This is a genomic window from Pseudomonas sp. NPDC087697 (assembly GCF_044743155.1).
Taxonomy (GTDB): domain Bacteria; phylum Pseudomonadota; class Gammaproteobacteria; order Pseudomonadales; family Pseudomonadaceae; genus Aquipseudomonas.
In genome coordinates, this window is record NZ_JBIUVW010000047.1 from 1 (window position 1) to 41,365 (window position 41,365).

31 protein-coding genes and 1 pseudogene are annotated in these 41,365 nt (G+C 59.2%); 6 read left to right on the top strand and 26 right to left on the bottom strand.

Annotation, left to right across the window (positions count from 1 at the left end; translation table 11 throughout):
- Positions 1-187: 187 nt before the first annotated feature.
- Positions 188-1,321 (top strand): AGE family epimerase/isomerase, encoded by a 1,134-nt coding sequence (locus ACIPIN_RS24570; protein ID WP_401123247.1) that lies wholly within the window; start codon positions 188-190, stop codon positions 1,319-1,321.
- 115 nt (positions 1,322-1,436) lie between these two features.
- Here the strand turns inward: ACIPIN_RS24570 and ACIPIN_RS24575 are convergent, their stop codons facing one another.
- The 13 genes from ACIPIN_RS24575 to ACIPIN_RS24635 all read right to left on the bottom strand — a co-directional run bounded on the left by ACIPIN_RS24575 (position 1,437) and on the right by ACIPIN_RS24635 (position 17,214).
- Positions 1,437-2,345, bottom strand: coding sequence for a cation diffusion facilitator family transporter (locus ACIPIN_RS24575; protein WP_401123249.1), 909 nt, complete (start codon positions 2,343-2,345; stop codon positions 1,437-1,439).
- A 180-nt stretch (positions 2,346-2,525) separates the two neighbouring features.
- Positions 2,526-3,296 (bottom strand): SDR family oxidoreductase, encoded by a 771-nt coding sequence (locus ACIPIN_RS24580; RefSeq protein ID WP_401123250.1) that lies wholly within the window; start codon positions 3,294-3,296, stop codon positions 2,526-2,528.
- A gap of 105 nt (positions 3,297-3,401) precedes the next feature.
- Complete coding sequence (locus ACIPIN_RS24585; protein WP_401123252.1) at positions 3,402-4,634, bottom strand: TerC family protein; 1,233 nt, start codon at positions 4,632-4,634, stop codon at positions 3,402-3,404.
- A gap of 38 nt (positions 4,635-4,672) precedes the next feature.
- A complete protein-coding gene (locus ACIPIN_RS24590; protein WP_401123255.1) occupies positions 4,673-5,917 on the bottom strand; it encodes an NRAMP family divalent metal transporter in 1,245 nt (414 codons plus the stop codon).
- A gap of 8 nt (positions 5,918-5,925) precedes the next feature.
- Positions 5,926-6,807 carry a protease modulator HflC gene (hflC, locus tag ACIPIN_RS24595; RefSeq protein ID WP_401123258.1) on the bottom strand — a complete coding sequence of 294 codons (882 nt, stop codon included), beginning with the start codon at positions 6,805-6,807 and terminating at the stop codon, positions 5,926-5,928.
- Positions 6,804-7,838: an FtsH protease activity modulator HflK gene (gene hflK, locus ACIPIN_RS24600; protein ID WP_401123259.1), complete on the bottom strand. Its 1,035-nt coding sequence runs from the start codon at positions 7,836-7,838 to the stop codon at positions 6,804-6,806. Before hflK ends, hflC begins: the two co-directional genes overlap by 4 nt.
- Before the next feature lie 951 nt (positions 7,839-8,789).
- Positions 8,790-9,506 (bottom strand): ABC transporter ATP-binding protein, encoded by a 717-nt coding sequence (locus ACIPIN_RS24605; protein WP_401123262.1) that lies wholly within the window; start codon positions 9,504-9,506, stop codon positions 8,790-8,792.
- Positions 9,503-10,378, bottom strand: a complete 876-nt coding sequence (locus ACIPIN_RS24610) for an ABC transporter ATP-binding protein (RefSeq protein WP_401123264.1) — start codon at positions 10,376-10,378, stop codon at positions 9,503-9,505. The genes ACIPIN_RS24605 and ACIPIN_RS24610 overlap by 4 nt, the downstream gene beginning before the upstream one ends.
- Positions 10,375-11,673 carry a high-affinity branched-chain amino acid ABC transporter permease LivM gene (livM, locus tag ACIPIN_RS24615; protein ID WP_401123266.1) on the bottom strand — a complete coding sequence of 433 codons (1,299 nt, stop codon included), beginning with the start codon at positions 11,671-11,673 and terminating at the stop codon, positions 10,375-10,377. Before livM ends, ACIPIN_RS24610 begins: the two co-directional genes overlap by 4 nt.
- A gap of 2 nt (positions 11,674-11,675) precedes the next feature.
- Positions 11,676-12,590 carry a branched-chain amino acid ABC transporter permease LivH gene (locus tag ACIPIN_RS24620; protein ID WP_401123316.1) on the bottom strand — a complete coding sequence of 305 codons (915 nt, stop codon included), beginning with the start codon at positions 12,588-12,590 and terminating at the stop codon, positions 11,676-11,678.
- Positions 12,591-12,781: 191 nt separating this feature from the next.
- Complete coding sequence (locus ACIPIN_RS24625; RefSeq protein WP_401123268.1) at positions 12,782-13,915, bottom strand: branched-chain amino acid ABC transporter substrate-binding protein; 1,134 nt, start codon at positions 13,913-13,915, stop codon at positions 12,782-12,784.
- A gap of 380 nt (positions 13,916-14,295) precedes the next feature.
- The gene (locus ACIPIN_RS24630) at positions 14,296-15,579 is read right to left on the bottom strand and encodes an NAD(P)/FAD-dependent oxidoreductase (protein ID WP_401123270.1); all 1,284 of its coding nucleotides are present in this window, start codon (positions 15,577-15,579) and stop codon (positions 14,296-14,298) included.
- A 144-nt stretch (positions 15,580-15,723) separates the two neighbouring features.
- Positions 15,724-17,214, bottom strand: a complete 1,491-nt coding sequence (locus ACIPIN_RS24635) for an aldehyde dehydrogenase family protein (protein ID WP_401123271.1) — start codon at positions 17,212-17,214, stop codon at positions 15,724-15,726.
- 164 nt (positions 17,215-17,378) lie between these two features.
- Between ACIPIN_RS24635 and ACIPIN_RS24640 the strand changes: the two genes are divergently transcribed.
- The 3 genes from ACIPIN_RS24640 to nadE all read left to right on the top strand — a co-directional run bounded on the left by ACIPIN_RS24640 (position 17,379) and on the right by nadE (position 20,592).
- Positions 17,379-18,284: a LysR family transcriptional regulator gene (locus tag ACIPIN_RS24640; protein ID WP_401123273.1), complete on the top strand. Its 906-nt coding sequence runs from the start codon at positions 17,379-17,381 to the stop codon at positions 18,282-18,284.
- Positions 18,285-18,533: 249 nt separating this feature from the next.
- Entirely contained in the window at positions 18,534-19,760 is a 1,227-nt protein-coding gene (gene pncB, locus ACIPIN_RS24645; RefSeq protein WP_401123319.1) for a nicotinate phosphoribosyltransferase, read from the top strand.
- A gap of 4 nt (positions 19,761-19,764) precedes the next feature.
- The gene (gene nadE, locus ACIPIN_RS24650) at positions 19,765-20,592 is read left to right on the top strand and encodes an ammonia-dependent NAD(+) synthetase (protein ID WP_401123274.1); all 828 of its coding nucleotides are present in this window, start codon (positions 19,765-19,767) and stop codon (positions 20,590-20,592) included.
- A 173-nt stretch (positions 20,593-20,765) separates the two neighbouring features.
- On the opposite strand, the gene ACIPIN_RS24655 is transcribed toward nadE, so the two are convergent.
- The 4 genes from ACIPIN_RS24655 to azu all read right to left on the bottom strand — a co-directional run bounded on the left by ACIPIN_RS24655 (position 20,766) and on the right by azu (position 26,932).
- Entirely contained in the window at positions 20,766-23,219 is a 2,454-nt protein-coding gene (locus ACIPIN_RS24655) for a hypothetical protein (RefSeq protein ID WP_401123277.1), read from the bottom strand.
- Between the two features lie 244 nt (positions 23,220-23,463).
- On the bottom strand, positions 23,464-23,907 hold the full coding sequence (locus ACIPIN_RS24660; RefSeq protein ID WP_401123279.1) for a hypothetical protein: 444 nt from the start codon (positions 23,905-23,907) through the stop codon (positions 23,464-23,466).
- A gap of 112 nt (positions 23,908-24,019) precedes the next feature.
- Positions 24,020-26,260 (bottom strand): hypothetical protein, encoded by a 2,241-nt coding sequence (locus ACIPIN_RS24665; RefSeq protein ID WP_401123282.1) that lies wholly within the window; start codon positions 26,258-26,260, stop codon positions 24,020-24,022.
- A gap of 225 nt (positions 26,261-26,485) precedes the next feature.
- Complete coding sequence (azu, locus tag ACIPIN_RS24670) at positions 26,486-26,932, bottom strand: azurin (RefSeq protein ID WP_401123284.1); 447 nt, start codon at positions 26,930-26,932, stop codon at positions 26,486-26,488.
- A 342-nt stretch (positions 26,933-27,274) separates the two neighbouring features.
- Here azu and ACIPIN_RS24675 point away from each other — a divergent pair, with 342 nt between their 5' ends.
- Positions 27,275-27,862, top strand: coding sequence for a TIGR00730 family Rossman fold protein (locus tag ACIPIN_RS24675; RefSeq protein WP_401123285.1), 588 nt, complete (start codon positions 27,275-27,277; stop codon positions 27,860-27,862).
- A 68-nt stretch (positions 27,863-27,930) separates the two neighbouring features.
- The gene (locus ACIPIN_RS24680) at positions 27,931-28,122 is read left to right on the top strand and encodes a hypothetical protein (protein WP_401123288.1); all 192 of its coding nucleotides are present in this window, start codon (positions 27,931-27,933) and stop codon (positions 28,120-28,122) included.
- 205 nt (positions 28,123-28,327) lie between these two features.
- Here ACIPIN_RS24680 and ACIPIN_RS24685 read toward each other — a convergent pair whose 3' ends face one another.
- The 9 genes and pseudogenes from ACIPIN_RS24685 to ACIPIN_RS24725 form a co-directional block, all read right to left on the bottom strand.
- Positions 28,328-29,218 (bottom strand): transglutaminase N-terminal domain-containing protein, encoded by an 891-nt coding sequence (locus ACIPIN_RS24685; RefSeq protein WP_401123290.1) that lies wholly within the window; start codon positions 29,216-29,218, stop codon positions 28,328-28,330.
- Positions 29,218-31,704, bottom strand: coding sequence for a circularly permuted type 2 ATP-grasp protein (locus tag ACIPIN_RS24690; protein WP_401123292.1), 2,487 nt, complete (start codon positions 31,702-31,704; stop codon positions 29,218-29,220). The genes ACIPIN_RS24685 and ACIPIN_RS24690 overlap by 1 nt, the downstream gene beginning before the upstream one ends.
- A 176-nt stretch (positions 31,705-31,880) precedes the next feature.
- Positions 31,881-35,171: a DUF2126 domain-containing protein gene (locus ACIPIN_RS24695; protein ID WP_401123294.1), complete on the bottom strand. Its 3,291-nt coding sequence runs from the start codon at positions 35,169-35,171 to the stop codon at positions 31,881-31,883.
- A 306-nt stretch (positions 35,172-35,477) separates the two neighbouring features.
- Positions 35,478-37,781: a YgiQ family radical SAM protein gene (locus ACIPIN_RS24700; RefSeq protein WP_401123296.1), complete on the bottom strand. Its 2,304-nt coding sequence runs from the start codon at positions 37,779-37,781 to the stop codon at positions 35,478-35,480.
- 224 nt (positions 37,782-38,005) lie between these two features.
- Positions 38,006-39,400: a replicative DNA helicase gene (gene dnaB / locus ACIPIN_RS24705; protein ID WP_401123299.1), complete on the bottom strand. Its 1,395-nt coding sequence runs from the start codon at positions 39,398-39,400 to the stop codon at positions 38,006-38,008.
- 137 nt (positions 39,401-39,537) lie between these two features.
- On the bottom strand, positions 39,538-39,984 hold the full coding sequence (gene rplI, locus ACIPIN_RS24710; RefSeq protein WP_008157007.1) for a 50S ribosomal protein L9: 447 nt from the start codon (positions 39,982-39,984) through the stop codon (positions 39,538-39,540).
- Positions 39,985-40,003: 19 nt separating this feature from the next.
- A complete protein-coding gene (locus tag ACIPIN_RS24715; RefSeq protein ID WP_401123301.1) occupies positions 40,004-40,897 on the bottom strand; it encodes a hypothetical protein in 894 nt (297 codons plus the stop codon).
- 36 nt (positions 40,898-40,933) lie between these two features.
- Positions 40,934-41,164 (bottom strand): 30S ribosomal protein S18, encoded by a 231-nt coding sequence (gene rpsR, locus ACIPIN_RS24720; RefSeq protein WP_002551829.1) that lies wholly within the window; start codon positions 41,162-41,164, stop codon positions 40,934-40,936.
- Between the two features lie 28 nt (positions 41,165-41,192).
- A pseudogene (locus ACIPIN_RS24725) lies at positions 41,193-41,365 on the bottom strand (30S ribosomal protein S6); the annotation flags it as partial.

The following is a 41,365-nucleotide window of genomic DNA, read 5'->3' on the forward strand; positions in this document are numbered from 1 at the left end:
CGCCTCGAACCACCTGCCGCCTGCGCTGTTTGAGCAGCAAGCGGCCTAATGCTCCTACAGAGCGGTTCAAAAAAACTGAACCACAACAAGCTTGCTCGCGATAGCGGTTTGACAGACACCGCGTCTCTCAGGCCAACCTCTCTGCTACCATGTCGCGCAAACACTCCTGCCGTGACGACGCCAGCCAATGCCCGATGCTCCCCGCTCCGCCTCCCAGCCTGAATTGACCGCTCTGTTCGCCACTGTGCAGCAGCATTTCCAGGACGTGATCGTGCCGCTCTGGCAAGGGCCCGGCTGGAACGCAGACATGGCGCTGCCGTATGAAGCGCTGGACGCCGAGCATCGGCCACTGCCGCCACAACGCTACCGGGCCATGGCCTGCGCGCGGCAGCTGTACCTGTTCGCCAGCCTGATCGGTGACGTGCCGGCCGCCGAAGAGCGGGCCGCTGCGCTGTTTCGCTCCTTGCAACAGCATTTCCACGATGCCGAACACGGCGGCTGGTTCTACAGCATCGACGCCCATGGCGCGCCGCTGGATCAGCGTAAAGACCTCTACACTCATGCGTTCATTCTGTTTGCCTGCGCCCATTACTGGGCCAAGGTTCGTGAGCCGTTGGTTGCGTCGGTGCTCAATGCGGCGCTGGAAGTGGTCGCGCAGCGTTTCGCCACAGACGACGGTCTGTACGAAGCCTGCCTAGACCGCGACTGGTCATCGCTCAAGTCCGGGCCGTTGCAGAACCCGTTGATGCATCTGGCCGAAGCGTTCCTCGCCACACTTTCCGTACGCGACGATGCCCCGGTCGCAGCCGCGCTCAATGCTCTGTGCGAGGCCATGCAAAAACGCTTCATCGACCCGCAGCACGGGGTGATGATGGAAAAGCCGCTGGGGGCTGTGGATAACTGGTTTGAGCCGGGGCATCAGTTCGAATGGTTTTTTTTGCTGGAATCGTCGGCGGCTCTGCACGGATCAAAACTGCACGCCTCGTTGACCCGCGCGTTCTCGTTCACCGAGCAATTGGGCGTTAATCAGCAGACGGGGGCGGTGCGAGCGATGCTCGACCTTGAGCTGGACGGCAGACCTCGCGATGAAACCCAGCGCATCTGGGCCCAGGCAGAATACCTGCGTGCGCTGACCTTGCGCCCGGACAGCGAAGCCTTGCTTGAGCGTCAATTGAAAGCCTTGCAACAGCGCTTCCTGCATGCTGGTGGCTGGTACGAGTGCCTGGACAGGGATGGTGCGGTTAGCCGTCGGGACATGCCGTCGACCACGCCTTACCATTTGGCGACCTGCTATCGCGGCCTCACCGAGTATTTCGGCTGACAGCAAAAAGATCGCAGCCTGCGGCAGCTCCTACGGATTATCGCCGAGGTTGCGATCGCCCACGGGTATCGCCGTAGGAGCTGCCGCAGGCTGCGATCTTTTAAGGGTCCAGACATCAGCCAGCAATCCACTTGCGGTCACCGGTAAAACTGATGGTCAGCCAACGCGCCGCATCCGGCTTGCCGAGCTTCGCCGAAATCTGGTCACGCAGTTCATCCAGTGTGGCCACGCCATCGAGTCGGTAATCCGCCGGCAACACCACGTGAATCTCGATAAACCGCGCCCGCCCATGCTTCTGCACATACGAGATGTAGTCGGCAAAACCATGCTCGGCCTTCGCCTCGTCCATCACTTGGCGAACCTTGTCATCCAGCTGATCCGGGACAATCCCCAGCACATCGCGTAACGCTGGCTTGAGGATTTTCAAGGCCGGCGCGAGCATGCTCAGGGCCAGCATGATCAGGATCGACGGGTCGACGTAAGCGGCCCACGCGCCATAGCCGTACGACTTGAGCAGCAACGCGGTGAGGAAGCTCACCAGCAAGCCGATCGAGAGCATCGCATCCACCAGCCAACTGATGTTGTCGAACTGGATCAGCGAGGACTTCAACGTACGATTACGATAACGAACGTAGAAGAAATAACCGAAACAGACGACGCTAAGCACCGCCGCAAAAGGGATCACCAGGTTCAGTTCGATCTCGCGGCCACCGTTGATGATGCCGAACATACCGCTGAGAAAGGCGTAGATCGCAATCAGCAACAGAAAGCTGCCTTCGATCAGCAACACCATTGGTTCCAGATGCCAGAAGCCGAACTGGAAGCGCTGGTTACTTTCCTTGGCGATCAGCTTGGCGGTGATCAACATCAGGACCTTGATGAAGGTCGCGATCAGCGAAAAAAATCCGTCGAACAAAATCGATTGGGAGCCAGAAAAAAAACCCGTGACGATCGCGGCGATCGCCACGGCGAACATCAGGATGGTCGATTGTTTGAGCAGTACCTGCTCACCTCGGTTACTCACATTTCCTCCTTCTGAAACCCTTGAAACCGCGGTTTGCGGTGGGGGTTTCGAGGAGGAGTGTACCTTATGCCCTGTTTTGGCCGATTTGACGCCATCGCGAGCAAGCTTTGCTCCTACGGGTCGTGTGTCGACACAGAACCTGTAGGAGCAAGGCTTGCCCGCGATGAAGATGACTCGGTTTTAAGCCTTGCCACCGCTGCGGTCGATCGCAAACCCGCCCCAGGTCTGGCTCACCGGCATCAATTCCAGACGGTTGATGTTGATGTGTGCCGGGGCGTTGAGGACCCAGAAGATCGTCTCGGCGATGTCCTGCGGCTGGATCGGCTCGGCGCCTGCATAGGTGGCGTCGTAGCGGGCCTGGTCACCGGCAAAACGCACCAGCGAGAACTCGCTTTCACACAGGCCCGGCTCGATGTTGCTCACCCGCACGCCGGTGCCTTGCAGGTCGCAACGCAGGTTCAGCGAGAACTGTTTGACGAAGGCTTTGGTCGCGCCATACACGTGGCTGCCCGGGTACGGGTAGTTGCCGGCGATGGAACCGAGGTTGATGATCCCGGCGCCGCGACCGTGGGCAATCAAGCGCGGCAACAGCAGGCGAGTGCTGTACATCAGGCCTTTGATGTTGGTGTCGACCATGGTGTCCCAGTCGTCCAGATCGCACTTGGGCGCCGGGTCTACGCCCAAGGCCAGGCCAGCGTTGTTGATCAGCCCGCGCAGTTTGGCAAACGACGGCGGCAGATTGGCGATCGCCTCTTCCATGGCCTTGCGGTCACGCACGTCGAGCACCAGGCCATGGACTTCGGTCTGCTTCGACAATTCGGCGCACAGGGTATTCAGACGCTCTTCACGACGGCCCGTCAGCACCAGTTTCCAGCCAGCCTCGGCAAAGCGACGGGCACAGGCTTCACCAAAACCGGAAGTCGCGCCGGTAATAAACAGGGTGTTGGACATCGTGTTCTCCTCGCTTGGGCTGGCACCCAGCCATTGAAAATAGAAACTCAACCGGCAGCATGCCCGGCCCGGAGCACAGCGGCAACCGGGTCATCAACGCTCACCTCACGGACTGCGCGCGCACTGGATCTGCGAGAAGCTGCCGCCATTGAGGGTAACCACCGTGGGGCTGGTCTTTTCGATCTCGCTGGGCGGCGTCAGGTGCAGATCCTTGAGCGCGCTTTGCGGGTTCTGCCAGAGGATTTTCTTGTACCTCACGTAACCGGTGGCTTCACCGCCGCCCGTGACGATCCGGATCGTGCTGCCACCGGGCCGATAGTAAACAGTCGTGCTGGCCCCAGTGCAGACATACACATAGTCCTTTTGCGGCGTTGGCAGCAAACCACCCGACAAACCGCCCACCAGGCTATACAACACAGCACTGATCGCGAAAATGCCAACGAGCCCCGCCAACACCGTCACCCAGCCACTGTAACCGCCGAACAACCGAGCCAGGCGTTGCGGCGGCTCATCACTGGACGCTTCAATCGCAGGCGCAGGCGGTGCAGTCAGGACGACCTCAGGCTTCACGACAGGCAACGCAACCGGTGCGTGGATCGGCTCCTGAAACGTGACCGCCCGCGCAACTCGCTGCATGACCGCCGGTTTGGGCAACCGCGCACGCTGTCGAAGAATGATCCGCGCCTGAACTACTACATACACCGCACACAACAGAGGCAGCACCTGATTGAGCGCGGGCGACTGACTGTTGACCCAGCCCACTACCACCGGATCAGAGACTGCAATGTCCCCCGCAACATAGCCCAGCAACGCGGCGCCAATCGAGACCAGCAACGGCTGGCGCTGCAACAGTCGGGTGATCTGCAGACTGCCAAACATCAACAGCGGCACGCTCAACAGCAGTCCCAGCACCAGATAAAAAACGCTGCCCTGAGCCACCGCCGCCAACCCGATCACATTGTCCATGCTCATGATCAGGTCGGCGGTCAGCACCGTGACCACCGCGCCACCCAACGTCTGTGGCGAACCGCCCGGCAGGTTGCCCTCTTCGTCTGCCCCATCCTCAGTCAGCAGTCGTATGGCAATCACCAGCAACAGCACCGCGCCGATCAACTTGAGCCACGGCACCAGCAGCAACCAACCGGCGAGCGTGGTCAGCAACGCCCGCAGGATGATCGCGCCGCTGGTGCCGATCAACACGGCCCGACGCAGCTGTTCCGGCGGCAACCCGCGACAGGCCAGGGCGATCACCAATGCGTTATCGCCGGACAGGATCAGGTCCAGCAGGAATACCTGAAAGACCATACTCAGCGCGTGCAGCGCACCGTCAAATAACATCGAGCATTTTCCCGGCAGGAGACTGCGTCATCGGAACATCATCCCAGTGAGCCGCTCAACCCGGCATACAGTCCAAGCCCCGAGGTCAGCGTGAAGATGACAGCGACTGTCAGCGCATAGCGCCCGCGCAAGCGATGTGCCGGCGGCAGCACACTGCGCGCCAGCAAAAACAAAAAAAGCAATATGAGCGGGATCAACAGGGCATTGAGCACCCCGACTGCGATCGACAAGCGGATCAGGTTCACACCGGATCCCACCAGCAATGCCCCGACGATCAGCAGCAACGCAAAGGGACCGTAGAACCACGGTGCATCCAGCGGATGCTGCTCCAGTGAATGACGCACACCCAGAGCCTCGCCTACCGCCCAGACCGCACTCAGACACACCACGATGGTTGCCACCAGAGCGCCGCCGGCCAGCCCGATGGCAAACACCAGTTTTCCCCAGGTCGGGCCGATCAAGGCGCCAAAGGCTTCGCCGATCTGGGCGATGCTCTCCAGCCCCGCGCCGTGCCCGCCAAGCGTGGCGGCAGCAGCAATAACGATGGCGGCGGTCAGCACCTGGCAGAACACCGCGCCGACCAGCGTGTCGATGCGCGCCAGCGGCAAATGCTCGGCATCAAGGCCTTTATCGATCAGCGCCGATTGCTGATAGAACACCGTCCAGGGCATCACGCTGGTGCCAAGGTTAGCCGCCAGCAAGTACAGATAGTCAGGGTTGTTGAGTGGCATTCGAACAATGTCGTGCAGGACCTGCTGAACATCAGGTTTTGCCTTGAGCGCCATCACCAGAAACGCCAGGCCGAACAAACCCACCGCGAGGGTCACACGCTCGACCGAATGATACGAACCGGTCAGCACCATGACGAGAATGAACACCACCAGCGAGAGCAAAATCAGCCAGCCTGGAATACCAAACAGACTGCCGGCGCCTACCAGACCGCTCATCTGCGTCACCAGCGCGCCAAAACAACTGATCAGCAAGACGATGGCCGTGATCATTGCCAGCGCCCTGCCGAATCGCTGACGAACCAACTCCACATAGCCTTTGCCGGTGCACAAGCCCAATCGCACCGTCAGCTCCTGGGCCATGAACATCAACGGCACCAGCAGAAACTGCAGCAGCAACAAGCGATAGCCCCACTGCGCGCCACTTTGCGCAGCGGTGATCACGCTGCCGGCTTCGGTGTCAGCCATCATCACCACCAGCCCCGGGCCCATGGTCGCGAACACGCGCGTAAGACGCTGCCTGAACGCCCGGCGATCTGCGGGAAGGTCGCTCATGACCCCGGCTACCTGCCGCTGCTCGTTGCCGGCCCGGTCCGGAACTGCTTGAGAAACTCCGCGTCAGGCGTCAGTACCAGCATCGGCTGACTGTCCGACAGCGCTTGGCGGTAAGTCTGCAGCGAACGGTACAACTTGTAGAATTCCGGGTCTTTGCTGAACGCCGCCGAGAGGATCTGGTTGGCCGCCGCATCCGCTTCACCATGGGTGATTGCCGCCTGGCGCTGAACCTCGGACAACAGCACCGTGCGATCACGGTCGGCCTTGGCCTGGATCTGCTGGGCCCATTCAAACCCTTGCGCACGCAGCTCCTTGGCTTCGCGTTGGCGCTCGGACTTCATCCGGTCGTAAATCGCCTGACTGGCCTCCAGCGGCAGGTCGGCGCGGTGCAAACGCACTTCTGTCACGTCGATACCCAGTGCACGGGCCTTGTCGGCAACATCCTTTTCGATGATCGCGACTTCCTGCTGACGGTCCGTGGACAACAACGAACGCAGCGATATCTCGCCCAGCTTTCGGCGCAGCGAGGAGCTGACCATTTGTGTCAGTTGCGCATTGGCCTGGTCCAGCGTTCCGACCGTCTGATAGAAACGCAGCGGGTCGTCGATGCGAAAACGTGTGTAGGTCTCGACTTCGATACGCTTCTGATCACCGAGGATGACTTGTTCGGCTGGTGACGACAAAGTCTGCAAGCGACTGTCGTAGAACACGATGGAATCACTGAACGGCACCTTGAACTTGAGCCCCGGCTCCCCGGCCACGCCCATCGGTGCGCCAAAACGGATGATCAGTGCCTGTTGCGATTCATCGACCACATACGCCGACGCGGCCAACGCCCAGAGCGCGACCGCACCCAGTGCCACCACCAGCCATTTGAGTTTTACGGTCATGGTCGGGCGTCCTTCTGCACCGGTTTGCCCGGCTCGCTCAGCGGCATGTAAGGCACCACGCCGGACATGCCCTTGCCGGAAGAATCGATGATGACTTTGGAGGCCTTTTTCAGGACCTCATCCATGCTTTCCATGTACAGGCGCCAGGCGGTGACGTCTTTGGATTGCACGTAGCTGTTGTAGACCGAGAGAAACCGCTTGGCCTCGCCTTCGGCCAGGTTACCGACCTGAGTCTGGTAAGCCTCGGCTTCCTGGGTGATGCGTGATGCGTCGCCCCGGGCACGGGGAATCACGTCATTGGCATAGGCTTCGGCTTCGTTGCGTGCGCGCTCCTGGTCGGCGCGGGCACGCTGCACATCGTTGAACGCATCGATCACCTGCGGTGGCGGATCGACCCGTTGTAATTGCACTTGAGTGATGAGAATCCCGGCCTGTTCGTGGTCCAGCAATTGCTGCAGCAAGTCTCGGGTTTCATCGGCGATCTGCGCACGCTTATCTGACATCACCGACTGAATCGGCGTACGCCCGATCACCTCGCGCAGCGCGCTTTCGGCTGCGAGTTTCACCGAGCGCTCCGGGTCGCTGATTTTGAACAGGTAGAGTCGCGCGTCCTTGATCCGCCAGAACACCGTGCAATCGGCTTCGACGATGTTCTCGTCCCCGGTCAGCATCTGTTTGTCACGCGCGCCATTGCTCGCCGCGCTCTGCACACTGGTACTGGTGCCCAGTTGCAGCTGATTGACCTGGGTGATTTTGGGTAACAGAACGGTTTCGACAGGATAGGGCAAGTGATAGTGCAGCCCGGATTCGGCGGTCTGCTGCCAGCGCCCGAAGCGCAGCACGATACCCTGTTCATCCGGCTGAACCTTGTAGATACCGGAGCTGATCCAGGCCAGGAATATCAGCCCGCCGATCAATGCCAGCCCCCGCCCACCGAGATCCATCACCGCCAGGTGGTAGCCGATTCGTTGACGCAGCCGGCGCGTCGGGCTGACGGGCTCGGTAGGAGCAAAGGCGGGACTATCGGTCATGCAATGGCTCCATGTCGTCAAATGACGAGCGCCCATTCGGGGGCGCCAAGGCGCGCAGAGTACCTGAACCCAAAACCGCGAATATGAAAATTCTGTCATGTTCGCTGTACAGAAAACGATCAACTTCGCCAGCGCCATGCCCTCTGTGGCCTGTAGCCAACTGCACGCACCTTATCCACAGCCCCGTCCACAGTCTTTGGGGGCAAGTGCAAACCTTGAGACGCACTATCTACAAGGCTTTGCGGGCAGATTTGAAAGTTTTTTGCTTGACCTGGGCACTGACAAGTGTAGCCAGCATCCGCCTGTGCGACCGATCAGTCACCGAGGCGATGGCCCCACGCCAGTCATTACGGCCCTTTGCCGAGTCTTTCCAGAGTTTAACCACAGACTTATCCACAGGCTGAGCAACGACTTTTCAGCCGGCTGGCGGCAGCAATAAAAAGGTTGACAAGGCTTACTCAAGGCCGCCTAAAAATGCCTGATCAAAAAACAACCACAAGCCTGCAAGCCACGCCGTTAAAGGCGTGTAGACAGTTGCTCCCATGTTACCCACAGCCAGCTCCACAGCAAACGGGGACAAGTCAAAACTGTGGAAAAACAGCTATTTGCAGCGGCTTTATGTCGCGCTTTAACAGGTTGAGAATATTGTTTTCCACAATTTCCAGAAACACCTGTGGATACCTGAAAAACATCGACTTCCGTAGCAGCTGCCGAGCCTGCGAGGCTGCGTTCGAGGACGAAGTCCTCGCAAATCCTGCGTACGCGGATTGCCTGAAAAGAGCGCGCTACCAGCTTCAACGACTGCTTCGCAGCCGAACGCAGCCTCGCAGGCTCGGCAGCTGCTACGGGCCGCTATCGCGAGCAGGCTCGCTCCCACAGGAGGGGTGGTGTTTTGGAGATATAAAAAACCCCGGCGATTGCGCGCCGGGGTTTGTGCATAACAGCGATAACTCAGTGACCGCCGAGATACGCGTTACGCACCTCTTCGTTCACCAGCAGCTCCTTGCCGGTACCGCTCAGACGGATTTCACCGTTGACCATCACATAGGCCCGATCCGACAGCCTAAGCGCGTGGTTGGCGTTCTGCTCGACCAGGAAGATGGTCATTCCGGTGCCCGCCAGTTCGCGCAGGGTGGCGAAGATCTGTTTCACCACGATCGGTGCCAACCCCAGGCTCGGCTCGTCGAGCAGCAACAATTTAGGCCGGCTCATCAACGCCCGGGCAATGGCGAGCATTTGCTGCTCGCCACCGGACATGGTCATCGCCCGCTGATTGCGCCGTTCCTTGAGTCGCGGGAACAGCTCGAACATGCGCTGCATGTCCTCGGTGGCGAACTTATCGCCAATCGGGATCGTGCCCATCAGCAGGTTTTCCTCGACAGTCATGTCAGGGAACACCCGCCGCCCTTCCGGCGACTGCGCGATGCCGTTGGAGGCGATGTAATGGGACGACTTGTGGGTGATGTCCACACCGCGATAGACGATCTGCCCGTCGGCGGCCCGTGGCTGACCAAAGATCGACATCAGCAACGTGGATTTGCCGGCACCGTTGGAGCCGATCAGGCTGACGGTTTCTCCTTCGTTGATGTGCAGCGAAACCTTTTTCAGGGCCTGGATCGGTCCGTAGAACACGTCGATCTCTTTCAGTTCGAGGATCGGTTGAGTCATACCAGCTCCTCTTCATCAGCACCCAGGTAGGCGGCAATCACTTTCGGATCGTTGCGGATCGCTTGAGGGTCACCCTCGGCAATCACGTTGCCGTGGTCCAGTACCACGATGTGGTCGGAAATACTCATTACCATGCCCATGTCGTGTTCAATCAGCACCACGGTAATGTCGTGGTCGTCGCGCAGATGTCGAATCATCGCGCTGAGCGCCTCGGTTTCCTGCGGGTTGAGGCCCGCCGCCGGTTCGTCCAGACAAATGATCTTGGGCCGGGTGCACATGGCCCGGGCGATTTCCAGGCGGCGCTGCTGGCCATAGGAAAGCTCACCGGCCAGGCGATTGGCGCAGTCCACCAGATCGACCACCTCCAGCCAGTAGAAGGCATGGTCCAGGGCATCGCTTTCGGCCTTGCGGTAGCCTTTGGTGTTGAGAATGCCGGACACCAGGTTGCGGTTGACCCACATGTGCTGGGCCACCAGCAGGTTCTCGATCACCGACATTTCCCTGAACAGGCGAATGTTCTGGAAGGTCCGCGCCAGGCCGGCGCGGTTGATCAGGTGCGTGCCACCGAACATCTTGTAGTGGAGTCGGCTGACGAAGCTTTTCGGCGAAACGAAATCGGTCGCTTTGAACGGTTCCCCGAGCATTTTGATGACGTTGGTTTTCACACCACGGGTGTTAAGTTCAATGTGCCCGCCAGTGGCCTTGTAGAAGCCGGTCAGGCAGTTGAACACCGTGGTCTTGCCCGCACCGTTGGGGCCGATCAATGCGAAGATCGAGTTACGTTTGACTTTCAGGCTGACGTCGCTCAGGGCTTTGATGCCGCCGAAATGCATCATCAGGTTCTCGACCTTTAGAACGATTTCTTCGCTCATGGCGCGCCCCTCTCAGTCAAGGCACCTTTACGTGGGGTCACACCGGTACGGCTGATCCGAATCAGGCCGCGCGGTTTCCAGATCATCATCAGTACCATGAGGATACCGAACAGCAACACACGGTATTCCGCAAAGCTGCGCAGCAGTTCCGGGGCGACAGTCAGCACGAACGCGGCGATCACCACTCCGACAGTCGAACCCATGCCGCCGAGCACGACGATGGCGAGGATCAAGGCCGATTCGAAGAACGAGAACGAGGTCGGGTTGACGAAACCTTGATAGCTGGCGAAAAACACACCGGCCAGACCGGCAGTGGAAGCACCCAGGGTAAAGGCCGACAACTTGACCAGTACATGGTTGAGGCCCATGGCGCGGCAAGCTATTTCATCTTCGCGCAAGGCTTCCCAGGCGCGACCGACCGGCATGCGAGTCAGACGATGCTTGATGTACAGCACCAGCATCACGACGAGGAACAGCACGCCATAGATGAGCATGAACTTTACGTTCGGGTTGTATTCAGTCCCGAAGAACTGATGGAAGGGTATCCCGCCATCCTTCGCCACACGCCCGAACTCAATACCGAAAACCGACGGTGATGGCACCGGCATACCGTTAGGCCCGCCCGTGAAGGACAGCCAGTTGGTCAGTATCAGGCGAATGATTTCACCGAAACCCAGGGTCACGATGGCCAGATAGTCACCGTGCATGCGTAGTACGGGAAAGCCGAGTATGCATCCGGCCATCGCCGCCATGAGTGCCGACAGCGGCAACATGGTCCAGAAGCCCAGGCCAAGGTAGTGATAACCCAGCGCCAGGCCATAAGCGCCGATGGCGTAGAACGCCACGTAACCCAGGTCGAGCAGACCTGCCAGACCGACCACGATGTTCAGTCCAAGGCCCAGCAACACGTAGATCAAACCCAGGATCACCACCGTCAGCAGGTACTTGTCGGCGAAGACCGGAAACACGATAGCGATCACGATCAACGCCGGGATGATGAAGCGCAGCCGCGACTTGAAATCAGGTGGCAGCACATGCACGCCGGAGCCGACGACTTCGAAGCTTTGCTGAACCTTCACGCCCTTGGCGGTCTGCATGAACAGGCTCAAGACAAGACGCCCGATCATCACCGCTCCAACCATCCAGGCCACACGCGTCGGCTGCAGATTGTAGCTATAACCTTCAAGCACTACGCCCACGATCGGGCCGAAGACAATCAGGGCAATCAACCCGGCCAGAACCGTGTCGATCAGGCTTTTTTTGACATCGATAGTGTTTTTATTAGCGTCGGACATACTTATACCTTCGCCACGAGTGGGCGACCCAGCAGGCCTTGAGGACGGAAAATCAGGATCAGTACCAGCAGCGAGAAGCTGAAGACGTCCTTATAGTCAGAGTTGATCACGCCGGAAAACAGCGACTCGGAGATGCCGAGAATGATCCCGCCGAGCATGGCGCCAGGCAGCGAACCAATGCCGCCGAGCACCGCAGCGGTGAAGGCCTTTATGCCGATCACGAAGCCTGCGTAGAAATCGAAGGTGCCGTAGTTCACCGTGATCAAGACACCGGCCAGCGCAGCCATGGCGGCGCCGATAATGAACACGTAGGAGATCACCCGATCGGTGTTTATTCCGAGGATCGAGGCCATCTTGCGGTCTTGTTGAGTCGCACGACACATGCGCCCCAACTTGGTGTATTTGATGATGTAGGTCAGCAGGGCCATCCCGACAAACGCTGCGACCAGGATAAAGATCTTGGTGTAGGTGATCTGCACAAAACCAGTACCGATTTCGTATCTCAGTCCACCGCTCAGCAGCGTAGGAATACCCTGTTGCCGTGAGCCCTGAGCGATCTGTGCGTAGTTCTGCAGGATCAGCGAAACGCCGATAGCACTGATCAGCGGTGCCAGTCGGGTGGAGTTGCGCAGCGGTTTATAAGCGATGCGCTCGATGACCCAGCCATATACACCCGTCACGAAGACAGTGAACAGCAGGGTGCCCAGGATCAACAATGGAAAGGATTCGACACCGAAGTAGGACAGCAGAGCCAGGCTGATTGCCGCGAGGTACGCGGAAATCATATAAACCTCGCCGTGGGCGAAGTTGATCATACCGATGATGCCGTAGACCATTGTGTAGCCGATGGCGATCAGGCCGTAGACCGATCCGAGAGTCAGACCGTTGATAACTTGTTGCAGGAAAATACCGTCCATCATGCACTCTCACTAACTTGAGAGGCCACCGCGAACCCGGTGTCGGTGAGCCCTTGTGAGGCGTACCTGGCCGGGTTCATGTGGCTCAGAAGAAAAATACCGGGTCGGCACGACTGCAGAACCCATGACCAAAGCCGGGCCTGCGCCCCACGACGTATATCGAGAGACCCAGGCCTGGCGATGCGTTTATCTCACTTCTGTTTTTCCAGCTGGTGGTATTTGCCCGCGGCATCCCACTGGTAAACCACGTAGTCGGAGATTTTCAGGTCGCCCTTGCCATCCCATTCCTTCTTGCCCATCACGGTTTCTACCGGGTTCGCCTTGAGCCATTTGCTGGCGTCTTCACCTTTGTTCGACTTGGCACCGTTGAAGCCGGCAGCCAGGGCCTGGACCGTGGCGTAGGCGTACAGGGTGTAGCCTTCAGGCTCGTAACCGGACTTGCGGAAGGTTTCTACGACAGCCTTGCTGTCTGGAATCAGACGCGGGTCAGCGCCAAAGGTCATGTACACGCCGTCGACGAACGGAGCACCACCGGCAGTTGTCACCATTTCGTCAGTCACGATGCCGTCATCGGACATGAACTTGACGTCTTTCAGACCTTGCTCACGCAGTTGGTGGACCAGTGGGCCGGCTTCCGGGTGCAGGCCGCCGAAGTAAAGGACATCAGCCCCTACCGAACGGACCTTGGTGATCAGGGCGCTGAAGTCTTTCTCGCCACGGGTCAGGCCTTCTTCAAGAACCGGTTTCACGCCACGAGCGGTCAACTGCTTGGCAGTCGCGTCTGCCAGGCCTTTACCATAGGTGTCTTTGTCGTTGATGACGGCAACTTTCTTGCCTTTCAGGACGTCGACGATGTAATTACCCGCGACGATACCTTGCTGGTCATCACGCCCGCACAAACGCAACATGGCGGGCAGGCCGCGCTCGGTGACCGCCGGGTTGGTGGAACCCGGAGTGATTGCGATAATGCCTGCGTCGGCGTAGACCTCAGAAGCAGGGATGGTCGACGACGAGCAGAAGTGCCCGACAACGCCGATAACCTTGTCCTGCACCATTTTGTTCGCGACAGCCACAGCCTGTTTCGGTTCGCAGGCGTCATCGCCCTGGACCAATACAATTTTTTCGCCGTTGATGCCGCCCTTGGCATTGATCGCATCCGCCGCAGCTTGCGCGCCTTTCATGTATTGCAAGCCGAACGAAGCGTTGGCACCCGTCATCGGACCTGCCACACCAATTTTGACATCAGCCTGAACAAACGAAGAAACACCCAATGCAGTAGCGACTGCGAGTGCCAGAAAACCTTTCCTGTAAAACGTCTGCGACATGTGATGGTGCTCCTGAGGTTTTTTAGTTAGCACAGCAACTTCAGCGGAAGCTTTGATTCAGCTACAAGCGCAGAGCAAGTGGCGTGCCATCGGTTTTTTATTCTTCAAAAAGTCGCTGCTTTATTGTTATTTCGACTGTTTCGGGCCCTTTTTCATTGGGCGTGCAACCGTCTAAACCGCGGAAGGTGAAACCATTTATTTTTTTAGGCGCAACCCATGTGCGCCATCATTGCAACCGCGGCGCGAAACGACGTGCAACCAGCCTGTAACAGCGTGCGTCACCGAACTGCACACTGCCGGTGCGCAACTGCTACAACACGCACCATTACAGGCTAGTCGCTGCGCTGAAAAGCGCCGCTTCCAGCAACACATTCACTCTCTTAAATGACAATCCGCAGGCACTGGCCCGCGTGATAGAGCGAAAACCCGGCTTCGTACAAACAACTGCGCAAGCCCACCCCGGCCAATGGCTGCATGGGAGCGAAGGGAATCGGTAGCGCCTGAGGATTTCCGTTACACAGGTAATCGGCGAAGGCTTTACCGACCACCGTGCCGGTGGTCACACCACGGCCGTTGTAACCGGTCACTGCCACTAAACCGGGCGCTGGCTCGAACAAACGCATCAAGTGATCAGGGGTAAACGCGATGCAACCGGTCCAGGTGCATTCCCAATCCACCGGTTTGAGGTAGGGGAAATAATGCTGCTGGACCCGATCGGCCCAGGCCTTGAGGAACCACGTCGGTTTCTGATTGCCATTGCCCAGGCTGCCGAGCAACAACCGGCCGTCTTTATCGCGACGAATACTGCTGAGCACCTGGCGGGTGTCCCAGGAACCCTGACCACCGGGCAATATTTGCTGCGCAGCTTCTTCGGTCAGCGGCGCGGAGGCCACCTGATAGTAATAACCGGGGAAAAAATTGCGCCGCAGTTCGGTCCAGTCGCCTTCGGTGTAGGCGTTGGAGGCGATCACCACTTGCTCGGCCATGACCGAGCCGGCGTCGGTTTGCACCGACCAGCGCTGGCCCTGACGTTCGAGTCGGGTGACCGGTGAATGGTCGAACAACTGACCACCCAGATCCGCGACAGCCTTGGCCAGACCGCTGGTGTAGGCCATCGGATTGAGCGTGCCGGCGCGGCGGTCGAGCAACGCAGCAGCGATTTTTTTGGTCCCGGTGGCCTGTTCGCAAGCGGCACCGGTCAACAACTCCACGGGTGCACCGCGGCGCTTCCATTGTTCTTCACGACTGCGCAGATCGGCTTCACCACGGGCGTTGTGAGCCATGTGCAGCGTGCCTTCGCGACGCAACTGGCAGTCGATGTTGTATTTGTCGATCAGGCTGAACACCAAAGCAGGTGCCGCCCCGAGCATACGGTTGAGCTGACTGCCGATCGCTTCGCCGAACCCGGCTTCGATCTCGTCCGGAGGAATCCACATTCCGGCGTTCACCAACCCGACGTTACGCCCCGAACCGCCCTGCCCGCAGCGCTTGGCTTCCAGCACGCAGACGCTTTTGCCCTGTTCCAGCAAATGCACCGCTGCCGACAAACCGGTGAAACCAGCGCCGATCACACAGACGTCCGCCGTCACCTCGCCCTTGAGCGCCGCCCGGTCAGGCCGTTGCGGCGTCAGTTTTTCCCATAAGCACTCTTCGTGTAACGGCATTGCCAGACTCCGATCAGAAACCTAACAAACCCGAAAGATCGCAGCCTTCGGCAGCTCCTACGCCAATCGGGCACATCGCAAAATCACAGCCATGCGCAAATCCCGTAGGAGCTGCCGCAGGCTGCGATCTTTTAAGGCAGCCCCTCAGTCGAAGGTAATCCCCTGGGCCAACGGCAACTCCAGCGAGTAGTTGACGGTGTTGGTCTGGCGACGCATGTAACCGCGCCACGCATCGGAGCCGGACTCGCGACCGCCGCCGGTTTCTTTCTCACCGCCAAAGGCGCCGCCGATTTCCGCGCCGCTCGGGCCGATATTGACGTTGGCGATGCCGCAGTCGCTGCCCACCGCCGACATGAACTGCTCGGCTTCACGCACGTCAGTGGTGAAGATGCACGACGACAGACCTTGTGGCACCGCGTTGTTCAGGCGCAGCGCGTCGGCGAAGTCGGTGTAGCCAACCACATACAGAATCGGGGCGAAGGTTTCGCTGCGCACCACATCGCTCTGCTCCGGCATTTCGACGATGGCCGGCGAAACGTAGTAGGCGTTCGGGAACTTGTCTTCGAGCTGACGCTTGCCGCCAAACACCCGGCCGCCTTCGCTCAAGGCCTGCTCCAGCGCGTCCTGCATGTTCTCGAAGCTGTGTTTGTCGATCAGCGGGCCGACCAGGTTGCCTTCCAGTGGGTGACCGATACGCACCTTGGAATAGGCAGCCTTGAGGCGGGTGACGATCTCTTCCTTGACCGACTCGTGGGCGATCAGGCGACGCAGGGTGGTGCAACGCTGCCCGGCGGTACCGACCGCACTGAACAGAATCGCCCGCACGGCCATGTCGAGGTCGGCGCTTGGGCCGAGGATCATCGCGTTGTTACCGCCCAGTTCCAGAATGCTACGAGCAAAACGCGCGGCGATTTTCGGTGCCACTTCGCGGCCCATGCGGGTGCTGCCAGTGGCGCTGATCAAGGCCACACGCGGGTCGTCCACCAGCGCTTCACCGGCATCGCGGCCACCGATGATTACCTGGCTGAGGTATTGCGGCGCATCGCTGAAATTTTTCAGTACGCGCTCGAACAATGCCTGGCAGGCCAGTGCGGTGAGCGGGGTTTTCTCCGACGGTTTCCAGATCACCGAGTTGCCGCAGACCAGCGCCAGCGTGGTATTCCAGGCCCAGACCGCGACCGGGAAGTTGAACGCGCTGATCACCCCGACCACGCCCAACGGATGCCAGGACTCACGCATGTGGTGGCCCGGACGTTCGGAGGCGATAGTCAAACCGTACAGTTGACGGGACAGACCGACGGCGAAGTCGCAGATGTCGATCATTTCCTGAACTTCACCCAGACCTTCCTGAGTGATCTTGCCGGCTTCCCAGGAAACCAGCTCACCGAGATCGGACTTGTATTCACGCAAAATGTCGCCCAGTTGGCGCACCAGTTCACCACGACGTGGGGCCGGGACCTTGCGCCACAGGTCGAACGCATGCTCTGCGCGACTGACCTGCTGCTCGACTTCAGCGGCGCCTTCCCAGTTCACGGAGGCAATGCGGCTGCCGTCGATCGGTGAATGCACGGGCTGTTTGCCGTTCTGGTACAGGGCCGGGTTCACACCCAAACGATCAAGCAATGCGGCAACCATGGGTCACTCCTTCAACGTAAAAAGCAGAAAATTCACAGCCCGCTGACAAGGGGCTTCAGGCCTATAGTTGTAGCCGCCCCGAGACTTGCCAACAAACGACGATTAAGCGAGATATCATTCCGTTTATTCATGCAAAGCGTTGCAACAAGAACAAGGCCCCCCCCATGCTGAATAAACGCCACTTGCCATCGATCACCGCGTTGCAGTGTTTCGAGGCGGTCACTCGTCATCTGAGCTTCACCCGTGCCGCCGAAGAGCTGAACCTGACCCAAAGCGCCGTCAGCAAACAGGTCGCGCAACTCGAAGAGCTTTTGCAGCATCTGCTGTTTCGCCGGGTACGTCGACGCCTGCAAATGACTCCGGCCGGGGATTTGTACCTGGTTGAAGTGCGAAAAATCCTCACGCAAGTCGAGATGTCGACCCACTATCTGCGCTCCTACGGCGGCGAGACAGAAGTATTGCGTGTGTCTACGCCTTCGACCTTCGGCGCTCGTTGGCTGGTGCCACGCCTTAAAGGCTGGCGTCTGCGCCATCCCCATATCCATCTGGACCTGTGCAACGAACAGGAAGCGGACGACCTGCTGCAAGGGCGCAGCGATCTGGCGTTCTATTTCGGCCAGGGTTCGCGGCCCGGCACCGAATGCCTGAAGCTGTTCGGCGAAGAGCTGGTGCCGGTTTGTGCACCGGGTAGCCTGCCGGAGCAGCCATTTACTGACCCGACGCAACTCAGCGATCTGGTATTACTGCAAAATGCCTCGCGGCCTCAAGCCTGGCACGATTGGTTCGACAGTCAGGGTTACCAGACCGAGCACAGCTATCACGGCCCGCGTTTCGAAACCTTTTATATGTGCATCCGCGCAGCGCAAGTCGGCTGTGGCGTCGCCCTGTTGCCACGGTTTCTGGTGGAAGAAGAACTGGCCGACGGCAAACTGGTCATCCCTTGGCAATACGCGATGCCGAGCAGCGATGCCTATTACCTGGCGTATCCCGAACATTCAGCGGAAGTGCCCAAGGTGCGCGATTTTGTGAAGTGGATGCTGGAGCAGATCGACAGCCCTGCGGCGACCTGAAGATCGCCATCGCGGGCAAGCCTTGCTCCTACGGTTCGGTGTCACATCACCATCGTGGTCCGATACAAACCCTGTAGGAGCAAGGCTTGCCCGCGATGAGGCCATCTGCCCCACCAAAACCTTCCAGCCTGACTGCAACCTTAAAAAAACGCTGGCAATACAGCCCACCGATATGCGCCACTAGCCCCATTCATTGAAACAGCTGAAACGTCGCCACCATGGGCGGCGACCAGCATGGAGATTCCCGTTATGAGCGAGAGTGTGTTTGCCGATCGCATCGTGCAGAACTTGCTCGACACCGACTTCTACAAACTGACCATGATGCAGGCGGTGCTGCACAACTACCCCAACGTTGAAGTCGAATGGGAGTTCCGCTGCCGTAACAGTGAGGACCTGCGCCCGTACCTGGCGGAGATTCGCTTTCAGATCGAACGTCTGGCGGAATTGAGCCTGAGCGCCGATCAGTTGAGCTTTCTGGAACGCATCAGCTTCCTGAAGCCGGACTTCCTGCGTTTTCTCGGGTTGTTCCGCTTCAATCTGCGTTACATCCACACAGGTATCGAGAACGGCGAGCTGTTCATCCGTCTGCGCGGGCCGTGGCTGCATGTGATTCTGTTCGAAGTGCCACTGCTGGCGGTCGTCAGCGAAGTGCGCAACCGCTATCGCTACCGTGAAGTGGTCATGGAGCAGGCCCGCGAGCAGCTCTATCGCAAGTTCGACTGGTTGAGCGCCAATGCCAGCGCCGATGAGCTCTCGCACCTGCAGGTGGCGGATTTCGGCACCCGCCGGCGCTTTTCCTACCGTGTGCAGGAAGAAGTGGTGAACGTGCTCAAGCATGACTTCCCCGGACGTTTCGTCGGCACCAGCAACGTGCACCTGTCCCGCGAGTTGGATATGAAGCCGCTCGGCACCATGGCTCACGAATGGATCATGGCCCACCAGCAACTCGGTCCGCGACTGATCGACAGCCAAAGCGCCGCCCTCGATTGCTGGGTTCGCGAATACCGCGGCCTGCTGGGGATTGCCCTGACCGATTGCATCACCACCGATGCTTTTCTCAACGACTTCGACCTGTATTTCGCCAAGCTCTTCGACGGTTTGCGCCATGACTCCGGGGACCCGATTGCCTGGGCCGAAAAAGCCATCGCCCACTACCATAAGCTCGGTATCGAGCCGATGAGCAAGACGCTGGTGTTCTCCGACAGCCTGACGCTGCCCAAATCGCTGGAGATATTCCGGGCACTGCGCGGTCGGATCAATGTCAGCTTCGGTATTGGCACCAACCTGACGTGCGATATTCCGGGTGTCGAGCCGATGAGCATCGTGCTTAAAATGGCGGCATGCAATGGTCAACCCGTCGCCAAGATTTCCGATGAAGCAGGCAAGACGCACTGCAAAGACCCGAATTTCGTCGCCTATTTGCGACATGTGTTTCAAGTACCTGCCGCCCTCTCTGGCACATCAAGCAAGGAGTGAATTCATGCAAGCCGTACAGCGTGAGATTGCTGAACAGCTCAACGTCCAACCGCCTTTCGCCGACCTGGCAGCCCTGGAGGCTGAAGTCGCACGGCGGATTACCTTTATCCAGGATTGCCTGGTCAATTCCGGGCTCAAGACACTGGTGCTGGGCATCAGCGGTGGCGTCGACTCGTTGACCGCCGGCCTGCTGGCCCAGCGCGCCATCCGCGAGTTGCGCGAGCGCACCGGTGATGCGGGCTACAAGTTCATCGCCGTACGCTTGCCGTACCAAACCCAGTTCGACGAACACGATGCGCAAGCCTCGGTGGACTTCATCGCCCCGGATGAGCGCCACACCGTGAACATCGGCCCGGCGGTCAAGTCGCTGGCCAATGAAGTCGCCGCCTTCGAAGGCAAGCACGCAGTCTCGGTGGATTTCGTCTTGGGCAACACCAAGGCGCGGATGCGCATGGTCGCGCAATACACCATCGCCGGTGCCGCCCACGGCCTGGTGATCGGCACCGACCACGCGGCAGAAGCGGTGATGGGCTTCTTCACCAAATTCGGTGACGGCGCCTGCGACCTCGCACCGCTGAGCGGCCTGGTGAAAAACCAGGTCCGAGCGATCGCCCGCAGCTTCGGTGCACCGGAGTCGCTGGTGGAAAAAATCCCGACTGCCGACCTTGAAGACCTCTCCCCCGGCAAACCGGATGAAGCGTCCCACGGCGTGACCTACGCCGAGATTGATGCCTTCCTGCACGGTGAGCCGGTGCGTGAAGAGGCGTTCAGGATCATCTGCGATACGTATCGCAAGACCCATCACAAACGGGTGATGCCGTTTGCACCGTAAGTGATGGCAGACAGATAGAAAAAAGCCCACTGGAGGAGTGATCCTCAGTGGGCTTTTCATTGATAGCAGCAGGTTTGCTGAAAAGCGCCCCGGTAGGGACGCATTTCAGAACGCTGGCTCAGCAGAATGACTTCAGCTCGTCCACGATAGTGACGCTAATACATGAGCTATCTTCAGGAAACCCTAAAGTGATAGCTATGGGATACTAGTCCACCACTGTAGGACCCATATGCGTAGAAAACATGAGTATCACTCGTCAATCCACTCACTGGGAATTCCCACCTCCCGTCAGGTTTGACTCTGGGCTTGCCCAACAAGGTAACCCTGTTGTGAATCTCTATTTCCTCACCCGCAGCTCCGGTACCTGCCAGAACAACCGAGCGATCACGGGTAGTGCCACTCCACGGGATAACGTTGCCCGATGAGTCCCTCGCCACGCTGATGATCGTGACCCGCGGATCGACCACAATAAACCTGCGGTCGTGTGTATGGTAGGAGCCTGCCACCTTGATGATGTAAAGCCCTTCTTTCAGGCCTGTCAGCTGCTTTGTCCACACACCCTGATCGTCAGCAGTGACTGTGCCTACAAAGCCATAATTATCAGAAATGCTGACTTCCTGACGTGGTGACGCCACTCCACTTACCTCTACCGAAGTCGAAGCGGTGTAGGTGGCATAACGAATGTCATTGCCATCAACGTCTCTGGCACTGCGTATCCATGGTTGCCCCGCTACCGCCTTCACCGTCACGGTCCAGGTATTGGAGTCCTGTCCGCTGGCGACAACCTTGATCACGTGCGTGTCCGGGCTCAAGCCGGTCAACTCGTACTTCCACACCCCGCGTTCAGCCGTGACCGTGCCCTTCGGATCGCTTCCAAGGAAAATCTCCACCGTCTCACCCGCACCTGCCGTGCCTTCCAGCTTCAGCGTGGTGTCGGTGGTTTCGCCATTGTTGGCAACAGGTTTGTCGTTGGAGTCCGTCACCTTGGCAATCACAGGTTTCACCGCCTCGACTACGGTAAAACGCCAAACCCCTGAGTCCACCCCAGCCCCCACCTGAGCCTTGATCAAATGCTCTGACTGGCTCAACCCGGTCAGCTCGTACCGCCAGACACCATCCTTTCCAGCCGTGATGCTGTCGATGAGGTCCTCTCCATCAAAAACGTTCACATCCTGGTAAGCCAGCGCTGTGCCTTCAAGCTTTACCCTGGTATCCGTGGTCGTGCTGCCGTCGGCGATAGGCTTGCCGTTGGAGTCGGTCACCGTTTCGATCGTGGGTTTGCTGGCCTGCACCGCCACCGTAAAACTCCACGGTGCGGACTCCGCCGGCCGATCATCGCCATAGCGCCCCACAGCTTTCAAAACATGAATTCTATTGCTGAACGCCCTTTTGAATTCCCAGATACCACCGTAACCCCTGAGCAGAGCCAGTGGAGTCGTGCCATCAAAAATCTCGACTTCGTAACCATCCTCCACCTTGCCTCTTAGCGTCAGGTTGCCGTCAATCGTCATTGCACCATCGGCCACCGGCTTGCCCTTGGAGTCTGTCACCGTATCGATGGTGGGTTCGAGCAACGCTTCCACCTGGAATTGCCAGACATCGGACTTCAGCCCCTTGGGCCCTTCGATGAAAATCTCGTGCATTGACTCGCTTAAGCCTTCGAGCCTGTGCTCCCAATTGCCATGCTCATCGGCCGTGGCGGTGTCCACAACCGATGCCCCGTCAGAAATATCGAGAGGCTGATTGGGCGCGGCACTGCCTTTGAGTTTGACCGTGGTGTACTTGGTCGTACCGGGGTTGGATAGCTTGATACCCTTGAGGTCGGTCACCGTGGTGATCTCAGGCTTTGCTACCGCGACGTTTTTAACGGTATAGACCCGCTCCTCGAAATCGAACGCCTGAGCCTTATCGTCTTCCTGATTTAGCGCGACCTTGACGATGACCTTCAGTGGCGAGCCATCGAGCAATTCCCTGAAGTAGTCGTAAGGCACCTTCACCTCGCGATAACCGCGAGTGATCCAGGCACCATCCACCGGCTCCGATTGCAGCACGGGGAGCAGGTGATCTACATCACCAACTTTCTTGCCTTCCAGATAAATCCAGCAGCGTTGCTTTTCGGCAATCAACGGCCAGATTCCCAAGCGCAGTGTGAGGTCGTTGGAGCTGCCGGTCAGGTCCAGTCCGGGCCCGTTACCGCCGTTCTCCGCCTCACGGATTAGCGCTGCTTTCAGCTCGCTCTGTGGCAGGGGGAGCACGTTGAGCTCCAGAGGCGGCTCAGAGGTTTTATCGGCCTCACCGTCCCGTATGACGGTGTATGTCAGCAGCATTTTTTTGCCCAGCAGGAACGCAACAACCTTTTTCTCCAAATTCAGAGACCTGGGGTTTGCCGACCCCAGAGGCAACGTCACGCTCTTGGACTTCCCACCTTCCGGGGTGCCGGGCTCACCAGCAATCTCGACATAGAACTTGTCACCTGGCAGCAGTTTCGTCGTCGGTATCAGCGCTCTGAACCTGTCGATGGTGCCGAGCGAGTCCAGTTCACGGTCACCGACCTTTGGCTCGACCGTCAGCGGGTCAAGATCCGGGATGGGTGTGTGTGTTTGGGGAGCGATAACTTGAGCGGTCATGAGCAAACTCCTTCTTGTAAGAGGCTGACTGACGCTCATCTAACGCCCGGACGCCATGCGCTGACTACTGTCATAAATAACAGGTAAGCAGTAGTTTCCGACCAACGGAAAGGCGCGCTGGGTGGTCCGGGCTTCTATCTGAAGAAAGTTCACCATCCGATGTTGCGCACCGCTGAACAGACGGGGCGACGCGGGCCCGTAACAGATGGCGGCTTTTTATTGTGCCGTCCAGTCCCCCTCCGCATCATCGGAATCTGTAGCAGCAGTGATGAGGGGTGCCCACCGGGAAACGACGGTGTGAGGCGACATTGCTTCTGCGCCATAAAGAGCTTTCACCATCGCGGTTGACGGTGTATTGCACCTTGATCTTTTGACCCAGATTAAACGCGACGACCGATGGTTCCAGATTCAAGGTCCTGAGGTTTGGCGGCCCGAACTGCAACGTAGGACTGGTGTACGAACCGCGCGGTTCGGTGCTGTTCCAGCCCGTGAGCGTGACGGAGAACGTGTCGGCTTCCAGCACCCCCTGCTGCGCCCGTTTTATTTCTGCGGTCAGCCGGCCGGAGGTGTGGACCTCCAACGGGTTCAGATTGATATCATCCGGCGCCTGTCTAATACGCGGTGGATCAAGAGGATCCGGGATAGGATCGGCGGTGCGTGTTTTGGGAGCAGTTTCTTGAGCGGTCATGGGCAAGTTCCTTCTCAGAGGTGTCGCCGCAAACTAATCGGCAGCGTTGACGCTCATCTAATATCCGGCTCCGATGCGCTGACTCTTGTCAGCGCATCGGGTCAACCCGCCATTACTTCGTCGGCGCGATCTTGCGCACTCGATAGAGATTTGACTTCGGCGTGCCCTCGCCCGGCGCTGAGGCTACGTAGTGATACTCCCTGGGCTCTTCGACGATGATATCTGCTTCTTCCCACCGACCTTGCGCGTCAATCTTGCTAGCTTTGAATGTCCTACCGCTGAGAAGCTCATGAATATTGATTTCCCCATCCACCGCCCCCGTGCCTCGCAGCGTAAGCGCCCGTTTTGAGGTTTCGCCGTAAGGAGGGATCGTATTGCCCTCAAGCTCACTCACCGATTCGATAATGGGTGTTCCAACCGCGAATACCGCAAGCGGCCAAAGCATCGGCGGCTCTGCGCCGGGGGCACTCAGCGCGAAATGATAGTACTGCGCCTTCAAACTGCTAAGAGAAATACTCCAGTATCCGTTTCGATCAGATTCAATCGTCCTCAGCGTCGTAAATACATCAAGAACCGTGACATTCGTCGCACGCTTGGCCGTGCCTTGAAGGGTGATGGTGTCGGCCGTCGTGGCACCGCCACGGGGGATTTCCTTGCGTTGAGGGCCTTTGGAGGCGGTGATGGTGAGTGTTCCGTCAGAGGCTGCCATTTTTCTGATAACCGTCCAGATATCCGATACCAGACCGCTGGCAACGCCTTTCACCGTGAGGTCCTGTTCTTCCAGACCCAGACCGGTCAGTTCTTGCGTCAAATCACCCTGATCATCGGCAAAGTACTTGCCCTTTGAAACGCCATTGACAAAAAATTCGACTTCTTCGCTCGCACCCGCCTTGATGCGCAGCTTCACCGATGCAGAGAAGGTTGTGGTGCCATGGGGAACAGGGGCACCCGTCAACTCCGTGACTGAATTGATGTCGGGTTTATCCGTCGAAACCGCCCGTACGGTAACGTTCCGGATATTCGATTCCGGCAGACTGCCGTACTTGCCTTTGGCCTTGAAGGCATAGGCTTTCGGGGTCAGGTTTTTCGCCTCGTACGTCCAGGTAGTGCCCGTCGTAATGGCCTCGCCCAGCAGAGTGGCTGCGTCATAAATATCGACTGTTTCGCCCTCTGCCACCGTGCCACTGAGCTTCACCGTGGTGTCCGTGGTGGTTCCGTTATCAGCGATCGGAACGTCCTTGGAGTCCGTCACGGCGGTGATCTCGGGTTTCACCTCCACCGCCTGCACGGTAACGTTCCGGATATTCGATTCCGGCAGGCTGCCGTACTTGCCTTTGGCCTTGAAGGCATAGGCTTTCGGGGTCAGGTTTTTCGCCTCGTACGTCCAGGCAGTGCCCGTCGTCGTGGCCTCGCCCAGCAGAGTGGTTCCGTCATAAATATCGACTTTTTCGCCCGTAGCCACCGTGCCACTGAGCTTCACCGTGGTGTCCGTGGTGGTTCCGTTATCAGCGATCGGAACGTCCTTGGAGTCCGTCACGGCGGTGATCGCGGGCTTCACCTCCACCGCCTCTGTTTTAACGGTATAGCTTCGCACCTGCGAACCATGCGCCTTGTCCACGTCATCCACCTGATCAAACGCAACCTTGTACTCAAGCGTCAGGTCCGAGCCATTGACCAGTTCCTTCAGTTCACTGTAAGGAACTGGCCTCTCGATGTAGCCCAGGGTGATCCAGTCCTGAGCGACCTGCCCCTTGAACAGGGTTTTATCGTAGTCGCCGCCACCCGTCGTCTTGCCCTTCAGCACGACCCAGCACCATTGCCCGATGGCAATCAGCGGCCAGTTCTCAATACGCAACGTCCGGTCTTCGGTGTTGGTGGTCAGATCCAGTTCGGGCCCATTGCCGCCGTCCTGAGCTTCAAGTATCCGGCCTTTCTCCAGCGCGTCCGCGGACAGCTCGAGTACATCCAACTCGAGCACTTCGGAAGGTACCGACGTTTCACCAACACGATTGACGGTGTATTGCACCTTGATCTTTTTACCCAGATTAAACGCGACGACCGAGACGTCCAGATTCAAGGTCCTGAGGATTGGCGGCCCGAACTGCAACGTAGGACTGGTGTACGAGCCGCGCGGTTCGGTGCCGTTCCAGCCCGTGAGCGTGACGAAGAACGTGTCGCTCTCCAGCAACCCTTGCTCCCACCGTTTTATTTCTGCGGTCAGCCGGTTGGGGTTGGTGGTGTAGACATCTTTCGGGTCCAGGTCGCTGCCATTCAGCGCCTGCCGGATGCTTGATTTTTCAAGAGGCGCCGGGATGGCAGCACGTGTTTTGGGAACGGTTTCTTGAGCAGTCATGAGCAATTTCCTTCTCGCAAGAGTCGCCGCGACGTGAGCGGCAGGGCTGACGCTCATCTAACACCCGGCCCCGATGGGCTGACCACTGTCAGAAATAACAGGTAGACAGTGGTTTCCGACCAGCGGTAGGGATGGTCTCGCCAGGACACTCAGCGGATTTTGCTCGCGCACAAGCAAAAAAAACGCCCCTGAGGGGCGTTTTTCATTTCAGCCAGGGCTGCCGGATTACTTCAGGGCAACAGCGCCTTTCATCATCGAGTTGTGGCCCGGGAACGAGCAGAAGAACTGATAGCTTTCGCCAGCGCTCAGCTTCGATACGTCGAAGGTCACCGAGTCTTTCTCGCCGGCACCGATGATTTTGGTGTGGGCAATAATGCGGGTGTCGCCGTCTTTCAGGTAATTCTTGTCGATACCGGCGGCCATGCCGTCGGTGGCGATACCAGCCATGTCTGCGGTTTTGCTCAGCACCCAGTTATGGCCCATGACGTTCTTCGGCAAGCTGCCGGAGTGGGTCAGGTTGACGGTGAAGGTTTTGCAGCTCTTGTCGATGGTGATCTCCTTTGTGGTGAAGGACATCTGATCGGTGGAGTCGACATCGACCTTGCACTCTGCAGCCATCAATTGGCTGCTGGCCAGTGTCAGCAGGGATACCGCAACGAGTTTGGCAAACATGGTGAATCTCCAAGGCAGGGTTAACAAAATCCGTATGGCGTAAAGACTGCCTGAATTTTTTGGAAGTTCCTATGACTTGCATCAAGAATTGTATACAACTTTCAGGCTATGACATTGATCGAAACAATTAACCGGCCAGACGTCTGGCGCGCACCTATGATCGGTTTGTCATCCCACTCTGGAGCGCCCGTCATGTCCTTCAATAGTCTGTTACGCAGCTTGCTCGCCGCCTACGCCTGTGGCGCCAGCGGCACCTATGAAGCCCCCCGCTACGAGGATTAACCCTTGGAACGCCCAAGATCAGCCATTACTCTGGAGTCATCACTGACCATGGAGTAAGGCATGTCTTTAGCGTCTGTTTGTGTGTTTTGCGGTGCAAGCACAGGCACCAACCCGGCATATCGGGAAGCGGCGATCGCCCTCGGCCAGGAGCTGGCCCGGCGCAAGTTGACGCTGGTGTACGGCGGTGGTGCCGTCGGCTTGATGGGTATCGTCGCCGATGCGGCGCTGGCGGCGGGCGGCGAAGTGATCGGGATCATTCCCGAAAGCCTGAAGAACAAGGAAATCGGCCACATCGGTCTGACACGCCTGGAAGTGGTCGATGGCATGCACGCACGCAAGGCGCGTATGGCCGAACTGAGCGACGCGTTCATCGCTCTACCGGGCGGCCTCGGCACGTTTGAAGAGCTGTTCGAAGTCTGGACCTGGGGCCAGCTTGGTTACCATGGCAAACCGCTGGGGTTGCTGGAAGTGAACGGTTTCTACAGCAAACTCACTGCATTTCTTGATCATGTCGTCGGCGAAGGCTTCGTTCGCGAGCATCACCGTGACATGCTGCAAATGAGCGAATCGCCGCAAGATCTGCTGGATGCACTCGATGCCTGGAAACCCGTGGTGCAGCCAAAATGGGCCGGGCAAAAACCCAGCTAACCCTTGCCCCCGGTTTAAAGGCAGAATACGCGCCGCTCAACCTCACCTTCGACCCCAGAGGATCGCCCATGGCTAAACCTAATTACTCCTTCGCCAAACGTCAAAGAGACTTGGCCAAAGAGCAGAAGAAAGAGGAAAAGCTTCAGCGCAAAAAAGCTACAGCTGAAGAAGAAGCAGCAGCACTGAACCCGGAAGCAGAAGGTGAAGTGGCCGCAGAAGATAATGTTGAAGCACCGAAAGATCAGGCGCCTGACGCCTGAGACCCACAGGGTTTGATGTTCTGATCAAACCCACCGGATCTGTGTCCAGGGTCGGCAGTCATGCTGCCGACCCTCACAGGCCAGCCTGAAGTACCCCACAATCCTTGTGGGAGCGAGCTTGCTCGCGATAGCGATTTCCCAGTCGCTTCGGTGCTGAATGTGCCTCCGTCATCGCGAGCAAGCTCGCTCCCACAGTAGATCTCCATTACTCCAGTGGCATCACCGTCACCCGCACTTCCGGGTCATGGCTGCCGCCGCCCAGTATTACTCCACGCAAAGGCGACACATCGGAAAAGTCCCGGCCCCAGGCCAGGGTGATGTGCTCCAGCGCCGGCTGAACGTTGTTGGTCGGGTCAAAGTCGACCCAGCCCAGCACCGGACAAAACACCGAAACCCAGGCGTGGGATGCATCGGCGCCGATCAAACGTGGCTGCCCCGGTGGTGGCTGGGTCAGCAGGTAGCCGCTGACATAACGCGCCGCCAATCCCCGGGAACGCACGCAGGCAAGCATCAGGTGCGCAAAGTCCTGACAGACCCCACGCCTGCGCTCCAGCACTTCCACCAGCGGCGTCGCGACCTGGGTCGCTTCGGCGTCGAAGGTGAATTCGCTGAAGATCTTCTCCATCAACGCCTGAACCCCCAGCATCAACGGACGACCCAGCGGAAAACAGCTTTCGGAAAACTCGACGAAGCTGCTCTTCAAGTGCACATACGGCGACTCAAACCGATAGCGACACGCTTCCAGTAGCTCAGGAGCAATCGGCTGACTGCTGTAGGTCAATGCGCTGCGGGTCATGTCCCAGGCCGGCGACTGATTGAAATCGCGCAGCGGCCGGGCCAGTACTTCGACCGTCAGCCGGGCATTGACCAGCAATTCGTCGTGAGGCCTTTCGAAGGCCAGTCGGGTCAGCGGATTGCCGAACACGTCCAGCTCATCGCGACGCGAGGTCGGCTCCGGGCTGATTTGCAATTGCTGCTCGGTACAGCGCTGCCACGCGCAACGCCGTGGCCACAAATGGGCGAGCTGCTGGGCCAGGGACACCGGGCTGTCGTAGTGATAATGGGTGTCGTGGAGAATCTGGTAATGGGCGCTCATCAGACGGACACCGTGCGCTGGCTGACATCATCGACATGGGCAAAATGCCGCAACGCGAGGCGATCAGATACCTGGTTGCTGACATCGGCGACCTCTTGCAGCAGATCCGCCAGACCATCGAGGGCCGCACGAACGCTGGATTCACCGAACAGCGAGTTCTCCAGACAACCGAGATCGAATCGCGCCAGACGTTCTACCAACCCAGGCAACGCCAGATCGCGCGGCACACCAAAGTCATCGTTCAAGCGTTTGAGGGTGCGGGTCACCAGTTTCAGCTGGAAGAGCACCGCGTGAGGGTTCTGCTCATCAAGCAGCAACAGGTCGAGCACCGGAATCAATTGCGCCACCGCCAAGTAGCGGGAACGGTAGGTGATGCTGCTGTTGCCCAGCTCCAGCAGCCATTCCAGCCCCGCCTGATCAAACGCCCCGGCGCCGCGCAGGAATGCCGCCAGGCTGCTGCTGAGAAACTGCAACCGCTCGATCCGCCGACCGATCATCAAAAAGCGCCAGCCTTCGTCGCGGGTCATGTCGTCCAGCGCAAAACCCGACAGCGCCGCGAGCGACATCACCAGACGGTTGAGGAAATCCAGCAACTCGCCAAAATCCGGCTCTTCGGTTTCAAGCTCCGCGGCTTCGCGCTGCAATTCCACCAGCGCCTGCCAGTTCTCTCGCGAGAGCTTGCCGCGCACCTGAGACGCCGCCCACTGCAAGCGTTGCAGGTTGGAGCGCAGGCTGAACGACCAGTCATCACCGAGCAATGCCGCGAGCAAACGCTCGGGCAATTCGCCTTCGTCGGGCAGCAGCATCAGGCTTTCGCCGAGATCGACCGCGGCCTGCAAGGCTTGCGGATCGTCGCCATCGACGTAGCGCGTGAGCATGATCCGCAGCAGCCGCGCACTGTCGTCGCAGCGCTCGCAATAACGACCGAACCAGAACAGGTTCTCGACCACCCGCGACGGCAGGTACGGATCGCGCCGCACTAGATCGTGCACGCCGATGGTCCGTTGAGTTTTCCAATGCTCGCCAATCGGTGCTCGCTCGCCCAACACCCAAGTGTCCTTGCTCGCACCACCGCGCTGCATCGACACCACTTCGGCATCGGCCTCGGCCGCGACCCGGGTCAAGCCGCCGGGCAGCACCCGATAGCCGTCGTTACTGGCCACCGCGTAAACGCGCATGCCAATGGCCCGGGGTTGCAACTGGCCGCCTTCGGCTTGCCAGATCGGTGCCTGCGACAGCTGCGCCAGTTCTTGCGCGACATAGGCATAAGGCCGTGCCTGCATGCGTTCGGCGAGGCTTTGGCGCTGTTTTTCACTCAGGTCACGGCCAAATACCGGAGTAAAGCTCTGCGAAGGAAATGCCGGCTTGATCAGCAGTTCAGGCATTTTTTCCAGCGCCTGCGCCAGCACCGGTGGTTCGCCACACCACCAGGTGGCGATGGACGGCAGGATCAGTTCTTCACCGAACAGGAATTGATTGATCTTCGGCAGGAAGCCCAACAGCCCCGGTGACTCCAGCACGCCACTGCCCAAGGCATTGGCCACCAGCACCCGCCCTTGGCGCACCGCTTCAAGCAGGCCCGGTACGCCGAGCGCCGAGTCGGTGCGCAACTCCAGCGGATCGCAGAAATCATCATCGAGCCGACGCATGATCGCGTGGACCCGACGCAGGCCGCTCAGGGTTTTCAGGTAAACCGTGGCATCGCGCACGGTCAGGTCGCCGCCTTCAACCAGTGGATAACCCAGTTGGCGGGCCAGATAGAGGTGCTCGAAATAACTCTCGTTGAACCGCCCCGGCGTCAGTAACACCACCAGCGGCACTTCATCAGCGCTCGGCGCCTGGCGCGCGAGGGTTTCCTGCAAGGTGCGGAAGAACCCGGCCAGGTGTTGCACCTGCAAATCACGGTACAACTCTGGAAAGGCCCGCGACACGATGGTGCGGTTTTCCAGCGCATAACCGGCACCGGACGGCGCTTGAGTCCGGTCCGCCGTTACCCACCAACGGCCATCGGGAGTGCGCGCCAGATCCACCGCGTACAGATGCAGGAAGGCCCCGTCCGGCGGTTGAATGCCCTGACAGGGCCAGAGGAAATTGTTGTGACCGAACACTAGTTCTGCCGGTAGCAGACCTTCGGCAATCAAGCGCTGCGGGCCATACAGATCCGCCAACACTGCATTGAGCAAGCGTGCGCGCTGAGCGATCCCGGCCGACAACTGTTGCCACTCATCGGCCGCAATCACATGGGGTAACAGGTCCAGTTCCCACGGGCGATCGGCGCCCTTGGGGTCGGCGTAGACGTTGTAGGTGACGCCATTTTCCTGAATCTGCCGCGCCAGCAAGGCTTGCCGCTGCACCAGCTGCGCCGGTGTGCTGCGTTGCAACTGATCAAACAGCCGTCGCCAATGCGGGCGCACGGCCCCGCTGTCGTCGAGCAGTTCGTGATAGGTGCCCGTTGTGAGCGGGTAACGGTCAAGCAGGTCAGGCATGGAAAGCTCGGCAGATGCTCAGGAAAAGTCAGATTAACTCACAAACGCTGCAAATCCAGTGTGGGAGCGGGCTTGCTCGCGAAGAGGCCGGTACATCCAACATCAACACTGACTGAACCACCGCTTTCGTCGGAACGCCGCCCGGAACAAGCCCGCTCCCACATGGGGTCATACATTCACTCATTTTTTTTTGCAAACCGTCGTAAATCGAGGGTCATCGGCAGTTCGTCGTTGAGGGTCAGCGTCGGCACCGGTAAGGTTCCAGGGCTGTGACCGAGACGGAAGAACCGCGCCATCCGCCGGCTCTCGGCCTCATTGGCGTTTACCGGCAGGCTGTCGTAGTTGCGCCCGCCCGGATGCGCGACGTGGTACTGACAACCGCCCAGCGAGCGTTGCATCCAGGTATCGAGCAGGTCGAACACCAGCGGCGCGTGCACCGGGATGGTCGGTTGCAGGCAGTTGGCCGGTTGCCAGGCGCGAAAACGCACACCAGCGACAAATTCGCCGACCCGCCCGGTCGGTTGCAGCGGCACCGGGATGCCGTTGCAGGTCAGCACATAACGCTGCGGCGCCAAGCCTGTGAGCTTGACCTGCAAGCGCTCCAGCGACGAGTCGACATAACGCACCGTGCCACCGACCGAACCCTCCTCGCCCAGCACATGCCAAGGCTCCAGCGCCTGACGCAGCTCCAGTTCGATGCCGCTGACCGCGTAATCGCCAACCTTGGGGAAGCGGAACTCCAGATGCGCCGCAAACCATTCGGCCCGCACCGCATAACCGGCAGTGTTGAGGTCAACGATCACATCGGCGAAGTCCTGCGCGATAAAGTGCGGCAGCAGGAAACGGTCATGCAATTCAGTGCCCCAACAGGCCAGCTTGGTTGGCGCGTACGGCTCGCGCCAGAACCGCGCCACCAGCGCCCGCAACAACAATTGCTGAGCCAGGCTCATGCGCGCATGGGGCGGCATTTCAAAGGCCCGCAACTCCAGCAGCCCAAGACGTCCGGTGGCGCCGTCCGGAGAATAGAGTTTGTCGATGCAAAACTCGGCGCGGTGAGTGTTGCCCGTGACGTCGATCAGCAGGTTGCGCAGCAAGCGGTCCACCAGCCACGGCGCGCACTCTTCACCCGGTTCGGGCATCTGCGCAAAGGCGATTTCCAGCTCGTACAACGCATCGTTGCGTGCTTCGTCCACACGCGGTGCCTGGGAAGTCGGGCCAATGAAAAGACCGGAAAACAGGTAGGACAGCGACGGGTGGTTATGCCAGTAGCTGATCAGACTGCGCAGTAGATCCGGCCGCCGCAGAAACGGTGAGTCAGCCGGAGTCGCGCCACCGAGTACGAAATGGTTACCGCCACCGGTACCGGTGTGCCGACCGTCAATCATGAATTTTTCGGTGGTCAGCCGGGTCTGCCGCGCCTCTTCATAGAGGAATTCGGTGCGCTCGACCAGCTCGTCCCAACTGGCGGACGGCTGCACGTTGACTTCGATGACGCCGGGGTCCGGGGTAATGCGGAAGTTGCTCAGGCGCGGGTCGCTCGGCGGTTCATAGCCTTCCAGCAACACCGGGCAATGCAACTCCTCGGCGGTGGCTTCGATGGCGCTGACCAGTTCGAGATAATCCTCGACGCGTTCCAGCGGCGGCATGAACAAGTACAAACGCCCTTCCCGAGCCTCGGCGCAAAACGCCGTGCGGGTCAGCCAATCGGCGGATTGGTCGATTTTCGGGACACGATCATCGGCGGCGGCCGGCTCGCCATGCGCCTGCAATTGGGCTGCATCGGGCAGCTGCGGCAAGTCCTGATTCGGATCGAGCGGGTGCACGAACGGGTACTCCGCCGCCGTTACCCAGGGTTGCGAAGCCAGTGGCAAGCGATAGCCCAGCGGTGAATCTCCCGGCACCAGTCGGCAATGGCTGTCACGCAGATACCAGCGGCCACTCTGCCATTGATCGCCCTTGGCCGTGCGTGCCAGTGGCAGCACTTGGCCAATCACCTTGTCCAGCCCTTGGCTGAAAACCTTGTGCAGGCGGGCGCGCTCAAGTTCGTCGCTCAGCCGTGAGTCTTCAGCGCTGACATTGACCGGCAATGCGCCTTCGCGCCAGAGATAGTAGAGGTTGTCTTCGTAGGCCGGAAATACAAAACGCGTAGGCAGTTTCAAACGCTCGGCGACACTCGCCAGAAAACGCCCGGCCAATTTGCCATCGGCGCCGTAGTCTTCCTGCTCATCGGCAATCAGCGCGCTGTTATTCCAGATCGGCACGCCATCTCGTCGCCAGTAGCAGTTCAGCGACCAGCGCGGCAGTTGCTCGCCGGGATACCACTTGCCCTGGCCAAAGTGCACCAGGCCCTTGGACGCGTAATGTTTGCGCATGCGCTGGAACAGCTCGGCGGACAGTCGACGCTTGTCCGGCCCCAGCGCTGCGGTGTTCCACTCGGCACCGTCCGGGTCGTCGATGGACACGAAAGTCGGCTCGCCGCCCATGGTCAGGCGCACGTCACCCTCCAACAGGTCGGCGTCGATCTGTCGGCCCAGCGCCTGAATCGCCAGCCACTGGTCTTCGGTGTAAGGCTTGGTGACCCTTGGGGCCTCCCAAATCCGCTCCACCGACATTTCGTGGCTGAATTCGCACTCGCACGGTTCGACCAGGCCACTGATCGGCGCCGCAGAGGACGGATCGGGGCTACAGGCCAACGGAATATGTCCTTCACCGGCAAACAGCCCAGAAGTGGCGTCCAGGCCGATCCAGCCCGCACCGGGCAGATAAACCTCGCACCAGGCGTGCAGATCGGTGAAGTCCACCTCGGTGCCGGAAGGACCGTCGAGGCTTTTCACATCAGCGGTGAGCTGGATCAAGTAACCGGAGACAAATCGCGCTGCCAGCCCGAGGTTGCGCAGCAGTTGCACCAGCAGCCAGGCAGAGTCACGGCAAGAACCCGATGCGTGTTCCAGGGTGTATTCCGGGGTTTGCACACCCGGCTCCATGCGAATCAGGTAGCCGATGTCTTCGCTCAGGCGCTGGTTGAGAGCCACCAGAAAATCCACTGCGGGCAGTGGAGTGCGGTCGATGCCGTCAAGGTAAGCCTTGAACTTCGGCGTCAGCGGCAGGGTTTCCAGGTACGGCGCCAGCTCGCGCTGTTCGTCTGCGGCATAGGCGAAGGGGATTTTTTCCGCGTAGGGCTCAAGGAAGAAGTCGAACGGGTTGAACACCGCCATCTCGGCCAGCAGATCGACTTCGATCCGCAGCTCCTTGGTTTTCTCGGGAAACACCAACCGCGCCAGGTAATTGCCCTGGGGGTCTTGTTGCCAGTTGATGAAGTGTTGCTCAGGCGACACTTTCAACGCATAGGAAAGAATCCGCGTGCGGCTGTGGGCAGCCGGGCGCAGGCGAACGATCTGCGGGCCGAGTTCGACGGCGCGGTCGTAGCGGTAATGCGTGACATGGTGCAATGCGACATGGATCGACACGGCGTGCCTCCTGCGAGCCTTAAGCGTTACTGAAAGCGCGCAAGACTTATGCCAGCCGGCATACCCGGCGCTTTCTCCGTTTGCTTAGCGCAGTACAGCACCAAAACAGCGCAATGCGGGATTTGCTGTGATGAGGGTTGCACACAAATGTGGCGGAGCCGTGAAAAGATCGCAGCCTTCGGCAGCTCCTACACCGGAATATGCGCTCCTCCCGTAGGAGCTGCCGCAGGCTGCGATCCTTTGATCTTGAGATACAACGCAAAACGCCAACCCGAAGGTTGGCGTTTTGATTGGAACAAGCGACGCTTAGCGCGGCACTACCGGCTTACGAGCAGGCTTGGGCCCTTTGCCTTTGGCGGCGTCCTTGCGCTCCTTGGCCGCCTGTTGATTGCGGGCGAACGCCGCAGCCTTGGCCTGTTCACGCTTGTCCCACGGGTTACCGCCATCGCTGGCACGCGGCGGCAAGCCGGTGTGTTGCGTGAGGATCTTGGTGGTCGTCTCTTTTGCCACTTTATGGCTACCGGCTGGCGTCGAATTCTTGCGACGGGCGCTCTGGTAACTGTCGGTGGCCGGCTGGTGCAGCGGGATCAGCTGGTTCTTGCCCGGCCCGATCAGGTCGGCGCGGCCCATGCGGGTCAGCGCTTCACGCAGCATCGGCCAGCCTTTCGGATCGTGGTAACGCAAGAACGCCTTGTGCAGACGACGCTGCTCTTCGCTCTTGACGATGGTCACGGCGTCGCTCTTGTAAGTGACCTTGCGCAGCGGGTTCTTGCCCGAGTGATACATGGCGGTGGCGGTGGCCATCGGCGACGGGTAGAACGCCTGCACCTGGTCCGCACGGAAACCGTTGCCCTTGAGCCACAGCGCCAGGTTCATCATGTCTTCGTCGGTGGTGCCCGGGTGGGCGGCGATGAAGTACGGAATCAGGTACTGCTCTTTCCCGGCTTCCTTGGAGTACTTCTCGAACATCCGCTTGAACTTGTCATAGCTGCCGATGCCCGGCTTCATCATCTGATTGAGCGGACCTTCCTCGGTATGTTCCGGGGCGATCTTCAGGTAACCACCAACGTGGTGGGTTACCAGCTCTTTGACGTATTCCGGCGACTCGACCGCGAGGTCGTAACGCAGGCCGGAGGCGATCAGGATCTTCTTCACACCCGGCAGGGCACGGGCGCTGCGATACAGCTGAATCAGCGACGAGTGGTCGGTGTTCAGGTTCGGGCAAATGCCGGGGAACACGCACGACGGCTTGCGGCACGCGGATTCGATTTCCGGGGTCTTGCAGGCGATGCGGTACATGTTCGCGGTCGGGCCACCGAGGTCGGAAATGACGCCGGTAAAGCCTGGCACTTTGTCGCGGATCTCTTCGATCTCACGAATGATCGATTCTTCGGAACGGTTCTGGATGATCCGGCCTTCGTGCTCGGTGATCGAGCAGAAGGTGCAGCCGCCGAAGCAGCCGCGCATGATGTTCACCGAGAAGCGGATCATGTCGTAGGCCGGGATCTTCTCCTTGCCGTACGCCGGGTGCGGAATACGTGCGTAAGGCATGCCGAACACGTAGTCCATCTCTTCGGTGGTCATCGGAATCGGCGGCGGGTTGAACCAGACGTCGACTTCGCCGTGCTTCTGAACCAGTGCGCGAGCATTGCCCGGATTGGTTTCCAAGTGCAACACGCGGTTGGCGTGAGCATACAGAACGGCATCGCCACGGACCTTTTCGACCGAAGGCAGACGGATCACGGTCTTGTCACGAGTCATCCGAGGGCTCGCCAGGATCTGCACGACCTTGGCTTCTTCGGGATCTTCGACCGGTCCCTTCTCCTGCTCGATGGCGCAGGCCTGGGTGTCCTGGGTGTTGACGTACGGGTTGATGATCTTGTCGATCTTGCCCGGACGGTCGATGCGCGTGGAGTCGACTTCGTACCAGCCTTGCGGCGTATCACGACGAATGAACGCGGTGCCGCGCACGTCGGTGATGTCTTCGATCTTGTGACCGTAGGACAGACGCTGGGCGACTTCCACGATCGCTCGCTCGGCGTTGCCGTACAGCAGAATGTCGGCGCAAGCGTCGATCAGGATCGAGTTGCGCACCCGGTCCTGCCAGTAATCGTAGTGCGCGATGCGGCGCAGGGAAGCTTCGATGCCACCGAGAACAATCGGCACGTTCTTGTAGGCTTCCTTGCAGCGCTGGCTGTAAACCAGGCTTGCGCGATCCGGACGTTTGCCAGCCATGCCACCGGGGGTGTAGGCGTCATCGGAACGGATTTTCTTGTCGGCGGTGTAGCGGTTGATCATCGAATCCATGTTGCCGGCCGCGACACCGAAGAACAGGTTCGGCTCGCCGAGCTTCATGAAATCGTCTTTGGACTGCCAGTTTGGCTGCGCAATGATCCCGACGCGAAAGCCCTGGGACTCCAGCAGCCGGCCGATGATTGCCATGCCAAACGACGGGTGGTCGACGTAGGCATCACCGGTGACGATGATGATGTCGCAGGAATCCCAGCCAAGCTGATCCATCTCCTCCCTGCTCATCGGCAGGAATGGCGCAGGACCGAAACATTCGGCCCAGTACTTGGGATAGTCAAATAACGGCTTGGCTGTTTGCATGACGATGACCGGTGTTGAGATGAAAAATCGCGGGCGCGGAATATAGCACAAAATTTGACCAATTCCGACGGCTATGGTCGGAAATTGATGTCGACCCGTTTGCAGTGCACCCGGTACACCGCGTTATCGTTCATCGCGAGCAAGCTTTGCTCCTACGGGGGGCTACACGCAACCTGTAGGAGCATGGCTTGCCAGCGATGGGGCCATCGCAGGCGCTGAAGAACTTACTCGTCGTCGAAGTTATAGCTACCCGGCGCGAGGTTTTCGAAACGGGTGTATTTGCCGATGAACGCCAGTCGTGACGTACCGATCGGGCCGTTCCGCTGCTTGCCGATGATAATCTCGGCGATGCCTTTGTGTTCGGTTTCCGGGTGATACACCTCGTCCCGGTACACGAACATGATGACGTCGGCATCCTGCTCGATCGCTCCGGATTCCCGCAAGTCGGAGTTGATCGGGCGCTTGTTGGGACGTTGCTCCAGGGAGCGGTTGAGCTGCGACAGCGCCACCACCGGGCAGTTGAATTCCTTGGCCAGGGCTTTCAACGAGCGGGAGATTTCAGAAATTTCGTTGGTCCGGTTATCGCCACCCGAGCCCGGGATCTGCATGAGTTGCAGGTAGTCGATCATGATCAGGGCCACTTCGCCGTGCTCACGCACCAGACGCCGGGTCCGCGCACGCATTTCCGACGGACTGATGCCTGCGGTATCGTCGATGAACAGCTTGCGATCGTTGAGCAGGTTGACCGCCGAGGTCAGGCGCGGCCAATCGTCGTCTTCCAGGCGACCGGCCCGAACCTTGGTCTGATCGATCCGACCCAGCGACGACAACATACGCATGATCAGCGATTCGCCTGGCATCTCCAGCGAGTAGACCAGAACGCATTTGTCGCTGCGCAGCACGGCGTTTTCCACCAGGTTCATCGCAAAGGTGGTTTTACCCATCGATGGACGGCCCGCGACGATGATCAAGTCCGACGGTTGCAGGCCGCTGGTCTTCTCGTCGAGGTCGGTGTAGCCGGTCGACAGGCCGGTAATGGCGTTGTCGGTGTTGAACAAGGTGTCAATGCGGTCGATGGCCTTGGTCAACAGGTCATTAACGCTGACCGGGCCGCCGGTTTTCGGCCGCGCTTCGGCGATCTGGAAGATCTGCCGCTCGGCTTCGTCGAGAATCTCGGCGGCGGTGCGGCCTTCCGGGTTGAAAGCGCTGTCGGCGATTTCGGTGCTGATACCGATCAGTTGGCGCAGGGTCGCTCGCTCACGAACGATCTGGGCATAGGCCTTGATGTTGGCGACCGACGGCGTGTTTTTTGCCAACTCACCAAGATAACCGAGACCGCCGACTTGCGAGGTCTGACCTTCCTTGTCCAATTGCTCGGCAAGGGTCACGACGTCGATCGGCGAGTTCTGATCGGCCAGCTTGGCGATCGCACGGAAGATCAGGCGGTGGTCATGTCGATAGAAATCGCCATCCGACACCTGATCGAGCACACGTTCCCAGGCGTTGTTGTCCAGCATCAAACCACCGAGCACGGCCTGTTCGGCCTCGATGGAATGCGGCGGCACTTTCAGCGCGGCGGTTTGCAGATCGTATTGCTCAGGAGCGGAGATATCGTTCATGGCCACTTGGTTTCTTCAGGAAAAGCAGGGGTTGTAGAAAATCAGGAACCGCAGAAAGACAAAGGGCACGACCTGTAAACAGGATCGTGCCCGATGTTACCGGCAAGCACCCGAGGGTGCCAGCCGACAAGTGCTGCTTAAGCTGCTACCACGACAACGCGTACGGTGGCTTCAACTTCAGCGTGCAGGTGCACGGCTACGTCGAATTCGCCTACGTTGCGGATGGTGCCGTTCGGCAGACGAACTTCGCTTTTTGCAACTTCAACGCCAGAGGCGGTCAGTGCATCAGCGATGTCGTGAGTACCGATCGAACCGAACAGCTTGCCTTCGTCACCAGCGGTGGCAGTGATAGTCACTTCCAGCTCAGCCAGTTGGGCAGCGCGGTTTTCAGCCGAAGTTTTACGGTCTGCTGCGGCTTTTTCCAGCTCAGCGCGACGCTCTTCGAACGCAGCCAGGTTGGCAGCGGTCGCAGCGGTAGCTTTGCCGTAAGGCAGCAGGTAGTTACGACCGTAACCAGCCTTAACGTTCACTTTGTCACCCAGGTTGCCCAGGTTGGTGACTTTTTCCAGAAGGATCAGTTGCATGTGAAAATCCTCTTAACTTTTAACCTTCACCGTTCGCGCTATCGGCGTCTTTCGACGCCAGACGACCGCGAAAATCAATCAGGCTGTCGACGATGGCCAAGACCACCAGCAACGGATAGATCAGCTGCATAAACAGCAACAGCGTTACGTACAACCCCACCAGCCAAAACTTGGCCAGTCGCTTTTCAGCCGCCAGCCCATGAATCAGGGCCAGCCCGGCGAACAGCAGCGGTACGCTGCACAACGGCGTCAACATGGCCATCTGTGGACCGAAGTTCGGCCCCAGAAGCATGCACGCCAGCAGCAACATCGCCAGCCCCAGCGGGATTCGAATGGCGCGAAACTCGCGACCAAAACCACCGGGGTTGTACAACAACGCCTGCCAGTAGCGCCCGACAATCAGGCTCAGCACACTGACGATTTGCAACAAGGCCGCTATCAGGCCAGTCAGGACCGGTGCAATCAGCGAGGCGAGACGCGCTCGCTCCTCAACCGACAATTGCTGGTAGAGGTCACCAAGGGCCAGCGGCAGGATCTTTACCAGTTCCTGCGCCAGAATCTCGATGTGAGGGCGGTAAACCGCACCCAGCACTCCAGCAAACACCAATCCCATCGCTATGCTGACCAGCAGCACGCGGTTCCAGGATTCACTTGCGCGCAAAACCAACGCAAGACTCGAAGACCCCAGCAACACCATGAGTGCGCGTGGATCGTCGGAATACAGCCACCAGATCAACGCCGGCAGCATCCCCAGAGCAAGAACGCCAAGGGCGTCCTTCAATCCGCGCCGCAGCAGCACAAGGCTCCCGGCGGCAGCACCCAACCAGTACAACAACGGCAATGCCGCGCATCCAGCCACTGCAAGAGTGGCCTGCATACGACCGCGCATGATGAACTCAGCTATGGCGCGCATGCATTCAATCCTTTGCTACGTGTCGACTGCCCGGTCTCAGCGGCCGTGGCTGTCGGTGTAGGCCAGCAGGGCCAGGAAGCGGGCGCGCTTGATAGCGGTGGCCAGCTGACGCTGATAACGAGCTTTGGTACCGGTGATGCGGCTTGGAACGATTTTGCCGGTCTCGGATACGTAAGCTTTCAGGGTGTTGAGATCTTTGTAATCGATCTCTTTCACGTCTTCAGCGGTGAAGCGGCAGAATTTACGACGACGGAAGAAACGTGCCATGTAATAGGCTCCTCAAAAGGTCCGTGGATTACTCGTCAGCGTTATCGCTGTTGTCGCTGTCATCACTGTCAACGCCTTCAGCGTCGGAGTGCTCAGGACGGTCGCGACGCTCACGGCGCTCACTGCGGTTTTCTTCAGCCTTGAGCATCTCGGATTGGCCGGTAACGGCTTCTTCGCGACGGATGACCAGGTTGGGGATCT

Coding starts and splice junctions, on each gene's coding strand:
- ACIPIN_RS24570 (WP_401123247.1), top strand. CDS start 188: ATGCCCGATGCTCCCCGCTCCGCCTCCCAGCCTGAATTGACCGCTCTG.
- ACIPIN_RS24580 (WP_401123250.1), bottom strand. CDS start 3,296: ATGTCCAACACCCTGTTTATTACCGGCGCGACTTCCGGTTTTGGTGAA.
- ACIPIN_RS24585 (WP_401123252.1), bottom strand. CDS start 4,634: ATGTTATTTGACGGTGCGCTGCACGCGCTGAGTATGGTCTTTCAGGTA.
- ACIPIN_RS24590 (WP_401123255.1), bottom strand. CDS start 5,917: ATGAGCGACCTTCCCGCAGATCGCCGGGCGTTCAGGCAGCGTCTTACG.
- hflC (WP_401123258.1), bottom strand. CDS start 6,807: ATGACCGTAAAACTCAAATGGCTGGTGGTGGCACTGGGTGCGGTCGCG.
- hflK (WP_401123259.1), bottom strand. CDS start 7,838: ATGACCGATAGTCCCGCCTTTGCTCCTACCGAGCCCGTCAGCCCGACG.
- ACIPIN_RS24605 (WP_401123262.1), bottom strand. CDS start 9,506: ATGACTCAACCGATCCTCGAACTGAAAGAGATCGACGTGTTCTACGGA.
- ACIPIN_RS24610 (WP_401123264.1), bottom strand. CDS start 10,378: ATGAGCGAAGAAATCGTTCTAAAGGTCGAGAACCTGATGATGCATTTC.
- livM (WP_401123266.1), bottom strand. CDS start 11,673: ATGTCCGACGCTAATAAAAACACTATCGATGTCAAAAAAAGCCTGATC.
- ACIPIN_RS24620 (WP_401123316.1), bottom strand. CDS start 12,590: ATGGACGGTATTTTCCTGCAACAAGTTATCAACGGTCTGACTCTCGGA.
- ACIPIN_RS24625 (WP_401123268.1), bottom strand. CDS start 13,915: ATGTCGCAGACGTTTTACAGGAAAGGTTTTCTGGCACTCGCAGTCGCT.
- ACIPIN_RS24630 (WP_401123270.1), bottom strand. CDS start 15,579: ATGCCGTTACACGAAGAGTGCTTATGGGAAAAACTGACGCCGCAACGG.
- ACIPIN_RS24635 (WP_401123271.1), bottom strand. CDS start 17,214: ATGGTTGCCGCATTGCTTGATCGTTTGGGTGTGAACCCGGCCCTGTAC.
- ACIPIN_RS24640 (WP_401123273.1), top strand. CDS start 17,379: ATGCTGAATAAACGCCACTTGCCATCGATCACCGCGTTGCAGTGTTTC.
- pncB (WP_401123319.1), top strand. CDS start 18,534: ATGAGCGAGAGTGTGTTTGCCGATCGCATCGTGCAGAACTTGCTCGAC.
- nadE (WP_401123274.1), top strand. CDS start 19,765: ATGCAAGCCGTACAGCGTGAGATTGCTGAACAGCTCAACGTCCAACCG.
- ACIPIN_RS24655 (WP_401123277.1), bottom strand. CDS start 23,219: ATGACCGCTCAAGTTATCGCTCCCCAAACACACACACCCATCCCGGAT.
- ACIPIN_RS24660 (WP_401123279.1), bottom strand. CDS start 23,907: ATGACCGCTCAAGAAACTGCTCCCAAAACACGCACCGCCGATCCTATC.
- ACIPIN_RS24665 (WP_401123282.1), bottom strand. CDS start 26,260: ATGACTGCTCAAGAAACCGTTCCCAAAACACGTGCTGCCATCCCGGCG.
- azu (WP_401123284.1), bottom strand. CDS start 26,932: ATGTTTGCCAAACTCGTTGCGGTATCCCTGCTGACACTGGCCAGCAGC.
- ACIPIN_RS24675 (WP_401123285.1), top strand. CDS start 27,275: ATGTCTTTAGCGTCTGTTTGTGTGTTTTGCGGTGCAAGCACAGGCACC.
- ACIPIN_RS24680 (WP_401123288.1), top strand. CDS start 27,931: ATGGCTAAACCTAATTACTCCTTCGCCAAACGTCAAAGAGACTTGGCC.
- ACIPIN_RS24685 (WP_401123290.1), bottom strand. CDS start 29,218: ATGAGCGCCCATTACCAGATTCTCCACGACACCCATTATCACTACGAC.
- ACIPIN_RS24690 (WP_401123292.1), bottom strand. CDS start 31,704: ATGCCTGACCTGCTTGACCGTTACCCGCTCACAACGGGCACCTATCAC.
- ACIPIN_RS24700 (WP_401123296.1), bottom strand. CDS start 37,781: ATGCAAACAGCCAAGCCGTTATTTGACTATCCCAAGTACTGGGCCGAA.
- dnaB (WP_401123299.1), bottom strand. CDS start 39,400: ATGAACGATATCTCCGCTCCTGAGCAATACGATCTGCAAACCGCCGCG.
- rplI (WP_008157007.1), bottom strand. CDS start 39,984: ATGCAACTGATCCTTCTGGAAAAAGTCACCAACCTGGGCAACCTGGGT.
- ACIPIN_RS24715 (WP_401123301.1), bottom strand. CDS start 40,897: ATGCGCGCCATAGCTGAGTTCATCATGCGCGGTCGTATGCAGGCCACT.
- rpsR (WP_002551829.1), bottom strand. CDS start 41,164: ATGGCACGTTTCTTCCGTCGTCGTAAATTCTGCCGCTTCACCGCTGAA.